Below are 56,611 nucleotides of genomic sequence, written 5' to 3' on the forward strand. Positions count from 1 at the left end.
CACCCGATACGAAAAGACCGCCACCTCCTACGAAGCAGCGGTCACTCTCGCGTCGTTCCTGCTCTGGGCAAGATCCGTTTGAAGACGGACCCTAGATCGATGCGCCCATCCACCCTCGGCCAGTGACCACCCAACGCCGTCACGATGACCTGGCCGCGCCCCCGCCGGGGAATCCAGGCGCCGGCAACGGACGCGCTCGCGTCGTCAAGAACCATGAGCCAACGCCCCGGTAGCGACTGCAGCTCGGCGTGAACCCGCTCACATACCAGCCGCGGATCCCGCACCTCCGTTTGCTCCGCGCTACCCGTGAGGTGCGCCAGCACCCGGACGAACGACGCCACCAAAGACTCTTCGCTCTCAGCATCAACCCAAAACACAGCGTCATAGCGGAACGCCTCAGCCGCGATGTACGCAGCAGCAAGACTGGATTTACCCAAGCCCGACAAACCCGTGATGACACACGTCCGCACACCCTGCGCCGAATCTTGCCCACCCAGCAGTACCTCGCCTACCTTCTCGACGAAGTGCGCCCGGTCCACCTCCGGAACCGGAGGCGCCTGCCCGAACACAATGCCCAGATGCTGCCGCCCCAGAGCCGAACGCAGTTCCTCATCACCGACCAGCACCGACCGGCGGAAATCACTCACATCCCACTGCGCTAGACCGGGATCAGCCGCCCGACGCATCACTTCGGCCACCAAACAGCCCAGCACAAGCCCACCGGCCCGACCGGACAACCCCCGCCCAGCCCTCTCCCGCTCCAAACGCAGCGCACTGTGGAGGTCCTCACGCAACTGCTCATCAGTGCGGGCATCGAACTCAATGCGCGCCCGCCCCAAGCGCTCCCAGTGCTCCGCGGACAACGCCTGGCATAGGCCCCAGGCGGCCGGAGCCCGTACCAAGAGCTCCTGAAGCCCCGCCTTGAGACGCGCAGCGTCACCACCGTGACGCTTCAGCAGTTCACCCAAATGCAGACATCCTTCGTCCGGCACAGCGGACGTGATCAAACGGTACTGGTCGGCTTCGAAGCCGGTGACCAGATGAACCAGCACCGACACAGCCTCGCGCGCCCTCACGGTCCGTCCCGCACCAGCACTCTTCACCTGCACCGCAAGCAGCGAGCAACCAGAGGCATCGACCAGATCGAAATCGACCGAATCCACATGGTGGCCGGACACCGCATTCCCGGGCCCCTCGACACGACAAGCAGTCGCCTCACCCTGCTGCATGCCAGCCAACAAAGCTTCGACCGTACGCAGGTACTGATACTGAAACCCGCGAGCAGCAACACGCCCACCGTCGATCGCCACGCAACCCCCTCGCGTCGAGCCCTACTGCGGGATTCACAGTAGGCGCGAGGTATGACAACGAAGGGCAACCTGGCCATATGTGCGATGGCTTTCCCGGAGTCAGTTATGACACTCTCAACGCCCGGGTTGCAGCGGACGCCACCGTGCCAGCAACGTGAGCCAGTCCTCGGCGGCGTAGGGCCCGCACCATACTCCGCTCCCAGGAGTCGCTCCACGAAGGTCCTGGGAGGGCAAGGGGTCATCGGCTCGAACGGCAGCGCCCGGCCTGCATGTGAACCCCTCCAGGTGGCCTGGTCACCTTCTACGACAGCATCGGCGACGTCATCTGGGCGGAGTCCGGCAACGGCTACTTCACATCTCCGTGAGACCAGGCACGTAGCTGGACCCACGGTGATCGGCACCACAGTTCATCAGGGCCGGCAGGACGGCCGGACGCTAAGCAGCTCGGTCCGCAGGACGGGCGTGCCGTCGACGGGCGCCGGGTCCTGCGAAGTTGGCTCGATACCGCCAGCAGCGATCTTGTCGAGCGTCTTCAGGCCGGCGGCACCGACCGTGCCGAACACCGTGTAGTTGGGTCGCAGCGCGGAGTCGCCGTAGACGACGAAGAACTGCGAACCGTTCGTGTTTGGCCCGGCGTTGGCCATCGCCAGCAAACCGCGCCCGTAAAGGCGACGGACGCCGGTCGGATCGCTCGGTGCCGGCGGCAGGTCCACCGGCAGCTCGTCCTTGTACTCGTACCCCGGCCCGCCCTCGCCGGTGCCGGTCGGGTCGCCACACTGCAGGACCTTCAGCGTCGGATACGCCGTCAACCGATGGCACACCGTACGGTCGTAGAACCGGTGCCGCGCCAGGTGCACGAAGCTCTGGACCGTGCACGGCGCCTTCGCCCGGTCAAGACGTAGCGGGAGCGGGCCCTGACTGGTCCGGACAGCCATATCGACCGTGCCGTGACTGGGGGTGTGCCGGGGGTCGGGCGGCAGGGGAACCGGTCGCGCCGCCGGCTCGTCCGGGGTCTGGGTGTACTGGCAAGGACCGTGCGTGGTTCGCGGCGGGGCATCGGAAGCGGAGGCGGTGGTGCTGCCCCCGGACACGACCAACGCTGCTGCCGCCCATGCGGTCATGAGAGCTCGGTTCATCCTGCACACCCTCCAAAAGATCGCCAGATGTCGGAGCGGTCGCAGCCTAAAGCGCGGCCCGGCGCGCGAGAACCCACCCGCAAGCCACATCCGCCTCCCAGCCTTCGACCCGCGGCCGCAGGCCACTACGTTCGGATGCGGCACAGCGTCGGCTGGCTGATCAGGATTACGGACCGACCTGACGGCTGATGCCGATGGCAGGGGCCAGCAAGGGCGGTTGGTGCCTGCACGAGCCTTTCAACAGTTCAGCCGCGCGCAACATAGCCCACCATCGCCGGTTGGCCAAACCGGCAATTGACCAGACCATGGAATCCTCAACGCGCGGTCCACTGACAAGGTCACGGCGGCGGTTGCAGAGCGGACCACAGGACTCTTGAGGGGCTATGACACCGCAGTTCATGAGCGTGCGAGAAACGGCAGAATACCTGAACGTATCCATCTCCTGGATCTACAAGAATGCCGCCCACGCGGGACTCGCCTCTTACCGGTTTGGAGCAGGACCTAACGCCAAGATTCGATTCAAGATGTCAGATGTCGAAGCGTGGCTTAAGCAACAACGCACACCGTAGAACAACCGAAGTGCCGACTCGGACTGACGAGCTGGCCCGGTATGATTGCGGACCCCCATACAGCATATGATCGGAAATCATCTTCTGTGTCTCGTTCGTTGATTCGTGGGATGGGCTCGTTCTTCAAGACGTGCGAGCATCTGCGGTCTCGGTGGTCGAAGTGCCCCCACCCCTACAAGATCCGATACCGTTCGGCGCGCGGAAAGCAGGTGCAGGAGTCAGGTTTTGCAACCCAGGACCAGGCCATCGGACGTCTGACGGAGATATACAACGAGAAGAAGGCCGCCGGCCCGCGAACCCAGGCCAAGGCGGAGCGGCTCGCGACCTACGGGGCGATGCGGTTCGAGGAGTACGCGAGCGAGTGGAAGGCCGGACAGCGGGACCTGGGCCCCGCCTCGGTACGGCATCTGGACTCTCTGCTGCAGCACCACCTCCTTCCCGTGCTGGGCAGCCGGCGGATGAACACGTTCGATCACAAGGTCGTCGACGGCTTCATCCAGACCATGGAACGCAACGGTGTCGGCCTGGCCACCCAGTCCAACGCCTTCGACAAGCTCAAAGCGGTCCTGCTCGACGCCCACCGGCTGGGTCTTTTCGACGAGAGCCCACTCAGGGGTGTCAAGGCGCCACACTACGACCCCGAGCGCGCAGTCATTCCCTCACCAGAGCAGTTGCGGCGGATACGGGTGGCCGGCGACGACCGTTTCTTGCTGATCGCGGACCTGATGAGCGGCTGCGGCCTGCGCAATGGCGAAGCTGCTGCGGTCAACCTGCGCAACATCGTGACCGACGACGTCTACCGGGTCACGGAACAGGTCAACCAGACCACCGGCCAGTACGGTCCACTCAAGCACCGGAAGCCGAACGAGTACCGCGACGTGCCCCTGCCAGCCAGGGTCAGGGAGACGATCGAGTGGTATGCCGACAAGCACGGCACCCTCAACGGCTACCTGCTGCGACACCCGAACGATCCGTCCCGGCCGTTCCCGCACTACTGCCTCAGCAACCAGTGGCGGCGCATCAAGAAAAGGGCCCAGGTTCACGTCCCCCCGGGGATGGTGATCTACGGCTTCCGACACTTCTTCGCTTCCAACTGCCTCACCCATGGCGTACCCATCACCGACGTGGCTGAGTGGATGGGACACAAGAACATCGCCATCACCTTCAAGATCTATCGGCACCTCATGCCCGGCTCGATAAGCGCAGCCTCGAAAGTCCTCAATCTGGAGCTCGCTGCGTAGCAGCCAACCCCGGCACGAGCGGACCAGCGATCCGACTGATCCGCGACCGCAACGGCCTGGCGCTCTCGTTTCGCCTCTCGGCCTTGAACACCCACAACAGCCAAGCGCTCGTTGCGCTGCGGAGGCTCCATGAAGCGCTTGCATGGCGGAGGTGTCGGCGAGGTTACCGCGATCGCGCGGCGTCCGGGGTCGACGACCGCAGCCCCTGGCTCAAGCAGCAAGATTGAGGTTGAGGACTCTCGCCGCCTTGTTGATCGATCCGGGCATGAGGTGTCGGTAGATCTTGAACGTGACGTCGAGACTCTTGTGCCCCATCCACTCAGCCACGTCGGTGATCGGAATGCCGTTGCTCAGGCAGTTTGACGCGAAGAAGTGGCGGTTCCCATAGAGGACCATCCCCTCGGGGATGTCCACCTTGCCGGACGCCCTGATCCGTCGCCATTGGTTGTCCATACCCCAGTGCGGATACGGCTTGCTGGGGTCGGTCGGCTGACGCAGCAAGTAGCCATCGACCGTGCCGTACGTCTCGGCGTACCACTCGATGGTCTCCCTGACTCGAGCGGGAAGCGGAACATCCCGGTACTCCCCCGCCTTCCGATGCTTGAGCGGGCCGTACTGACGAGTGGACATGACGACCTGCTCGGTGACGCGATACACGTCGTCAGCCACGATGTTGTTGACGTTCACGGCCGCCGCCTCGCCGTTGCGGAGGCCACAGCCGCTCATCAGGTCGACGATCAGCATGAGCGCGTGATCACCTGCGGTGCGTATCGCACGAAGTTGTTCAGGGGACGGAATAACGGCGCGCTTGGGATCGTACTGTGGCGGCTTGACGCCGGCCACCGGGTTGTCGGTGAAGACACCGAGCCGATGTGCATCGAGAAGGATCGCGCGCAGTTTGTCGAAGGCGTTGGCCTGGGTGGCCAGACCCGCACCGTTGCGTTCCATGAGGCGGACGAAGCCGTCAACCACCTTGTGGTCAAAGGAGTTCATCCGTCGGCTGGCGAGCGCCGGATAGAGATGGTGCTCCAGGAGGGAGTCGAGGTGTCGCACCGACGAGACAGCCAGGTGCCGTTGCCCGGCCTTCCACTCCTCGACGTACTCCTCGAACCTCATCGACCCGTACTTCTGGAGGCGCTCCGCCTTCGACCGAGCCTGCGGTGCCGCCTTCTTCTCGTTGTAGATCTCTGTCAAACGTCCAATGGCCTTGTCGCGGTCCGCGAACCCCGACTCCTCCATCTGCTTGCCGGCCGCCGACCGGTATCGGATCTTGTAGGGGTGGGGGCACTTCGACCACCGAGACCGCGGGTGCTCGCACTCCTTGAAGAACGATCCCATCCCCCGAACCAACGTATCCCGCGCCATGGCCGACCGACTCCTCACGACTGATGCTGACCTTTTGCTGACCAGGAGCAGTCGCGCAGGCCGTTGACCTGCTAAAACAGCGGCGGAATTCGATATGTGGTGGAACTTCGTCGGACGCACTCAGGGCGATATCAAACAAGCCCGGGAGGAGTGGGTGAGCGGGTCGAGATTTGGGGAAGTGAAGGGTTACGACGGAGCGCCCCTACCCGCCCCTGAACTGCCGCCGACACCACTGAAACCGCGGGGCCGAGTACGCTGAGCTGACATGTTCCAGTCCGGCACGCACATGGCCGGGCGAGGCTGAACACGCCTCGTCCGGTTCACTCAGACTGCTTGAGCTTCACGAGCGGGTAGATCCTTTTCCCGGCAGATGCGCCTGCGACAGATAGGCCGCGGCCCGGCGCAGGACCTCGTTCTCCTGCTCCAGCAGCTTGATCCGCCGACGCGCTTCCCACAGTTCCGCGCTCTCCTGGCTGGTCACCGGGCTTGGACCCGTCATCGATGTCCGCCCGGCGCATCCACTCCCACAACGTCATCGGGTGAACCCCGAAATCGGTGGCCACCTGCTCGACCGTGACACCCGGGCCGCGGTTCCTCGCGACTCGCACGACGTCCTGGCGGAACTCTTCCGGATAGGGCTTGGGCACAGCGACACCCTTCCCACCCGCCCCCCAGGGCTTGCCAGTTCAGATGTCACCCGATCGTGCAGCAGACCCGATAGCGTCAGTTCGCTATCGGTCGTCGCCGGTATCCAGCGCAGTTGGTGGCGCGGGCGTCGGCGTGGAGGCTGGACCCTCGACTCGACCAAGGTGACGACGCCGTTCGAGTCCATGCCGCACCCATGTACCGGTATTCGCGCTGGCGATCGGTATCGTCCGCCCCACTGGGCCTGCAACACGACGGCCCTCGAGGAGGAGGATCGCCATGGCCGATCGCGCGCAAGGAACCGCGCCCGGCGACGGATCTGCGGCGCTTGCGCCGGAGCCTGACCGTGCGGGCGGGCATGACGCGGTGCGCCTCGCGCTGGTGATCGGTGCTCTCGGTGTGGTCTTCGGTGACATCGGGACCAGCCCGATCTACACGCTCCAGACCGTGTTCAACCCGAGAGACCCGCACCCCGTCCCGGTCACCACGCAGAACGTCTACGGCGTGGTGTCGCTGGTGTTCTGGTCGGTGGTGATCATCGTCCTGGTCACCTATGTGCTGTTGGCCATGCGCGCCGACAACGACGGCGAGGGGGGCATCATGGCGCTCATCACCCTGGTGCGACGCTGGAGCTCACAGCGCAGCCGGCGAGCGGCGGCCGTACTGGCCGCACTGGGCATCTTCGGCGCGTCGCTGTTCTTCGGCGACAGCATGATCACCCCGGCCATCTCGGTACTGTCCGCGGTCGAAGGGCTCAAGGTCGTCCAGCCGTCGCTGGAAGGCGCGGTAGTTCCTATCACCGCGGTGATCATCGTGCTGCTGTTCCTGGTGCAGCGCCGGGGAACCGCGGCGGTGGGCCGGGTGTTCGGACCGGTCATGATCGCCTGGTTTGCGGCCATCGGTGCCTGCGGCATCGCCGGCATCGCCGACCACCCGGCCATCCTCAGGGCGCTGTCGCCGACCTACGCCGTGGGCTTTCTGTTCGGCCATTTCGGCACCGCTTTCTTCGCCCTGGCCGCGGTCGTGCTCGCGGTCACCGGTGCCGAGGCGCTCTACGCCGACATGGGGCACTTCGGCCGCCGGGCGATCACCCGCGCCTGGATGTTCCTCGTCTTCCCCGCCTGCATCCTGAGCTACCTCGGGCAGGGCGCCCTGATCCTCGCCGACCCGCGCCACATCAGCAGCCCCTTCTTCCTGCTCACGCCCGACTGGGGACGCCTACCGATGGTCGTGCTGGCCACGGCGGCCACCGTCATCGCCTCCCAGGCCGTGATCACCGGCGCGTACTCGGTCACCTCCCAGGCCGCCCAGCTCGGCTACCTGCCGAGGCTGCGGATCGCGCACACCTCCGAATCCACCATCGGCCAGATCTACGTCCCCTGGATCAACTGGCTGCTGATGGTCTCGGTCCTCACCCTGGTCCTCGCCTTCCGCAGCTCCACGGCGCTCGCCTTCGCATTCGGCATGGCGGTCACCGGCACCATCACCATCACCACCCTGCTGTTCTTCTACGTCGCCCGCGCGAAGTGGCGTACGCCCCTGTGGCTGATCGTCGTCGGCGCGACCGTGCTGCTCTTCGTGGACCTGCTGTTCGTGGCGGCCAACCTGACCAAACTCGTCCACGGCGCCTGGCTGCCGCTGCTGATCGGCATCACCGCGTTCACCGTCATGACGACCTGGCAACGCGGCCGCGAACTCGTCACCGCCGAACGGGCACGACTCGAAGGCCCGCTGCCCGAGTTCATCGACGACCTCCGCTCGGGAAAGGTCTCAACGCGCCGGATCCCCGGAACCGCCGTCTTCCTCAACCGAGGCAAGCAGACCGCACCCCTGGCCATGCGGGCCAACGTCGAGCACAACCACGTCCGACACGACCAGGTCGTCATCCTCTCCCTCGAAACCGAAACCGTGCCCCGCGTCCCGGCCGACCAGCGCATCGTCGTCGACGACCTCGGCTACACCGACGACGGGATCATCCACGTCACCGCCCGGTTCGGCTACATGGAGACACCGGACGTCCCCGGCACCCTGGCCATGCTCACCCCGGCCCAGACCGAGGGACCGTTGCAGCTCGACCAGGCATCCTACTTCCTGTCGAAGATCGACCTTCGGCGCGGCAAGTCCCCCACGATGGCGCCCTGGCGCAAGCGGTTGTTCATCACCACCTCATACATCACTGCCGATGCTGCCGAGTACTTCGGCCTCCCGCGCGATCGCACGGTCATCATGGGCTCGCACATCGAGGTATAGCGCGTGCATCAATTGCGACCGGATACCGGCCGGTGTCCGGTCTGCCATGCGTGACTGGCGTCGGCCCCGGGCGGTGAACTGCGGGTCCACGCGACGGTCATGAGGCCGAGTGGAGCGGCCAATTCCCGGCCGAGAGCCATACACGGTGCACAGTGAGCGCAGGGGTCTGGAACAGCCCGGACGCCAGGAGGAGGACCGGGCTCGTCGTCGACGTCATGGCCCGGTCTCCCTGGAGTCCGAAGGTGTCCTGACGCCACGCTGACGGAGATGGGCGGACCTTGACGGAACGCTAACGTGCCTGGTCAGACGGCATGGACAGGAATGTCAGAAGGTCGCCAAGAACTGGCGTACGCACTGTTCGAAAGCCCCGTTGCGCGGTGGGATGTAAGCGGTTCCGATGAGGATCGCGGGCCGGAAGCCTTCGGTCGGCGTGTGTAGAACGGTGAATGAGATGTCCGAGTACCGCCCGCCCTCAGGCGCTCGTGTCGTGGTGGGAGTGAGCGGCTCGCTGGGCAGTCTCACCGCCCTGGGCCGCGCGGCCGACGAGGCCAGGCGCCGGGGGGCCGAACTGTGGCCGGTGCTGGCCTGGGAGCCGCCCGGTGGGGACCATCTCGCCCGCAGGTCACCGGCAGCAGCCGTCATGGTCCAAGCGTGGGAGCGCCAAGCGCGGGAGAGGCTCGTCGGAGCGCTGCGCGAGGTGTTCGGCGGCATGGACACCGGCCTTCCGGGTCAGGCGCTCGTCGCACGGGGCGCGCCCGGATGGGTACTCGTGCGGATCGCCGACCGGGAGGACGACGTCCTCGTGGTCGGTGCCGGACAGCGAAGCCGGCTGCACCGCGCGCTCTCGCCGTCGGTCGGCCGCTACTGCCTCGCCCACGCCGGCTGCCCCGTCCTCGCGGTGCCGCCCTCCCCGCTGCAGGCCGCGCTGGCGGCCGTGCACCGCCGCAACACCTGGCGGCTGCGGCTGGACACCAGGGACCTGCAGAAGGAGTTCGAGACGGTGCCGCCCGACGCCTGAGGTGTCAGTGCGCGGCCGCTGTCGGCAGGTCCGGCTGCTCCGGGCGTCGCTGCGGTGCTGTCGGCACGGTGAGGACCATGGTGAGGCCGCCGCCGGGGGTGTCCTCGGCGTTGAGCGTGCCGCCGATGGCCTCCGCGAAGCCTCGGGCCACCGCGAGGCCGAGGCCGACGCCGGCGCCGCGAGGCGAGTCGCCGTAGCGCTGGAACGGTTCGAAGATGCGGGACTTGGCCTCGTCCGGAACACCGGGACCCCGGTCGACGACGCGGATCTCCACTCGGTCGGCCAGGGCACTCGCCGAGACGAGGACGGGGGTGCCGGCGGGACTGTATTTCACCGCGTTCTCCACCACGTTGGCGACGGACCGCTCCAGCAGGCCCATGTCGACGTCGACCATGGGCAGGGTCTCCGGAATGTCCAGCTCGACACTGTCCTCGGGTACACCTCCCAGCGCCATCGGGATCACCTCGTCCAGGTCGGTCTCGCGGATGATCGGCGTGACGGTGCCGGTCTGCAGGCGGGACATGTCGAGCAGGTTGCCGACGAGGTGGTCCAGGCGGTCGGCGCCCTCCTCGATGGACGCCAGGAACTCCCCCTGGTCGTCCTCGGACCACTGCACGTCGTCCGAACGCAGCGACGTGACCGCCGCCTTGATGCCGGCGAGCGGGGTACGCAGATCGTGGCTGACGGCCGCGAGCAAGGCGGTGCGGATGCGGTTGCCCTCCGCCAGCTCCTTCGCCTCGTCCGCCTTCTGCTGCAGGCGCTGGCGGTCCAGCACCACAGCCGCCTGGGCCGCGAAGGCGGCCAGTACGCGGCGGTCCTCGGCCGGCAGCACGCGGCCGGACAGGGCGAGTGACATGTGGTCACCGACCGGGACGTCGACGTCCGCGTCGTCGGGGGTGGCGCAGGGGCGAGGGCCGACGCTGCCGGCGCAGGTCCACGGCGCGATGTCGTTCTCGCGTTCCAGCAGTGCCGCCGACTCCATGCCGAAGGTTTCGCGCACCCGGTCGAGCAGTTCTTGCAGGGATGTCTCGCCCCGCAGGACATTGCCGGCGAGGAAGGAGAGGATCTCCGACTCGGCGCGCAGCCGGGCCGCTTGGTGGGTGCGCCGGGCTGCCAGGTCGACGACTGAGGCCACCGACACGGCCACCGCGACGAAGATCACCAGGGCGAGGATGTTCTTCGGGTCCGCGATGGTGAGGCGGTGCACCGGCGGAGTGAAGTACCAGTTCAGCAGGACGGAGCCGAATGCCGCGGAGGCCAGCGCCGGGAGCAGGCCGCCCAGCAGGGCCGCCGCCACCGTCAGCGTCAGGAACAACAGCATGTCGTTCGTGAGGCCGAGATCGGTGCTGATGTGTGTCAGCAGCAGCGTCAGGAGCACCGGGCCGCCGATGCCCGCGAACCAGCCCCACAGAATGCGCGAGCGCCCCAGCCGTGCCCCGCGCGCGATCGGCAGTCCGCGGCCCTTGCCCGCCTCGTCGTGCGTGATGAGGTGGACGTCGAGGTCGGGACCGGAGTCCCGGGCGACCGTGGCGCCGACACCGGGTCCGAAGACGTACTGCCAGCTCCTGCGGCGGGAGACGCCCAGCACGATCTGGGTGGCGTTCACGCCCCGCGCGAAGTCCAGCAGCGCGACCGGTATGTCGTCACCGACCACATGGTGGAAGGTACCGCCCAGGTCCTCCACCAGTGTGCGCTGGACGGCGAGTTCCTTCGGGGAGGCCGAGGTCAGGCCGTCGCTCCGGGAGATGTAGACGGCCAGCACCTCGCCGCCGGCGCCCTTCTCCGCCAGGCGCGCGGCACGCCGTATCAGCGTCCGGCCCTCCGGTCCGCCGGTCAGCCCCACCACGATCCGCTCCCGCGAACCCCAGATCGTCGACACCCGGTGTTCGCTGCGGTACGCGTTCAGGTACTCGTCGACCCGGTCGGCCACCCACAGCAGCGCCAGCTCGCGCAGGGCGGTCAGGTTGCCGGGACGGAAGTAGTTCGAGAGCGCTGCGTCGACCTTGTCGGGCTTGTAGATGTTGCCGTGGGCCATGCGGCGGCGCAGGGCCTGCGGGGACATGTCGACCAGCTCGATCTGGTCGGCCCGCCGTACCACCTCGTCGGGCACGGTTTCCTGCTGCCGGACCCCGGTGATCGACTCGACCACGTCGCCCAGGGACTCGAGGTGCTGGATGTTGACCGTCGAGATCACGTCGATCCCGGCAGCGAGCAGTTCCTCCACGTCCTGCCAGCGCTTGGCGTTGCGCGAGCCGGGGATGTTGGTGTGCGGCAGCTCGTCCACGAGCGCAACCTGGGGACGGCGCGCGAGGACGGCGTCCACGTCCATCTCGGTGAAGACGCTGCCCCGGTAGGCGAGTTCCTTGCGCGGCACCTGTTCCAGGCCGTGCAGCATCACCTCGGTGCGCGGCCGGTTGTGGTGTTCGACGAACGCGACGACACAGTCGGTGCCTCGCTCGATACGGCGGTGCGCCTCCGACAGCATCGCGTACGTCTTGCCGACGCCGGGTGCCGCGCCGAGATAGATCCGGAGCTTGCCGCGTGCCATGTTCACCCTTCGAAGCGGTAGCCCATGCCGGGCTCTGTGATCAGATAGCGGGGGTGGGAAGGGTCAGCTTCCAGTTTGCGCCGCAACTGGGCCATGTAGACGCGCAGGTAGTTCGTCTTGTTGCTCTGCGTGACACCCCACACCTCCTGCAGAAGCTGCTTCTGGGTGATCAGCCGTCCCGGATTGGTGACGAGGATCTCCAGCAGGTGCCACTCGGTCGGGGTCAGCCGCACATCCTGCCCGTCCCGTACGGCCTTCTTCGCGAGCAGGTCCAGGGTGAAGGAATCCGTCTCCACGAGCGTCGTCTCGGGCACCAGCGGTGTGTCCTCCGTCCGGCGGACGGCAGCCCGCAGCCTGGCCAACAGCTCGTCCATGCTGAACGGCTTCGTGACGTAGTCATCGGCACCGGCGTCAAGGGCGGCGACCTTCTCGTCGGACGCCTGGCGGGCGGACAGCACCATGATCGGCACGCGCGTCCAGCCACGCAGCCCCTTGATGATGTCGACGCCGTCCATGTCTGGCAGGCCGAGGTCGAGCAGGACGACGTCGGGCTGGCGTGCGACGGCGAGCCGGAGGGCCGTGGCCCCGTCGGGGGCCGCGTCCACCCCGTAGTGACGTGCCTGCAGGTTGATGACGAGGGCCCGCACGAGCTGCGGGTCGTCCTCCACCACGAGCACCCTGGTCATGGGTGTGTGCCTCTCCTGTCGTACGTCGCTCCGCACGCGCCAGAGGCAGGGCGACCGACGTCATGGCTGCGGGAGCCGGCGGTCCCGGGTTGCGTCCCGGACCGCCGACTCCCGTGTGGGTCGCGTAAGGCCGTCACTGCTTTGCTGCGAGGGCCTTGAGCGCGATGTTGAGTTCCAGGACGTTCACCTGCGGCTCACCGATGAAACCGAGGGTTCGGCCGGTGGTGTGGTCCTTGACCAGCTTCTCCACCGCGGAGACGGACAGATCGTTCTTCGCGGCGACCCGGTGCACCTGGAGTTCGGCGTAGGCCGGGGAGATCGCCGGGTCCAGGCCGGAGCCGGAGGAGGTCACCGCGTCCGCGGGGACGTCCGACGGCTTCACGGTGTAGCCGGGAACGGAGTTGTCCTTCACGACGGCGGCCTTGGCGGCGAGCACCTGTGCGCAGAGCGTGCCGTCGTCGGGCTTGTCGGGGCACTTGCCGTTCACCGCGCCGCTGTCGGCGGACAGGTTGGTGGCGCCGGACAGGATCAGCTTGTACCGCGTGTTGACGCTGTTGGCGCCGAGGCCGTTGGCCGGGCGTCCCTGGAACCACTTCAGGTCCGGGTCCGGGGTCTGCTGCCCCTTCTTCAGCGGCAGGTCGTAGGACTGCCCGATCAGGGACGAGCCGACGACCTTGCCGTCCGCCTTGATCTCCGAGCCGTTCGCCTTGTCGCCGAACAGCCCCTGGGCGATGCCGGTGACGACCAGCGGGTAGATGACGCCCGTCACCAGGGTCAGCACGAGGAGGGCACGCAGGCCCGCCCCGAGCAACCGGGCGGTGTTGGTAACCGAGTTGTTCATGGCGATCAGCCGATTCCGGGGATGAGGGAGATGAGCATGTCGATGATCTTGATGCCGATGAACGGGGCGATCAGGCCGCCGATTCCGTAGATCCCGAGGTTGCGCCGCAGCATCTTGTCCGCGCTGACCGGCCGGTACTGCACGCCCTTCAGGGACAGCGGCACCAGCGCGATGATGATCAGCGCGTTGAAGATGACCGCGGACAGGATCGCGGAGTTCGGCGAGGACAGGTGCATGATGTTCAGCTTGTCCAGGCCCGGGTAGACCGCCGCGAACAGCGCCGGGATGATCGCGAAGTACTTCGCGACGTCGTTGGCGATGGAGAACGTCGTCAGCGCACCCCGGGTGATCAGCAGCTGCTTGCCGATCTCCACGATCTCGATCAGCTTGGTCGGGTTGGAGTCGAGGTCGACCATGTTGCCGGCCTCCTTGGCGGCCGACGTACCGGTGTTCATCGCCACGCCGACGTCCGCCTGGGCGAGCGCGGGCGCGTCGTTCGTGCCGTCACCGGTCATGGCGACGAGCTTGCCGCCGGCCTGCTCCCGCTTGATGAGGGCCATCTTGTCCTCGGGGGTGGCCTCGGCGAGGAAGTCGTCGACGCCCGCCTCCTCGGCGATGGCCTTCGCGGTCAGCGGGTTGTCGCCCGTGATCATGACCGTCTTGATGCCCATGCGGCGCAGCTCCTCGAACCGCTCCCGCATGCCCTCCTTGACCACGTCCTTGAGGTAGATGACACCCAGCACACGGGCGCCCTTGTCGTCCTTGACGGCGGCCAGCAGCGGGGTGCCGCCCGCCTCGGAGATCCGGTTCGCTATCGCGTCGGCGTCCTCCGCGACGGTGCCGCCTTCCTCCTTCACCCAGGCGATGACCGAGGCGGTGGCGCCCTTGCGGATCTTCCGGCCGTCGACGTCCACGCCCGACATACGGGTCTGGGCGGTGAACTCGATCCACTCGGCGCCGACCAGCTCGCCCTGGTGCCGCTCGCGCAGCCCGTACTTCTCCTTCGCCAGCACGACGATCGAGCGGCCCTCCGGAGTCTCGTCCGCGAGGGACGACAGCTGGGCCGCGTCCGCGACCTCGGCCTCCGTCGTACCGCGCACCGGCACGAACTCGGCGGCCTGCCGGTTGCCGAGGGTGATGGTGCCGGTCTTGTCCAGCAGCAGGGTCGACACGTCACCGGCAGCCTCGACCGCACGCCCGGACATCGCCAGCACGTTGCGCTGGACAAGGCGGTCCATGCCCGCGATGCCGATCGCCGAGAGCAGCGCGCCGATGGTGGTCGGGATCAGGCAGACCAGCAGGGCCACCAGGACGACCATCGTCAGGTGCGTGTGGGCGAAGGTGGCGAACGGCGGCAGGGTCGCCACCGCGAGCAGGAAGACGATGGTGAGCGAGGCGAGCAGGATGTTCAGCGCGATCTCGTTCGGTGTCTTCTGCCGGGCTGCGCCCTCGACCAGGTTGATCATCCGGTCGATGAAGGTCTCACCGGGCTTCGTCGTGATCTTGATGACGATCCGGTCGGACAGCACCTTCGTACCGCCGGTCACCGCGCAGCGGTCGCCGCCGGACTCGCGGATGACCGGCGCGGACTCGCCGGTGATCGCCGACTCGTCCACCGAGGCGACGCCCTCGACGACGTCGCCGTCACCGGGGATGATGTCGCCGGCCTCGCAGACCACGAGGTCGCCGATGGTCAGCGCGGTGCCGGGGACCTGCTCCTCGGAGCCGTCCGTCAGCAGCCGGCGGGCGACCGTGTCGGTCTTGGCCTTGCGCAGGGTGTCCGCCTGCGCCTTGCCCCGGCCCTCGGCCACCGCCTCCGCCAGGTTGGCGAAGACCACCGTGAGCCACAGCCAGGCGCTGATCGCCCAGCCGAACCAGTCACCCGGGTACTGGAAGGAGAACACCGTGGTCAGCACGGAACCGATCCACACCACGAACATCACGGGGGACTTGACCATCACCCGAGGGTCGAGCTTGCGGAACGCGTCCGGCAGCGACTTGAGCAGCGCCTTGGGTTCGAAGAGGCCCGCTCCGACACGGCCCTCGGCGGGCTTGTGCCCGGTCGGCGCGTCCTGGTGCGGCGCAAGGGTGGGTGTGGACATCGCGTCCTCGTGGTTTTCCGTTCGGGTCGTCATGACGCCAGCCCCTCGGCCAGCGGGCCCAGCGCCAGCGCCGGGAAGTACGTCAGACCGGTGATGATCAGGATCGCGCCCACGAGCAGGCCGGTGAACAGCGGCTTCTCGGTGCGCAGGGTGCCTGCCGTCACCGGTACTGGCTTCTGCTCGGCGAGCGAGCCGGCCAGTGCCAGGACGAACACCATCGGCAGGAAGCGGCCGAGCAGCATCGCGAGCCCGGTCATGGTGTTGTACCAGTCGGTGTTCGCGTTCAGACCGGCGAAGGCCGAACCGTTGTTGTTCGACGCCGACGTGAACGCGTACAGGACCTCGGAGAACCCGTGCGCGCCGGAGTTGAGCATCGAGTGCGGCGGGGTCGGCAGGGCCATGGAGGCGGCCGTGAAGACCAGGACCAGGGCGGGGGTGATGAGGATGTAGCAGGCGGCGAGCTTCATCTCGCGGCCACCGATCTTCTTGCCCAGGTACTCGGGCGTACGACCGACCATCAGACCGGCGATGAACACCGCGATGACCGCCATGATCAGCATGCCGTAGAGGCCGGAGCCAGTGCCGCCGGGCGCGATCTCGCCCAGCATCATGCTCAGCATCGTGATGCCGCCGCCCAGGCCGGTGAAGGACGAGTGGAAGGAGTCCACCGCACCGGTCGACGTCAGCGTCGTGGAAACGGCGAAGATCGACGAGGAGCCGACGCCGAACCGCGTCTCCTTGCCCTCCATCGCACCGCCCGCGGCCTGCAGCGCCGGGCCGTGGTGCGCGAACTCGGTCCACATCATCAGCGCGACGAAGCCGAACCAGATGAAGCCCATGGCCGCGAGGATCGCGTAACCCTGCTTCACGTTGCCGACCATCACGCCGAAGGTGCGCGTCAGCGAGAACGGGATGACGAGGATCAGGAAGATCTCGAAGAGGTTCGTGAACGGGGTGGGGTTCTCAAAGGGGTGGGCGGAGTTGGCGTTGAAGTAGCCGCCGCCGTTGGTGCCCAGCTCCTTGATGGCCTCCTGCGAGGCCACCGCCCCGCCGTTCCACTGCTGCGAGCCGCCCATGAACTGGCCGACCTCGTGGATGCCGGAGAAGTTCTGGATCGCGCCGCACGCCACCAGCACGACGGCGGCGATCACGGCACCGGGAACCAGGATGCGCAGCGTGCCGCGCACCAGGTCGCTCCAGAAGTTGCCCAGCTCACCGGTGCGCGAGCGCGCGAAGCCACGCACCAGCGCCACCGCGACGGCGATACCGACGGCGGCGGAGACGAAGTTCTGCACGGCCAGACCGGCGGTCTGCACGACGTGCCCCATGGTCTGTTCGCCGTAGTACGACTGCCAGTTGGTGTTGGTCACGAACGAGACGGCCGTGTTGAACGACTGCGCCGGGTTGACCGACGAGAAATGCATCGAGCCGGGCAGCACGCCCTGCAGCCGCTGCAGCAGGTACAGGAAGAGGACGCTGACGGCGGAGAAGGCCAGCACACCGCGCAGGTACGCGGGCCAGGTCATCTCGGTGTCAGGGTTGGCACCGATGGCCTTGTAGATCCACTTCTCCACCCGCAGGTGCTTGCGCGAGGAGTAGACCTTGGCCATGTAGTTGCCAACGGGAACGTAGGCGAGCGCCAGTGCGCCGATGAGGGCGATCAACTGCAACACGCCGGCGAGTTCAGGACCCATATCTGTTTCTCAGAACCTCTCCGGGAAGATCAGGGCGAGGACGAGATAGCCCAGCAGGGCGACGGCCACGACGAGGCCGACGACGTTTTCGACGGTCACAGCTTCGTCACCCCCTTGGCGACAAGGGCCACCAGCGCGAAACCCGCGAGCACGGTGACGACGAAGGCCAGATCGGCCATCGCGAACTCCTGGAGTGAGGTTCGATTGAAACGGACGTGTAAGAGGAAAGCGCGTCTCTGGCTGGTTCTGGTCGTCCGTTGACGACCCTCATACGGCCATCAGGGCACCTTTGACGGGACTCTTACGGCCGCTGACCCGTACCGGTCGGTAGGCAGGTGTGACAGCCGGTGACCTGGCTCACAGCCGGAAGCGAAGACGGCAGATCACCGCGTCCGTCTCCCCCCGCACCGCGTGCGCGACGACCGCACCCCGCTGGTTCTGCAACAGCCGCTGCCACAACCGCTCCGGCTCTGCCTCCGGGATCAGCACGGTGACCCGGGTGCCGGTCTCCGCCGCGGCGTACGACCCACCGCCGTCCGGAAAGGCGGCGATTACCCGCCGGTACGACGCCACCAGCACCGCCAGCAGGGCCGCGATGGCCAACGTCACCTGCATCGTGAAACCGAGACCGTGTGCACCCGCGCCGGCCAGGACCAGGACGATCGCCTCCGGGCCGTACGCCACCGACGCCATCGCGTCCAGCGACAGCGCCGCGAGCCCCGTAACGGCGGTCAGCCGATGCCGCTCCCCGGTATCAGGCGGCTCCTCGCCGGCGGGGACGGCATCCGGCTGCTCGGTGGTCAGAACGGACATGGGTGCGTGCTCCTTACTTCTTTCCGCTGCGCACGATGGTTGAGAGGTGCGCGAGTGCACCCAGGTTCTGACCGTTTCCAGCCGCTTCCGGCCCTTCCTTGCGGCATCTTCGCGCCCGTCCACCCGACTTTGACGCGATCTTGGCGGCCGTCTCCGTCAGAGCCGTATCAAGGTCCGTCGCTCGGGCCCTCCAGGTGACTACGGTGTCCGCCATGGCACGCCCTGACGGGTCCGGTGAGGTGGCGAACGACCTCGACTGGACGAGGCAGTTGCGGAGCGCCGTCCGTTGCGCCGGCGTTCTGCTCGCCCTGCTACTCCTGGTCGACTGGGGCACCGGCAGAATTGCCCTATGGCGCACCGCGCTGTGGTGCGCACTCGCAGGGCTGCTGTTCGTCGTGCTCTTCCCCGCCCGTGTGTCCGCAGGCCGGAATTGGCTGGCCTCACGCCGACTCGTGCGCGAGCAGCGTGTGCGGACGGACTTGCTGGTGTCGGTTCGCTGCCTGGACGGCGTCTCCCCGCAGCTCGTGCTGCGGGACGCGATGGGCGGCCGGGTCCAGATCGACCCCGAAGTCCTCGTCCGCAACCCGCACCTGTGGTTCCGCCTGCACGAGGGCGTGCGCAAAGCGGCGGCCGACGGCCTGCTGCTGTGCGGGCAGACCGCTCTGCGCCGCCTGTCGGCCCGCATGGACCGCCAGACGGCACAGGCCGTGTTCAAGGCGTCCGGACTGGACTAGCACTGCCCCCGAGTCTGTCGCGGCTGCTGGTCACGCTGCTCGATGGCGTGTTCGGGGCAGGGTTCCGCTGAAGCGGACGAACGTCTGGACACCGGCAGCCTCAGCGGAACCCGCCTTGCCAACTACGGGCTGGTCAGGGCTCAATCCCTCCGGTTCGCAGGATGCGGCTGCACTCCTGTCATGAGGATGTCCAGCCCGCGCCGCGTCGTCGCCAGGACCACTCGGTCACCAGCCCTCAACACGCGGCCCTGCGACGGACGCCAGTCGAAGCCCGACCGGTCCAGACGCAGACCGGTGAGGGTGTCCATCGACGACGGGTCCGCGGCAGCACCCGCGGCCCCGACGGCGAGCACCCGCCACTCGTTCTCCCGGAACGCCTCATGCACCGACCGCCCTTCCAGTTCCGGATGCCCGGACACGTCCACGCAGGTGAACAGCAGCGAGCCCCGCTCCACCGGCATCACACCCAGCACATGGCGGCCCATCATGGCGGCGGCGAAGGACGGCGCGGCCAGTGCGGAAACGCTTCGGCTGCGGGTGAGCGCGTCCGGGTACGAGGCACGCAGGGTCCGCTGGACGGTCGCTGCCAGGTCGTCGTCATACAGCCGCATGACGACGCGCACGGCGGGGTTGCTCTCCCGGACGGCCATGACGATGTCCAGGTTCTGGCCGTCGTCACGGGTCAGGACCAGCAGCGAGCTACTGCGCCGGACGCGGGCCAGGTCGAGCACGCCGGGAGCGGTGGCATCCTGCAGGATCAGCGGTACGCCCAGTTCCCGCGCGAACGCGACGCCCCGCGCGTGCGGGTCGCGTTCGATCACCACGACCTGGTGGTCCGTGGTGCGCAGCCGGGCCAGCACCCGCGTACCGATCTTCCCGAGGCCGACGAGGACGATGTGGCCGGTCGTGTTCTCGTCGGGCGGATGGCTGGCGGAGGCTGCGCGGAAGGCTTCGGTGGCGTTCAGTGTGGCGGCCACGACGAGCGGCAGCACCGCCAGGCCGACGAAACCTGCCACCAGCTGGAGGATGCGGCGGGCGACGGGCTCGTCGGTGGCCGGGTCGCCCATGGTGAAGATGTCCAGCATGGGCAGGTACAGGTTCTTCCACCACGGGTGCTCGTCGGCGAACAGCGCCGTGGCGGCGGCCAGGGCCAGCACCATCGCGCCGAGCGCGCCGAAGACGGCTGTGACCTCCCGGGAGAGGAACACCCGCCACGGCAGGTGCGCGAGCCGGGCCCGCAGCCAGGCGCCGGGGCGGACGCGCAGTCGTCTGGGCGCCGCTTCGAGCGCGTGCTGGTGGGTGACCTCCTGGAGCATCAGCCGGCCGTGCGTGAACTGGCGGTGGTAGGCGGTCCGGGTGTCCGGCAGCAGCTGGGTGCCGTCCTCGCCGGGGGTCTCCGGGCTGTCCTGGCTCGCCGGGTCGTCCTGGTGGGCGCCGGATAGTACGGCGAGCGTGGCCAGGTCGGTGGCCTGCGGCGGGCTTCCGGCCGGACGCACGACACCGCGGAAGACCTTTCCCTCCACCTGCAGGGTGTGCCCATGACCGACGGCGGCTGCCGCCACGAGTTCGGGTACGGCGGTGTCGGCGTCGGACAGCACCGTGGTGGAGGTGTCCTGCACCGCTTCCCCGGACAGACCGGCGGCACGGTCCAGCAGCCGCTCCAGGTGCCGGCCGCGCTCGCGGTGGAACATCCGCACCACCAGCCGTATCGACGGGTTGAGGGTGCGGGCCAGCAGGGCGGCGGTCATGTTGACCTGGTCGTCTCGGTAGGTGAGGGCGAGCGCGGCGGCCCGCTCCACCCCGGCGGCCCGCAGGGTCCGCTCGTCCGGGCGTACGGAGACGAGCAGCTCCACCGGCGACCGGGGGTCCTCGTGCAGCGCGGCGATCCCCGCGCCGTACTCGTCGTCCCGGGACGGCACCACCACGGTGACGACCTCACCGCACACGGCGTCCAGTTCGAGGGCGAGCCGGTGCGCGAGTCCGTCGTCACCGCAGATCACCATGTGCTGCGAACGCTGTCCAAGTTCCGGCCTGAGTTGGAGAGTTGACGTCACATCAGAGAGGAACGGCGGGAGGCGTGACGTCGTTCCACCGGGCGGCCCGTCCGGCGTCAGGATCCCGTCAGGGAATCCGCCGAGCTTGCCTCATCACCCGCGTACCGGCCCTGCCGTGTCCAGCGCGGCGCCGGTCTGGTCGGCCAGGGTGACGGCGACCAGCCGCGCCTGGAGCGGGGGCACGGCGCCCGGGCCGGGGGTGAGCATGAAGCGGCCGAGGTAACGGCCGTTGCCGTACGCCCGGAGTTCGATCTCGCCCTCGGGCCAGCCGTCGGTGTCGGGGTTCCAGCTGCGCCGGCCGACCGTCACGCTGCCGTCCTTCTCCAGACGCGCCGGCCTGCCTACCAGGCTGCCGTACTCGAAGCGGCAGGCGCGCAGGCCGAGCAGGTCCGTCAGTTCGGTGCGCACGTGATCGACCACGGTGTCCGCCGAGTTGGCGGACTGGGCCAACGCGGCGGTCCGGTGGATGCGCGCGAGATGGTCCGCGTCGGTCACGGCCATGACTTCCAGTCGGCGTGCGTGGGCCGCGAGCTGGGAGACGATCACGCCGACGACCAGCAGCAGTACCGCCGTTTCGATGTCCGCCGAGGCGTTGATGTCGAAGGTCTGGTACGGCCGGGTGAGGAAGAAGTCGAACCAGGCCGCGGCCGACAGGGCCGCGACCACACCCGCGGTGCGGCTGCCCAGTGCGGCCACCGCCACGACCACCACGACGAGGATCAGGGCGGCGTTCGTGTGCGACAGGCTCGTACGGAACGGGACGAGGGCGAGCGCCACCAGGAACGGGGCGCCCAGGCCGGCCGCCAGGGCGAGCCGGTCCCTGAGTGGCCAGGGGTGAGCGGGAGTGCGTGTGCGGTGGAGCCTCCAGGCGCCTGTATCCGTGCTCATCGCGCACCTCCTGCGCTCTGCTCGGTGGGTTCGGCCCCTACGCTCTGGTCGGAGATCGGCAGCGACACGACCATCGTAAGGCCGCCGCCGGGCGTGTCCTCGGGGCTGAGGGTGCCGTTCATCGCCTCGGTCAGGCCCCGGGCGAGGGCCAGGCCGAGGCCGAGTCCTGTGGTGTTGTCGGTGTCGCCGAGCCGCTGGAAGGGCTCGAAGATCCGCTCCCGGCCGGTCTGCGGCAGCCCCGGCCCTCGGTCCACGACTCGCAGCTCGACCTGGCCGGCCAGGGCGCTGGCAGTGACCATCACCTTCTGCCCCGGTGGGGTGTGGCGGGCGGCGTTGCCGACCAGGTTGGCGATCACGCGTTCGAGCAGCGGCGGGTCGGCCAGCACGGCCGGGATGTCCTCGACGTCGGCGACCTCGACCTCCGGCACGTCGACCAGCGCCATGGGCAGGACCTCCTCCAGGGAGGTCGCCCGCAGGTCGAGAGCGAGGGCGCCGGCCTCCAGACGGCTGAGGTCCAGGAGGTTCTCCACCAGGCGGTTGAGCTTGGCCATGGACTCGTCGGCGGTGGCGAGGAGCTCGTCGCGGTCCTCCTCGGAGAAGGCGACGTCCCGGCTGCGCAGTGAGGTGACGGCGGCCCAGCCCGCGGCGAGCGGAGTGCGCAAGTCGTGGCCGACGGCCCGCAGCAGGGCCGTGCGCAGCCGGTCGGCGGCCTTCACGGGCTCGACCTCGGCCGCCGCCTCGGCGAGGCGGGCCCGCTCCACGGCGGAGTTGACGTGCGCGGCGAACGCGGCCAGCACCCGCCGCTCGGAGGAGGAGAGGGTACGGCCGCGCAGCACCAGGTACGTTCCCGCACCGGCCGGCACCACGGTGGCGCCGTCGGAATCAGGTGGCTCGTCCGCCAGCTCGGCCGACTCCATGCCGAAGGTCTCCCGCGTCCGCTCCAGCAGGGCCGGGATCGTCGCCTCCCCGCGCACGATCGTCCCGGCCAGCGACGACATCGTCTCCGCCTCGGCAGTGGCCCGCGCCGAGCGCCGGGACAGCCGTAGGGAGCGGTCGACGACGGCGGCCACGGTGGCCGCGACGACCGCGAACACGGCCAGCGCCAGCAAGGCGTTCGCGTCGTGCAGGGTAAAGGATCCGATGGGTGGGACGAACCAGTAGTTGAGCAGCAGCGATGCCGTCACCGACGCGATCACCGCCGAGGCGACCCCGCCTATGCAGGCCACGCCCACCACGGCCAGCAGGAACAGCAGTGCCTCGCTGGTCAGGTCCAGCGTGCCGCGCAGCTGGGCGAGTCCGGCGGTGAGCAGCACGGGCAGCACGAGGCCGGTCACCGGTCCGGCGATCAGCCGGGCCGTGGACAGCGTGCGCCGCCGGGACGGCAGCAGGGTGCCGCGTCCGGCCCGTTCATGGGTGACGCGGTGGACGTCGATGTCGCCGGACAGCTCCGTCACGGTCTCCCCCGTGCCGGGCCCGGTCAGGAACCTCTGCAGCCGGCCACGTCGGCTGGTGCCGAGCACCAGCTGGGTGGCGTTCTCGGCGCGCGCGAACTCCACCAGCGCCGTGGCCACGTCGTCGCCGACCACCGAGTGATAGCTGCCGCCGAGGTCCTCCACCAGCCTGCGCTGACGGGCCAGGGACGCGGCCGAAACGCCGCCTGCCAGGCCGTCGCTGCGGGCCACGTGCACCGCGAGCAGATCGCCGCCGGCCGACCGCGCGGCGATCCGGGCGGCCCGCCGTACCAGCGTGTCCCCTTCCGGCCCTCCGGTCAGGGCGACGACCACCCGCTCCCGGGTCTCCCACACACCGCCGATGCCGTGCTGCGAGCGGTACTCCTGCAGCGCCTCGTCCACCCGGTCCGCCACCCACAGCAGCGCCAGCTGCCGCAGCGCGGTCAGATTGCCGGGCCGGAAGTAGTTCGCGAGGGCCGCGTCGATCTTCTCCGGGGCGTAGATGTTCCCGTGCGCCATCCGCCGCCGCAGCCCCTCGGGGGGCATGTCCACCAGCTCGATCTGCCAGGCCCGGCGTACGACCTCGTCGGGCACCGTCTCATGCTGCGGGACACGGGTGATCTTCTCGACGACGTCGTTGAGGGACTCCAGGTGCTGGATGTTCACTGCGGTGATCACGTCGATGCCGACGGCGAGAAGGGCGTCGATGTCCTGCCACCGCTTGGCGTTGCGGCCCTCGCCCGGGATGTTGCTGTGCGCGATCTCGTCGACGATCGCCACCTGCGGGCGCCGGGCGAGCACCGCTGCCAGGTCCATCTCCTGGAAGCCCCCGCCGCGATAGGTGCAGGACGCACGGGGGACGACCTCCAGGCCGTCGAGCATCGCCTCCGTGTGCGGGCGGCCGTGGCACTCCACGAAGCCCACCACCACGTCCGCCCCGCGGGCGGCACGGCGCCGCCCCTCGTCGAGCATCCGGTAGGTCTTGCCGACCCCCGGGGCCGCCCCGAGGTAGACCTTCAGTCGTCCGGGCCGTACGTCACTCATCGCCGCCGACGCGCTCCGCTCAGTGGATCAACTTCCCCCACTCTTTAAGGGGCTGTTCCTACGGAAGCTCTTCCGAGGGCCGTGTGGGATGCGTGTTAGCGCTTCCTTGGCGCTTATCCCGGTGACCTTGACACTGTCTTGGCGTGACCTGGGCCGATAGGGTGAAGGCGGTGTGCCGGGAAGTCTGGTCGGCAGGGGAGCCAGGGTGGCTCCCCTTTCAGTCCCAGGAGGACGGCATGCGGAGCGTCGGCACGGTACTCGCGTTGGTCATTCTGGCCACCGTGGTGGCGACCTTCGCCCGCCGCTGGCGCATCCCCGCCCCCTCCCTGCTGGTCGTCGCCGGCCTCGCGGTGGCACTGCTGCCGGGAACCCCCCAGATCGAGATCAGCCCCGAGATCATCGGCCTGGTCGTCCTGCCGCCGCTGCTGTACGCGAGCGCCGAGGAGATGCCCTGGCGTGAGCTGCGGGCGGTGTGGAAGCCGGTCGGGATCCTCGCGATAGGGCTGGTCCTCGCCTCGGCCGCGGCCGTCGCCGCGGTGGCCGCCTGGGTCACGCCGCTCTCCTGGCAGATGGCGTTCGTGCTGGGCGCGGTGCTGGCCAGCACCGACCCGGTGGCCGTGACGGCGCTCGGCCGCCGGCTGGCCCTGCCGCCCAAGGTGCAGGTCCTCGTCCAGGCGGAGAGCTTGTTCAACGACGCGACCTCGCTGGTGCTGGTCCGGGTGGCGGCAGGCATCGCGATCGCCTCGGCCGCCGCGAACTGGGGGGCGGCGGGCGGCCAGTTCCTGCTGCTGGCCGGCGGCGGCACGGTGATCGGAGCGGCGGTCGCCGGAGTCATCACGCTGATCCGGCGCCGCACCGAGGACCCGGTCCTGGAGACGGTGATAGCACTCGTCACCCCGTACGCCTCCTACCTGCTGGCGGAGGCCGCGCACACCTCCGGAGTGACGTCCTGCGTGGTGGCCGGAGTGATCCTCGGTGGCCGGGGGGACCGACTCACCAACGCCCGCATCAGACTCCAGCTGCACGCCGTCTACGGCACGGTGGTGTTCCTTCTGGAGAGCGTCGTCTTCTCGCTGATCGGTCTGGCGCTGCCCGGCGAGGTCCGGGCGCTGGCCCACAGCGACCGGGCCTGGCCGCTGTACGCCCTCGCCGTCGCCGCCACCCTCGTCACCGTTCGCCTGCTCTGGATCGCGCCACTGTCCGCGGTCGTCCAGCGCAAGGGCGGCATCGGCCGCCTCAACTGGCGGCTGCCGATGGTGCTGACCTGGGCAGGGACGCGCGGCGTGATGCCGCTGGCCGCCGCCCTGTCCATCCCCGAGATCGCCAAGAACGGCACACCCCTCACCGACCGGCCGCTGGTCCTGGTCCTGACCACCTCGGTCGTCGTGGTCACCCTCGTCGGACAGGGCTTCACCCTCGCCCCGGTCGTCCGCGCCTCCGGCATCGCCCTGGAGCCCGCCCACACCGAACGCGAGGAGACCGAGGCCCGCTCCCACCTCGCCCACGCTGGCCTCGCCCGCCTTGAGGAGCTGGCCGAACTGGAGGCCGTCCCCGACATCGTCCTCGACCGGCTGCGCCGCGGCCTGAACGCCCGACTGGAAGACGCTCGCGACCGCCTCGCCGAGAGCAACGGCACCGCTGCGGCCACCGAATCGGCCGACCTCGTCTACCGCCAGCTGCGCCGCGACCTGATCGCCGTCGAGACGTCGGAGCTGCAAAGCCTGTACGACGCCCACCGCATCAGCGACACCACCCGTCGCCGCCTCCAGCGGTCCCTGGACCTGGAAGAGACACGACTGGCGGACGGCTGAGAGCAGTTGGCCGGTGCGCTTCGAGTGGATCTGACCGGTGCCGATGCGTCGTCCTGCTCGTGATCGCGTGTGACATCGGGGAGGTCGCGCGGCTGCTGTGGACATGCACCCCGCCGCCCGACGGGTTTCCTGGCCCGGCCCATGCGCTTCAGGATGCTCGCCGGGATCCTGGCGGCCGTGGTGCTCCTGACCCGCCGGACCCAGCCGACCGTCGGACGACCGCTCAGCGGAACTCGGCCAGCCGCGGTCGCAGCCCCAGCGCGGTGAGCGCCATGGCTGCGAGGAGCAGGCCGGCCGCCCAGGGCAGCAGGTCGCTCACGGCCGAGCGGCCGTCCCGCACCGACGAGGTGAAGTGGGCGCGGTTGATGTCCGTCACCTTGTCCAGGGCGGCCATCCACGCGCCGAAGTGGGCGTTGGAGGTGTCCGGCTTCCAGTCCATGCAGAACTCCACCGCCTCGCGTTCTTTCCCAGCCGCCAGCAGGGCGCGGATCTTGCGGTCGTCGCGCTGGTAGACGGCGTACGTGTCCACGGTCCGCTCGGCCGCGGCACGTTCCCCGGGGAACGTGATGTTGTCCAGCTCGCGCCGGAACTCTCCGGTGAAGCGCAGGTCGTGGTGATCGGTCTCGTACGCCCGCCAGCTGGTGGACAGCCCGTCGTCGTACGTGTCGAGGGTCGCGCCTCGTATGCCGTAGAGCTGCTGGGACTTGGCGAGGAACGAGCGCGCGTACTGGTCGCGGCGCTGCGGGTCGAGCAGGTAGCGGCTCTCGTCGGCGTTGGCGTCATAGGCGATGGCCCGCGCGCGGGAGAGGGCGACGACGGAGTCGAAGGCGTCTCGGCGGGCGCCGCTCAGATCGTCGGACGAAGAGGTCAGCATCTGCGCGCCGAGGATCACCGCGAGCACGGTGCACAGTGCGCCGGCGAGGAGCGGCGGGTTCAGGATCCGGTGGAAGCGCCGGGCCAGGTACCACTGGAGGAGACCGAGGACAGCCAGCAGGAGCAGGCTCAGCGCGGCGGTGGCCGCCAGCTGTGCGGCGAGGGTCGAGCGGGCGGCGGTGTACTCCGCGTCGAAGGCACGGTCGTTGGAGGCCACCAGGGTTCGGGACTCGGGCAGTAGCTTGCCCTGCAGCAGGTCGGTCGCCTTGCGGTAGTCGGCCAGGGCGGCCGGCTTGCCGCCGGTGTGCCCGTCGTTCTCCAGGGCGCGGCCGATCAGCTCCTGGTACTCGGCGAAGTCGTCGGTGAGGTTCTCGACGGTCTTCTCGTCGGCCCGGTCGCCCTGGGCCGCGACGGCGAGGGTCCGCAGGTCGTGGCCGATCTCGCGCCGGGAGCTGCCGTAGAAGCCGACCGCCTTGTCGTACGGGGTCTGCAGGCGCCCCTTCCCCGCATCGCCATTGGACAGCAGGATATTGGCGGCCTGCGCGTCCATGTCGTTCAGGGCGAGGTTGAGGTCGGCGGCGCTGGTGGTGCGCGGCGCGTCCCGTCCGGCGACGCTGTCCCAGGTGCCGTTCGCGGCGAGCCCGGCGACGAGCAGCAGCGCCGCCGCGGCGGTGGCGAGCAGGAGCGTGGCCGCGCGCAGGAGGCGCAGCCGCGCGGGCACGGTGGCCCGGAAGCGGCGGCGCAGAGCGGCCCGCGCGGCCGCTGCCCGCTGCCCCAGGCGCAGCCCCGGACCCGGTCCGGCCGTCCGCGAATACCCTCGTCTTCGCGGTCCGGGGCTGCCCCCGGGTTGGGCGACCACTGTCCGTGGCGGTGCTCCTTGCCCGGTCCGAGGACCCTGCGCTGATCCGGCCGTGAGAGTCACGGTCCCTCCAACGTCACCGCCACGGACGGTCGCCCGTCCCCCGTTGCCGATCAGTCTGCGACCGAAAATCAGCCACCCCGGCTCGCCTTGACGGCTCCCTGATGGCGAATCAGCCCTGTTTGACGGCACTTTGACGTCGGCCTTCGTGGCGCCGTATGAGTGCCGCAAATTCGGTGTCCTTCGCACCGTCCGAAGCAGCGAGCGGGACTAGATTCGCTGTCGGCCGCCGCCGGGGCCGCGGACGTCAGTGGCCCCGCACGATGAGCGGAGTCCCCACTCCGCCCTGAGGCGAAGGCGGTCCGGTGCGTGTCCGAGGGGCGCGCATCCGCGCACGGCGTTCTGTCGTCGCCTCATCGCCGGCGCTCGTGCGCCACCGTGCGGTGCCGGGGCCCCGGCACCGCACGGACCCTGGCCACAGTCCCTGTCCACCGTCAAGGCACGAAGGTGTCCATGCTTCCCGCTGCCCCCGAGCAGGCCCCGCCATCACGCCCCGAACGCGCACCCCGAACCGGAGCGGGGGGAAGAACGAGGCGGCGCGCGCCGAGCGGGTTGTTCGAGCCCGCCCAGCTCGTCCGCTCCTTCCCCGAAGCGGTGCGCAAGCTGCATCCGCGGGTCCTGGTGAAGAACCCGGTGCTGTTCGTCGTCTCTGTCGGCGCCGTCCTCACGACGCTGTCGGCGTTACTGCACCCAGCCGTCTTCACCTGGGTCATCAGCCTGTGGCTGTGGCTGACGGTCGTCTTCGCCAACCTCGCCGAGGCGGTCGCCGAAGGCCGCGGCAAGGCACAGGCCGAGTCGCTGCGCCGGGCCCGCACGGACACGGTGGCGCTACGGCTGCTGCACTGGAGCTACGGCACGAACCTCGCCACCGCCCGCACGGAAGCCGTGGCCGCCACCGACCTGAAACCACTGGACGTCGTGCTCGTCGAGGCGGGCGAGATGATCCCGGCGGACGGCGACGTGGTCGAAGGCGTGGCCGCGGTGGACGAGTCGGCGGTCACCGGTGAGTCGGCCCCCGTGATCCGGGAGGCAGGCGGCGACCGCAGCGGGGTCACGGGCGGTACCACGGTCCTGTCCGACCGGATCCTGGTCCGGGTCAGCGCCCGCCCCGGTCACAGCTTCCTGGACCGCATGATCGCGCTGGTCGAGGGCGCCTCCCGGCAGAAGACCCCGAACGAGACAGCTCTCAACATTCTCCTGGCCTCGCTCACGATCATCTTTCTCCTGGTCGTGGTCGCCCTGCAGCCGATGGGCGAGTACGCGAGTGCCGCGCAGTCGACGACCGTGCTGGTCGCGCTGCTCGTCACGCTCATCCCGACGACGATCGGGGCCCTGCTGTCCGCGATCGGCATCGCGGGCATGGACCGGCTGGTGCAGCGCAACGTGCTCGCCATGTCCGGCCGGGCGGTCGAGGCTGCGGGTGATGTGAACACCCTGCTGCTGGACAAGACCGGCACCATCACCCTGGGCAATCGCGAGGCAGCCGCGTTCGTGCCGCTGCCCGGTATCGACGCACGGCAGCTGGTGGATGCCGCCCAGCTCTCCTCCCTGGCCGACGAGACTCCGGAGGGCCGCTCCGTCGTCGTCCTGGCGAAGGAGCGGTACGGGCTGCGGGCGCCTGCCGAGGGTGAGTTGGCGAACGCCCGCTGGGTCGCCTTCAGCGCCGAGACCCGGATGAGCGGCGTCGACCTGCGCTGGAACAACGGCGCCGTCTGCGCCATCCGCAAGGGCGCCGCGCAGCAGGTGATCGAGTGGGTGCAGATGTACGGCGGCCAGGTACCGCCCGAGGCACGGCGGTACGCCGACGCCGTGGCCGCATTCGGCGGCACACCGTTGCTGGTGGCGGTGCACGACTGGGACGGGCCGCGTGTCCTCGGACTCATCCACCTCAAGGACGTCGTCAAGGACGGCATCCACGAACGCTTCGCCGAACTGCGCCGCATGGGTATCCGCACGGTGATGATCACCGGCGACAACCCGCTGACCGCGAAGGCCATCGCCGAGGAGGCGGGCGTCGACGACTTCCTCGCCGAGGCCACCCCCGAGGACAAACTCGCGCTGATCAAACGCGAGCAGGAGGGCGGCAAGCTGGTCGCAATGACCGGTGACGGCACCAACGACGCCCCCGCGCTGGCCCAAGCCGACGTCGGCGTGGCGATGAACACCGGAACCTCGGCCGCCAAGGAGGCCGGCAACATGGTCGACCTCGACTCCAACCCCACCAAGCTCATCGAAATCGTCGAGATCGGCAAACAACTCCTCATCACACGCGGGGCGTTGACAACCTTCTCCATCACCAACGACGTGGCGAAGTACTTCGCCATCATCCCGGCGATGTTCGCGGGCTCGTACCCCGGTCTGGAATCGCTCAACGTGATGGGCCTGCACAGCCCGACCTCCGCGATCACCTCCGCGATCATCTTCAACGCGCTGATCATCGTCGCCCTGATCCCGCTGGCCCTGCGCGGCGTGCGCTACACCCCGGCCTCCGCCCTCGACCTGCTGCGCCGCAACCTGCTCGTCTACGGCCTCGGCGGACTCGTCCTGCCCTTCGTCGGCATCAAGCTGATCGACCTGCTGATCTCACAGGTGCCCGGCCTTGGCTGAACCCCGCGCATCCGCATGGCTCGCCCGTCAAGGTCCCGTATGCGCACGTCAGAGCCCCGTCAGAGACCGGCGTTCCGGCTTGCCCGGCGGCTGCGGGACAGCTTCCATGGATCTCGTGAACAGCGCCTGGCTTCTCTTCGACCGGCCGCCGAGTCCCGCTCGGCCACCGCGTCGTGCGCCACGCTGACCGGAAGCGCCCACGTTCTGCCGGCATCGCGTCCCGCCGACGCCGTGCCCGCTGACGCCGCGTCCCGCCGACGCCGCTTTCCGTGACCGGAGGGGCGCCGCGATCGGCTCCCGGCGCCCCTCGTTCACCTGTCTACCCCGCACGCACACCGCCCCTCACCGGGCCGTGCCGACGTGCCTGCAACCCCGGATGGGATCATGTCCAACTCAGCCCTCTCCTCCCGTACCGTCCTGGTCACCGGCGCCACCTCCGGCATCGGCCACGAGACCGCCCGACAGCTCGCCGAGCGCGGCGCCACCGTGCTGCTGCACGGCCGCACCGCCGAGGAAGCGCGCGCCGCCGCCGACGCCCTCGTTGCCACCGCGGGTGTCCGAGCCAGCCAACTGTGCGCGTACGCAGCGGACTTCGCCCGTCTGGACGAGGTGGAGATGCTCGCCCAGCGGGTCGTCGCCGAGCACCCGCACCTGGACGTCCTCGTCAACAACGCGGGCATGGCCGCCCCGGAGCGCCACACGGTCACCGCCGACGGCAACGAGATCGCCTTCCAGGTCAACTTCCTCGCCCACTACCTGCTGACGTGCCTGCTGGAGCCGGCGCTCACCAGCGACCCGGGCGGCCGCGTCGTCAACGTCTCCTCCTCCCTGCACCGCACGGCCTCCATCAGCTGGACGGACCCCAACCGCGCCCGCCGCTACTCCCGCCTCGCCGCCTACGCCCAGTCCCAGCTCGCCCTCACGGTCTTCGCCGCCGACCCGCGCGTCACCGCCGTCTCCGTCCACCCGGGCGTCTGCGACACCGCACTGCTGCCGCTCTACTCCCAAGAGGGCGTCTCGGCTTCCGAGGGTGCGGGGCACGTGGTCCGGCTGTGCGACCCGGCCGTCGAGATCGTCAACGGCGCCTACTACGACCGCGACGAGCGCGCCGACCCGGCCCCGGCCGCGACCGAGGACCGCACGGTCAAGCGCCTGAACAAGCTGGCGGACCTGCTGGTCGGCCGCACCGCTTGAAGAACCCCCGCTCTCAGAGGAGTTGACGTACATGTCCAAGCGCGCCCGCAAGAAGAAGGCCAACCACGGCGGCAAGGCCGGCCAGAGCTGACCGAGCGCGGCAGCAGGGCGGGCGACAGGGGACAGCCTTCCTCCGGTCGCCCGCTCATCCGTATCCCGTCTCCCCCACCCATGAGGCGTCGATGATCGAGATTTCACCGCCGGACAAACGGGCGCTTGCGCGCTGGTTCCCCACGCACTCCCCGGGTCCCGCCACGATCGGCGAGCACGTGCTGGCCACCGGCATCGGCCGCTGGTGGGCCGACCGGCCCGTCCAGCCGAGCACGGTCGCCGTCTCCTGCGCCGGCCACGTCGTACTGCGCGGCAGCCCGGAAGAACTGACACCGGAACTCCTCGCCCCGCTGGCCGGCAACCGGGTCGAAGCCCCGGCACGGTTCCTGCCCGCCCTCGGCGCCGCCTTCGACCGGCTCACCCCGTGGGAGCGCATGATCTGGACCCTCCAGGCCACGCCACAGTCCGCGACGGTCCCACACGCGGTGACCATACGGCGTCTGGAGCCGGCGGACACCGACGCGGTGCAGGAACTCGGCCCGGACGCCTCCTGGCTCTCGGCCAGCTGGGGCGGACCACGCGGCCTCGCCGCCTCCGGCCACGCCTGGGCCGCGGTGGGCCGCACCGGCCGCATCCAGGCAGTGGCCTGCACCTACTTCCGCGGCACCGGCCACGAGGACGTTGCCGTCCACACCGTCCTCGACCACAGGCGCCACCACCTCGCCCTGGCCTGCGTCACCGCCCTGTGCGCGGACATCACCGCCCGCGGCCACACACCCAGCTGGAACTGCTCCCTCCACAACCGCCCCAGCCGCCTCCTGGCCTGGCACGCCGGCTTCCGCCTCGTCCGCGAGTACGTTCACTATGCGGTGGGGAGCCCCGCGTCACACCATCGGCTCAGTGCCTAGGGCTGTGACCCGACACCCCCGCCAGTCTCGGCAGCCATGACCGAACGTCAAAGCCGGCTGCTCCACGAAACAGGTCACCAGGCTCCTGCCGGGTGGGCAGCACCGTAGCGTCAACGCTTACTCAGGTAGACGATCACTCCCATGGCGACGGGTGCGCCGATGGTCCAGATCCAGGCGATCGGATGGCCGAAGTTCATGGTCCGGCCCCAACCGACGCGCTTGGGTACGGCGAGCCGTGGATCATCTCTGTTGACGTAGAAAATTCCATGCCAGTGGCGATCGTCGTCCCAGTTCACGTCCCGCCTCCCGATACCCGACTCGCGGGAGTGAACCTACTCCCCAAGAGACATCACCCGCCGGTGCGGTTTTCGGTTACAGCACCAGCCAACGACCGCCACGGAAACAGGGAGCCGTCAGTGTCCAGGAAACTCCCGCTCCTCACCTTGCCGATCCTCGAGGACCGCCATGGGGTCGAGGGATGGTGATCCGCCATGACGAAGCCGGCTGCCGGACGGGTCGTCGTGGGAGTGGACGACTCCTCGGCCGGATTGGGGGCCTTGCGTGCCGCGGTGGCTCAGGCTCAACTCGCGGGCCGGGAACTGATCGCCGTACGTGTCTACGAGCCGCAGTGCCCCTACGCGACCTGGCGAGGCAGGCCGGTCGGGTGGCCGGTTGGCCCCTCGGAGTCGTCCTCGCCGTCCTGGCAGCAGTTGCAGGCCGCCCGCGAGCAGCGAGAGAGATGCCATACGGCGGGCCTTCGGCCAGGCGGTCGGCGGCATTCCGCACGGTATGCGAGTGCAGGTGGTCGCATCCATGGGCTCACCCGGCGAGGTGCTCGTGGCCACCGCGCACTACAACGACGACCTGCTCGTGGTGGGCCAGGCACCTATTCGCAGGCTGCGGTGCCTTTGGCCGTGGCGCTGGTTCCTGCGCTCCACCCGCCGCTACTGCTCCGCACACGCCGTCTGCCCCGTGCTGGCCGTCCCCCCGCAGCGATTCGTTCCAGTCGCCGCCACCAGCGAGCCGTTGCATCCGCAGGCCCGGGACCAGCCATGGGGCGTCACGCACGATCCACCTGTCGAACTGGCCCGCTCGGTAAAACCGGGCGATAGAAAGATGTGGCCCGAGCGCGCCTGCTGCTGCTCGGCCCCACCGATGGTCAAGGCAGTCTTGCCGACCGGCGACCGGCACGCGGTGGACCTCTTCCTGTGCGGGCACCACTACCGGGCCTCCGTCGGGCCTCTGGCGCTCGCCAACGCCATGGTGATTTTCGGCGAGCGCTCAGCCATACATTCACACGTCGGGCAGCGGTAGTGAGGTCCGGATGTTGCCCACTACGGCGGTCTGGAACGGCAGGGTCGCAATACGAACACGACAGCATCCAGGCCGAAGGAGATCCGGCGGCCACCTGACGACAGCGTCCCTGTGGCGGGCATGGACGGAAGGGAGCACGCGCCACTGCACCGCCTCCCGCAGGACAGCCGTTCCGGCAGGAGCCCGCCATACGCGCGCCAACCGATCAGCGCGGATGGCCCTTGACCGGAGCGAGTCGCTGCGCGTCAAGGACTCATCAAAGAAGTGGCCGTAGTCATCACAAATCCGCTAATGACACTCGCCAAACGGCCGGCCTGCGACTGTGCTGAATGAGCCGGTGCTTTTACGGCACCACCTTTTCCTTGCGGCCACATCGCCGCACTGCAGCCGAGCATCCCCTTCCCGTCGTCGCCACGGGGGTGTCACACATGCCGGATCTCGGATTCATCGTTCTCGTCATCGCAGCGTTCGCCCTGATCGCTCTGATCGCCAAGGGGGTGAGCCGGCTGTGAGCCTGGACAACGTCGTCGGCCTGGTCGTCGCCGTCTGCCTGGTGATCTACCTGGTCCTGTGCCTGATCTTCCCCGAGAAGTTCTAGCTGCGTCCTACACGGACCGTGGCTGGAGAGGTTCTCCATGAACGCCACTCTCGCGGGCTGGCTGCAGATCATCGCCCTGGTCGGTGCGCTGGCCCTGACCTTCCGCCCGCTCGGCGACTACATGGCCCATGTCCTCACCTCCCCCGATCACTGGCGCGCGGAGCGCCTGCTCTATCGGGCCGGCGGCGTGGACGCGGACGCCGAGCAGACGTGGCCCGGCTATCTGCGCAGCGTGCTCGCGTTCTCCGTGGTCTCGGTGCTGTTTCTCTACGGCTTCCTGCGGCTGCAGAGCCATCTCCTGCTCTCCCTCGGCATGAGGCCAGTCGCTCCCGCCCTGTCCTTCAACACCGCCGCCTCCTTCGTCACCAACACCAACTGGCAGAACTACTCGGGCGAGTCGGCCCTGGGCCATCTGGTGCAGATGGCGGGTCTGGCGGTGCAGAACTTCGTCTCGGCGGCGGTCGGAATCGCCGTGGTCGCCGCCCTGATCCGCGGCTTCACTCGGAAGAAGACCGACCGGGTCGGCAACTTCTGGCAGGACCTCACCAGGGTCGTGCTGCGGGTACTGCTGCCGATCTCGCTGGTCATGGCCGTCGTGCTGGTTGCCGCGGGCACGATCGAGAATTTCCACGGCTTCGAGTCGATCACCACCATCGCCGGACAGCACCAATCCATCCCCGGCGGCCCGGTCGCTTCCCAGGAGGCCATCAAGGAACTCGGCACGAACGGCGGCGGGTTCTACAACGCAAACTCCTCTCACCCCTTCGAGAACCCCAACCCGTTCACCAACTGGCTGGAGATCTACCTACTGCTGGTGATCGGCTTCTCGCTGCCGCGCACCTTCGGCACGATGGTCGGTGACAAGCGGCAGGGCTACGCCATCGTGGCCGTGATGGCGCTGATCTGGGCCTCCTCGGTGGCCATCGTCACCGTCAACGAGCTGCACAGCGTGAGCAGTTCGGCCGGACAGGCGGCGAGCGGGATGATGGAGGGCAAGGAGCAGCGCTTCGGGATCTGGGCCTCGGCCCTGTTCGCCGTGTCCACGACCCTGACGTCCTGCGGGGCGGTCAACTCCTTCCACGACTCGTACACGCCGGGCGGCGGCGGCCTGACGATCTTCAACATGATGCTCGGCGAGATCGCGCCCGGCGGCACCGGATCCGGCCTCTACGGCATCCTGATCCTGGCTGTCGTGGCGGTCTTCATCGCCGGCCTCATGGTCGGCCGCACCCCCGAGTACCTGGGCAAGAAACTGCGCGGCCGGGAGATGAAGTACGCCTCCCTGTACATCCTCACCACCCCGGCGATCGTGCTGGTCGGCACGGGTGTGGCGATGGCTCTGCCGGGTGAGCGGGCGGCGATGCTCAACCACGGTCCACACGGCTTCTCCGAAGTGCTCTACGCCTTCACCTCGGCCGCCAACAACAACGGCTCGGCGTTCGCCGGGCTGAGTGCCAACACCGTCTGGTACAACACCGCACTAGGACTCGCGATGCTCCTCGGCCGCTTCCTGCCGATGGTGTTCGTGCTGGCGCTGGCCGGATCGCTCGCCCAGCAGCAGCCGGTGCCGGTCACAGCGGGCACTCTTCCCACCCACCGGCCGCAGTTCGTCGGTCTGCTGTCCGCCGTGATCCTCATCGTCGTCGGCCTCACCTACCTGCCCGCGCTCGCGCTGGGACCGCTCGCGGAAGGGTTGCACTGATGCCCACCACCACCTTGGAAGCCAAGACGCCGAAGGGGCCGCCGGAGGCCCAATCCCATCGGGTCTCCGCGGGAATGCTTGACCCCAAGCTGCTGCGCGCCTCCGTCCCCGACGCGCTGCGCAAGCTCAACCCGCGCCGGATGGTCAAGAACCCCGTGATGTTCGTGGTCGAGGTGGGCGCGGTGCTGACCACCCTGTCGGCGATCAGGAACCCGAGCGTCTTCGCCTGGGTGATCACCGTATGGCTCTGGCTGACCGTGGCCTTCGCCAACCTCTCGGAGGCGGTCGCGGAGGGACGCGGCAAGGCGCAGGCGGAAACACTTCGCCGGACGAAGAAGGACACCATGGCCCGCCGTGTCATCCATGACGGGCAGCCCGGCGCACCGGAGGTCACCGAGGAGGTGCTGGGCACCGAGCTCCGGCTCGGTGATCACGTCGTGGTCGAGGCCGGTGAGATCATCCCCGGTGACGGCGATGTGGTCGAGGGCATCGCAAGCGTGGACGAGTCGGCCATCACGGGTGAGTCGGCTCCGGTGATCCGCGAGTCGGGCGGCGACCGCTCCGCCGTGACGGGCGGGACGAAGGTGCTCTCCGACCGCATCGTGGTGCGGATCACCTCGAAACCCGGCGAGACGTTCATCGACCGCATGATCGCGCTGGTGGAGGGCGCGGACCGGCAGAAGACACCGAATGAGATCGCGCTCAACATCGTCCTGGCCTCGCTGACCATCGTCTTCCTGGTCGCCGTGGTGACCCTGCAGCCGTTCGCCATCTTCGCCGGCGCCGAGCAGTCCATCGTCATCCTCGTGGCGCTGGTCGTCGCCCTGATCCCGACCACGATCGGCGCGCTGCTCTCCGCGATCGGCATCGCCGGGATGGACCGGCTGGTGCAGCGCAACGTACTGGCCATGTCTGGGCGTGCCGTGGAGGCCGCCGGCGACGTCAACACCCTGCTGCTGGACAAGACCGGCACCATCACCCTGGGCAACCGGCAGGCTGCCGAGTTCCTGCCGGTCAGCGGCGTGGACCTGGAAACGCTGGCGGACGCGGCCCAGCTCTCCTCGATCGCCGACGAGACGCCCGAAGGGCGCTCGATCGTGGTCCTCGCCAAGGAGCGTCACGCGCTGCGCGCACGGACCGAAGGCGAGCTGGCGCACGCCGAGTTCGTCCCGTTCACCGCACAGACACGCATGTCGGGAGTGGATCTCGACGACGAGCTGGACAACCGCTCCCTGCGCAAGGGCGCGGCCACGGCGGTGATGCGCTGGGTCCGCGAGCACGGCGGCCATCCCACCGACGAGGTCGGCCCGCTGGTCGACGGCATCTCCGCCACGGGCGGCACGCCGCTGGTGGTCGGCGAAGTGGACCGGCGAGCAGGGGTCGAGAGCGCCCGGATCCTCGGGGTGATCCACCTCAAGGACGTCGTCAAGCACGGTATGCGCGAGCGCTTCGACGAACTGCGCCGCATGGGCATCAAGACGGTCATGATCACCGGTGACAACCCGCTCACCGCCAAGGCGATCGCCAAGGAGGCGGGCGTCGACGACTTCCTCGCCGAGGCCACTCCCGAGGACAAGATGGCCCTCATCAAGCGGGAGCAGGCCGGCGGCAAGCTCGTCGCGATGACCGGTGACGGCACCAACGACGCCCCGGCCCTCGCCCAGGCGGACGTCGGCGTGGCCATGAACACCGGAACGTCGGCCGCCAAGGAGGCCGGCAACATGGTCGACCTCGACTCCAACCCGACCAAGCTCATCGAGATCGTCGAGATCGGCAAGCAACTCCTCATCACCCGGGGTTCCTTGACCACGTTCTCCATCGCCAACGACATAGCCAAGTACTTCGCGATCATCCCCGCGATGTTCGCCAGCGTCTACCCAGGGCTGCACCATCTCAACATCATGGGCCTGCACAGCCCGACCTCGGCCATCTCCTCCGCGATCATCTTCAACGCGCTGATCATCGTCGCGCTGATCCCGCTGGCACTGCGCGGCGTCCGCTACCGGCCGTCCTCGGCGGCCGCGCTGCTCAGCCGCAACATCTGGGTCTACGGCCTCGGCGGCCTGGTGCTGCCGTTCGTCGGCATCAAGGCCATCGACCTCATCATCCAGTTCGTCCCCGGACTGCACTGACCGACTAGGAGGGCGATCTTCGTGTTCGGCTCTCTCGCCCATGTGGTCCGCCACCACCTGGCGGCGCTACGCATGCTGCTGGTGTTCACCGTGATCACCGGCATCGCCTATCCGCTGGCCGTCACGGGCATCGCCCAGGGCCTCTTTCCACGCCAAGCCAACGGATCCATGATCAAGGACAACGGACGTCCGGCCGCCTCCGCCCTCATCGGCCAGACCTTCGACCGTCCCCTGCACAAGGGTCAGACCGCACCAGCACCCGACACCAAATGGTTCCAGCCCCGCCCGTCCGCGGCGGGAAGCACCGGCTACGACCCGACCAGCTCCGGCGCCTCCAACCTCGGCCCCAACAACGCCGCGCTGGTCAAGACGATCGCCCAGCGCCGCGCCGCCGTGGCAGCATTCGACGGCGTCCGGCCGAGCAGCGTTCCCGCCGACGCGGTCACCGCCTCCGGTTCCGGTCTCGATCCGGACATCTCACCCGCGTACGCCTACCAGCAGGTGAACCGGGTGGCGAAGGCCCGTGGACTGGCCCCCGCCGCAGTCCGACATCTCGTCGTCACACACGTCAGCGGCCAGGAGCTGGGTTTTCTGGGTCAGGAAAACGTCAATGTCGTTCGGCTGAACCACGATCTGGCCGCGTTGAAGCAACGATGAACACGACCGCACAGCATGCTTCACGCCGTCCCCCGGCGAGCTCACCCTCGCCCGACCGGACCACGTGACTCCTGGCTCGAGAGGTCGGTCCAGGGCAGGAAGAGGAACACAGATGACGCGACACGTGCTGATAGTCGACCACGAGCCACAGCTGCTGCGTGCTCTGGACGTCAGTCTCACCGCGCAGCGCTACGCCGTCGCCGCCGCGCCCGACGCGACCAGCGCCCTCAGACTGGCCGCCGGCAAGCCGCCTGACGCGGTGATCGTCGACCTCGACCTGCCTGACGCGGACAGCACCAATCTCATCACCGGCCTGCGGTCCTGGTCGTCCATGCCGGTCATCGCCCTGTCGGAGCATGCCGCTCCCGCCGACGTCGTCAACGTGCTGGACGCGGGCGCCGACGACTACGTGACCAAGCCGTTCGCCATGGAGGAACTGCTGGCCAGGCTTCGTGCCGTACTACGTCGCACGGACCGCGGTTCCGGACCGGGGACAGTCAGCGTCGGAGAATACGCCGTGGACCTGACCGCCCGCACCGTGGTGGGGCATGCGGGTCGCGGTGAGCCCGTCCACCTCTCGCCCACGGAATGGCGGCTTCTCACCCCCCTGCTGCGCAATCCGGGACGACTGGTCACCGGCCACCAGCTGCTGCGCGACATCTGGGGACCGGGCCACGACGAGCACTCCAACTACCTGCGCATCTACATCTCGGGCCTGCGCCACAAACTCGAACCCGACCCGGCCCATCCGCGTTACCTGATCACCGAGCCCCACATGGGCTACCGCTTCGAACCCGGCGGAGGCACGGCACGGTGAGCGTGGGAGACACCGTCGTCATGGCGGTCTTCGCCGCCTGCGGCGGATGCGTGATGACGCTCGCCGGAATCACCGGCCTGCGTCAGACCCGCAGGATCGAGCGGACCGGCGTCAAGGCCTGGGCACTGGTCAAGCGCAACCCCGCAGGGCGTGAGGCCGATCCCTCCATGCCACGCCCGCTGCTCCAGTTCAGCACGGAGGCCGGCCAAGTGGTGGAGATCGGCAGCCCCGTGCCTGCGACACGGCGGCGGCCGTTGCGCGACGGCGACACGCTGCTGATCACGTACGATCCGGCCGACCTGGGCACCGTGGTCGTCCACAGCCGCGAACGGCGTCTGCTGGACTACGCGTTCATTGCCGCGGGAACCCTCGTGCTTCTGCTCTCGGTGGTGCTGGTCGTCCTCACAGCGCCGTAGTCCGTGCTCTGCATCCTTGCGGCCCCTCTGCCACTTACAGAGGGGCTTCAATCCGCCGTCCGGCGCATGGCGTTCCCGCTCTCGGCCGCCGCAGGCAGGCTCAGCACGGCGGTCAGACCACCGCCGGCCGTGACCTCCCACCGCAGTTCGCCACCGATCAGCTGCGCGAGGTCCGCGCACAGGCGCGGCACCAGCCCGCTGACCGGAGCCGGAACGCCCACGACCTCCCTCGCCTCGACGCCGGGAGGACCGTGGTCGACCAGCCGGATCTCGACATGGCCATCGGCCGTCACCACGGTCACGGCGGACGGCTCAGCGTCGGGGCTGCGACGCAGCGCATGGGCTGCCAGGTCGGTCACCACCCGGGGGAGCACCGCGGCATCCGCGATCACGTCTGGCAGGTCCTCGGTCATCTCCAGTGTCAGGGTGTGCCCGCCCGGGCTCAGGTCCCCGAGCACGACCGCCATCACCTCGTCCATGTCGACCGGCCGCAGATGCACGTCCAGGGCGCCGGCGTGCACCCGGCTCAGGTCCAGCACGTCGCCGACGAGGGCCCCGATCCGACGGACAGCCTGTTCGGAGCGGTCGCACAGGGCAGCACACTGAGCAGCCGTCGCGGGCGTTCGCCGCTCCCGCAGCCGCTCCAGTGCCGCTTGCGCCGCTGCAACCTCCATCTCCAGATCGTTCGTGGCAGCCCGCAGGGCCTCAGCGCGGCGCCGGTCGGAGACGGCCCGCTCGCTCAGGGCCTCGGCCTGCCGGCGACTGCGCCGATTTTCCCAGGCCGCCGTCACCTGGGCGGCGCAGCCGTGCAGCAGGCGCCGGTCGTCCTCGTCGAGAGGCCTGCCACGCGCGGCCGGCACCAGTTCGTCCACACTGGCACTTCCGTGTCCGCCTGCTCCGGTCGCTCGGGCGGGCGGGGCCCCGAACTGGCGGTGACGAACCACTCTCGGGTGTCCGGGCCCTCCCGCTGGAGCAGGCTGAGCGCCTCAAGGCCGAAGGTGGTCCGGACGCGTTCCAGCAGGGCCGGCAGATCGTCGCGGTCGCGCAACGCCGACGTCGCCAGATCCGCGAGGGTCCCCGCCTCCGCCGAAGCCCGCGCGTGTGAGCACCCGGGTCCTCGCGCTGCACGGCGACGGGCACCTGGAGCGCATCACGCTCGTCGACGACGCCACGGGGAACGAGGTTGAGGAGCGGGCGCGGTTCGTCTTCACCTTCATCGGTGCGCGGCCACGCACCGGCTGGCTGGCCGGGGTCGTGGAGTGCGACGAGCACGGCTTCGTGCTGACCGGCCCCGCCCCGACCTGTTGCTCGCCGGGAAGCCTCCCGCCGACTGGCCGTTGGCACGCGAACCGCTGATGCTCGAGACCAGCGTCCTAGGGGTCTTCGCGGCCGGTGACGTGCGCGCCCACTCGATCAAGCGGGTGGCTTCCGGCGTGGGCGAAGGCGCCATGGCCATCGCGCTGATCCACCGGTATCGGGCGTCGTCGGGCCAGTAGCGAGGGCCGGAGGGGGGAGCCCGTCATGCGAGTCGGCAGGCACCTGCAGACTCACCACCGCGGCAGGGGGTGCTCCTGGTGCCTGCGACGTCCCAGACTCACGACGAAAGTGCAATGTCGTGCCTGGTCCGGTATGACGGCGACCGGTGGGTACGGCTCTGCCGACGCTCGGAGGGCTGGGCATGCTCCATCATTTTCAGTGACGGAGGCAGCAACAGCCCCTCCTACCATCGCGTTTGGTGCGAATGGGGGGCCTGGCTTGCGTCGGGCCGACTCGGGGGCCGTCAGGCGCCGGCCGCGTCGACCTTGAAAGGGGCTCAGCGGCGGCCTCGCGGGTCCCCGTAGTTGGCGAAGAAACTCACGACGACAATGAGGCCGAAGATCCCCAGGCCGAAGGTGCCGACGATGGTCCAGATCCCCTTGCCGTCCTGCGCGGAGCGAACCCCGCCAGCCAGCCCGCCGACGGCCATGCACACGCCGAGGACGAAAGCCCGCGAACCCTGGGGCTTGAGCCAGTGCCGCTTGTCCGGGCCTCGGCGCCCCGGCGGGGGCGGCCCAGCGGAGTGTGTCATTGGTATCTCACCTTTCTTGGTTCCCCCCGGGCCTCGACGTGAGTGTCGCCCGGCTTCTTGTGTGTCATCTTCTCGCCGACGTCCTGCTGGGCCCGGACCAGGCCGGCAGCGTGCTCCAGTGCGGCGAGCAGGTGGCCTTCGCTGTGGCCGCGCCGCGCAGGCTTTTGGGTCCACCGCGAGGCTGCGCAGGCTGGTCGCCTTCGGTCGGCGGTCGGCGGTCGGCGGTCGGCGGTCGGCGGTCGGCGGTCGGCGAGCCATCGTCCGACCGCGCGGTCCAGCGCATCGCCGTCGATGCGGGCCAGCAGCCGCCGGACCGTCGTTTCCGCCAGGCAGGAACCGCTTCGAAAACCGTGTTCGAGGCAGCGGTGTAGAAGCTGGCACGGGCGTACCAGGCGGTGTAGGTCGCGAGCGAATGCCACGGGGCCAGGGCAACAGGGCCCTCCCGTGGCTCCGGCGCGTTCTGATCCCGTTAAGAACTGACGTCTCATCAACCTCCCCTGTATAGAGTCACAAATGCCCGGCGACACCTGACAGGTCAGAGCCGGGCAGACCTGACCAGTCACTTCACGGGGGTAGATCAGTGACCCGAGCCATCTCTGTGCGCGCAACCCTTCGCCGTACCGGCGTTGCCGCCTGTCTGGCCGCGATGCTGTGCGGGGGCGCCGCCGTTCCGGGGGCTGCGGCAGCCGATCGCAGCGCTTCTTCCTCTAGGGACTCCGCGACGGACACCGCCCAGCAGTCGGCCGACCTGCTGTCCCGGCTCGCCGCCGAGGGCGTCTCCTCGGGCGGGGGAACGTTCGACACCGGGGGCGTCACGGCCGCGCTCAAGAAGAACGCCGACTCGGTCCGGCAGAGCGCTGTCGCAGCCGCGGCGCTACCGAAGTGCCGAGGCACCTTCAAGCACACCACGGCCGACGTGACCCTGCAGGAGTCCATGCGGTACGGCATCCCCTGGGGGGTGAAGCTGCGCCCGGCCAACAGAAGGTTCGGCGTGGTCAACCTCAGCGCCCAGATATTCGCGAACAACCGGCAGGCCAACGTCTACCAGCCGCACGTCGAACCATGGAACTACCACTTCCACGGCCCGCTTCCGCGCACGTTCCACATCGTGCGAAGCAACAAGACGTACACCATGCCGCGCGGGGCGACGGTGTCGTTCCTGTGGGTGTGGTACTCGGTCGCCAAGCCGAGCCAGGGCGGCTACCGGTATGTGAACTGCACGTTCAAGCCGTAACGTTTCGGACGGCGAGCACACAACAAGGAGACCGAGCCGTGCCGACACCCGAGGAACTGTTCGCTGCCGTCGCCCATGACCTGTCGGTCTGCGGGCTGACGAGCCGCCTGGTCGAACGCTCGCCTGGCGCTGGTGACCCGCGCTACTGGCGGCAACTCGTGGTGGACGGCGTTCCGGTGGGGTACCTGGAGTTCAACGCGGACCTCGACGCCGAGGTGCAGGTGGAGATCATCGCCGGGCACACCCAGGACGCCGTACTGGAGCACCTGCCGTCTCTCGGCAGCAGCCGGGCATGGCCGGCTTGCCGGTCCGGCCACCCCCACCCCATGCGGCTGGTCCCCGCCGCGGACTCGGATCCCGACAGCGGGCCCCGCTGGGTGTGCCCCGCTGATCCCTCCCTCCGGTGGCCGGTCGGCGGGCACCCCGGCATCCCCGGTCGACCAGCCGCCTGAGCCGGTCGGAGGTGAGCGGAGGGAACGAACTCCTGCCAGCCGGGTTCCCGTTTCGCCGGGAGCCCGGCGGCTGGGGCCTCCGCCCGGTACCGACGTAGCGAGACCGGTCGTAGGCGGCGCTCGCCGCGCACGAGAGCGAGACGTCGGGACGGCGCCGCCGCTGGGGCGGCATCTACGCGGGCGAGAGCGAGTCTTCGCCCTGCCGGAGGCGATGGAGGGGATAGGCATCGGCCCCACTCCACGAGACTTCCTGGAGCAACTGCACCGGGCGTTGATCCGTCACACCGGTGGCAGCTTGGCGGACGACGTGGCGATGATCCTGGCGGACCGGTTCGACGGCCTGCCGGAGGCACCTTCCGGGGGGGGCAGACGTAGGGTGATCGTCGCTGTCGGGAGCGAAACCTCGACTCGGGGGTCCTCCGAACCGGAGCACGGCTCGCCGTCACAGCGACGGCGTCGGTCAGAAAATCGCAGGTCAGGGGCGATGGGCGGTTTCCGGGTGGGCGGGCCACCAGAAGCGGCGTCCGGTGATCAGGACCAGGGCGGGCACCAGCACTGTGCGCACGAGCAGGGTGTCGAGGAGCACGCCTATGCCGACGATGATCCCGATCTGTGTGAGGGTGATCAGCGGGAGCACACCGAGGACGGTGAACACTGCTGCGAGCAGGATGCCGGCACTCGTGATGACACCTCCCGTGGAGGCGAGCGCCGCGAGGACGGCCCTACGGGTGTCATGCCCGGCCAGGGTCTCCTCTCGTGTTCGGGCGATGAGGAAGATGTTGTAGTCGACGCCCAGCGCGACAAGGAACAGGAAGGACAGGAGGATCACGCTGCTGTCGAGGGCGGGGAAGTCGTAGACGGTCCGGAAGAGCATCCAGCTTGCTCCCAGCGAGGCGAAGAAGGAGCCGACCACCGTCGCGACCAGCAGGATGGGCGCGACGAGAGCGCGCAACAGGATGGCCAGGACGGCGAACACGATCGTGAGGACCAGGGGGACCACGACCTTGGTGTCGTGGGCGTCGGCCTGAGCGATGTCGTACGTTTCGGCTGTGGTGCCGCCGACGAGGGCGTGTGCTCCGGGGATCTTCGCCAGGCGTGCGCGGAGGGCGGTGATGGCCTGGTTTGAGCCGCTGGTGCCGGCGGCTTCTCGGAGAACGACGTCCGTGCTGGTCCACTGCGCCGCGCGTTGCCCTGCTGTCACCTCGGAGACGCCCGGGACACGGCGGGCCGCGCGGGCGACCTGTTGGGCGGTGGTCGGTGTGGAGATCACGGTGAGGGGTTCGGTCGCGCCGGCGGGAAGGACGGTCTGCAGGCTGCGCTGCCCCAGGACGGCTTCGGGCGTCTTGCGAAAGGAGTCGGCCTGGGACAGACCGGTTCGCAGGCCGAGCACGCCGGAAGAGAGGACGAGGAGCACGGCGATGCCGACCGTGGCCACCCACACGGGGCGGCGGCCGACCAGAGAACCGACCCTGGCCCAGCCGCTCGCGCCTTCCGCGGTGACCGGCTGGCCGAGTTTCGGCGTCACGGGCCAGAACAGCCATCGGCCGGGCAGGACAAGGACGGCGGGCAGAACCACCAGGCCGAAGAGCATGGCGACCAGGATGCCGACGGCTCCGGCGAAGCCCAGGCCGCGGTTGCCCGTGAGCTCGGCGGCCAGCAGGGTCAGCAGGCTGAGGACGACGGTGACGCCGCTGGCGAGAACGGCCGGAACGGTGGCGCGCCAGGCGCGGGCCATGGCGGTGAAGCGGTCTTCGTGCAGGCGCAGTTCGTCGCGGTAGCGGGAGACGAGGAGGAGTGCGTAGTCGGTGCCGGCACCGAAAACGAGGACGGAGAGGATGCCTGCGGCGGACGCGTCGACCGTGACGCCGAAGTGCGGGGCGAGTGTGCCGACCAGAACGCTTGCCGTACGGTCGCCCGCGCCGACGACCAGCAGCGGTACCAGCCACAGGATCGGGCTCCTGTAGGTGATCAACAGCAGGACGGCGACGACGCAGACGGTCGCGATCAGCAGGTTGGTGTCGGCGCCGTCGAAGACCTTGCCGAGGTCGGCTTTGAACGCCGGGGCGCCGGTCACCTGGGCCTGGAGGGAGGTGGGCAGGTCGCGGCGGGCCGTTGCGCGGATGGCGTCGATCTTCTGGGTGTTCTCCTGATCGCTCCGACTGCTGCTGAGGGGAACGGCGATGACGGCGACCTTCCCATCGAAGACGTTCGGGTGTGATGCGCCGGGGCGCAGGCCGAGCTTTCCGAGCGCAGTCGCCTGGCGCTCGATGGCGGCTGTCTGAACAGCGGTGAGAGGACTGCCGTCACGGTTGCTGTAGACGACGAGAGCGGGTGCCACGGAGCCGGACGGGGAAGAGCTGACGATCCGCGCGACCTGAGCGGATTGTGAATCGGTGGGCAGGCCCGCCCCTGTGTTCCGTGTGGTCGTTGCGTCGGATGGACCGAGGCTGAACGCGGCGCCCAGGGCGGTGATCGCCAGCACGACGACCAGCAGGGCGAGACGGACGGGTCGCCTGGGCCTTCGGCCGGTTGCTCGGGGTCCTCCGACGAGGGAGGGAGCGTCAGGTGCGGCAGGCTGAGGCGAGCTGGTGGGCACGACGCACTCCAGATAGTTAAGTTACTTAGCTACTTTCAGCGTGCCAGACTGTCCGACATGGCGCAACAGCGATCCACGGGAGGCCCGGGCAGGCCTTCGCAGGCCCACGCAGAGGCAGCTACCGGGCGGGGCTTCGAGATGAACGAGCCGCCGCACGATGAGCTGTCCGATGCACTGCGCGACGTGCTGACCTTGACCCAGCTCGCCCGGCTGGAGCTCGCCGAGCAGCTCGCCATGCCCCTGACGGACGTGGAAGCGATGGAACACGTGGTGATGGCGGCCCGAGCCGACGAGCAGATCGGGCCGGCGGAGCTGGCCCGGCGCCTGCGCGTGACGTCGGCCGCCGGCACACAGACGGTCCACCGCCTGGTCGCCGAAGGCCACATGACGCGCAGCCGGCACCCCGGAGATGGACGCCGGCAGGTCCTCGACGTCACCGACCAGGGTTTGCGGCACGTCATGGGCGCGCTCGTCCCGCTGCTGCAGATGCTCTTCGACGCCGGGCAAGAGTTGTCCGAGCAGGACAGGGCCGGCGCGCTGCGCTATCTGACGAACCTGTCCCAGGCCTACCGGCGGTTCCTGGAAAAGGACAGTGAGGGAACACCATGACCATGTGGGTGACGCGACCGGACGGCGGCCGTCCGGAGGGCCGCAGCTGCACACACATCGCCGTTGCGGCCTCAGCAACTGTGCCTTACGGCGACGTGTGCCTGGAGTGCGTTGCCCTTGGGCACGAGGGGCAGGGAGCGCGAGTCTGCCTGGCCTGCGGCCACATCGGTTGCTCCGACAGTTCGCCAGGTGCCCATGCCACCGCTCATTACGAAGCAAGCGGGCACCCTCTCGTCCGCTCCGCGGAGCCGGGCGAGGTGTGGGCCTGGTGTTACGTCGACGAGGTGTATCTGGAGCCACGCGACGCCTGATCAGCGCGCCAAGAGCACGACATCCACGCCACACCGCGTGCCCCGGGATCCGGCATCCCGGGGATGGGTGCCGTGCGGGAGGCTCAGGCACCTCCCGCACGGCGGGCGTCTCAAATGCCGTATATCCGCAGCTCCCACAGGGAGATGCCGTACGAGGTGGCGCGCTGCCTGCCGAGGACGCGCACGTAGCGGCCTGTGCCGGACACGTTGTAGCTCTGCGCCCCGCCCGCGCCGTCGGTGACGGTGGCCAGGTCCTTCCATGTGCGGAAGTCCGGGTCGTCGGAGACCTGGATCTCGAACCCGGAGGCGTAGGCCGTCTCCCAGTTCAGGGCGACCTGGGAGATGTCATGGCTCGCCCCGAGGTCGACGTTGATCCATTGCCCGTCGCAGAAGCAGCTGCTCCAGCGGGTGCCGGTGTTGCCGTCGACGGCCTGGGAGGCCGGGTAAGAAGCGCTTTCCGTGGAGGAGGCCCAGACATCGCGCCCTTGCGACAGCAGAGTCCCGCCGCCGCTGCCGCTCGCCTTGGTCGTGGCCGTCACGGCAGCCGATTTCACCGAGATGTTGCCGGCCGCGTCGTAGGCGGACACGGTGTAGGTGTAGCCGGTTGAGGCGGCGAGGCCGGCGTCGGTGAAGCTGGTGCCGGTCGCTGCGCCCACCTTGGAGCCGTTGCGGTAGATGTCGTAGCCGACCACGCCCACGTTGTCGGTGGAGGCCGACCATGACAGTGAGGCGCTGGAGGAGGTGGTGGAGGTGACGCCCAGACCTGTGGGAACGCTGGGCGCGGTCGCGTCGTTGCCGGCTCCACCACCGTGGGGATCGTAGGAGAAGGAGTTCACACCCAGGCCGGGTCCGCCGACCCAGGGCTCGAAGCCGAACTGCACACTGGTCATGTACCAGGACGGGGACAGGTAGCCTCGAACAGCGGAGTCGTCGGTGAAGTCCTTGATGTTCACGGTGACTGCGTCGGTGGTCTGCCGCCGGACGTAGGAGACGGTGTTCCAGGCCGGGTTGCTGCCTTGACGGCCGTACCAGACGTCCCAGTCGGCGCCCTCGATGGTGACGGTGCCGACTTTGGAGCCGAACGGCTGGGGCGGCCCGGCGTGGTCGGCCCAGATCATCAGCTCCTCCCCGTTGTTCTGCCCGCCCGGGTCCGGGTTGGTGTCGAACCAGATGTCATAGGAGGCGTCCCACTGTCCACCGGCGGTCGTGAAGTTCACGCTGGAGGTGGGAGCGGTGAACGACGAGACCTGCTGCGGCAGGCCGTTGCCGGTGGAGCAGTTCCCGTAGTGGCAGCCGGCGTAGATGGACGGATAGGCGGCTGGCGCGCCGCTGCCGGCGAGGTTGTGGTACCCGGAGGTGTACTGGAACCCGTCGTCGGTGACGTCGATGCACTGTTGTATCGAATCGCCCCACTCGTTGTTCTGGACGATGTACTTGCCACCCGAGACGGACGTGCTGCCGAACTTGTCGCAGATGGGGGTGGCCGCGTGCGCGAGCGGCGGAGTGATCAGGGACATGACAGTAAGCAGCAGGGCGGCCAGTAGTCCGGTCAGTGCCGCGCTGCGCCTGCCGAGGTTTGCGGGGAATCCGAGCACGGAGATCCTTTCGGTCACCGGCCGCAGCGGGGTGCGGCCGGGTGGGGGGAGGGGGCTCGGCCGGGTGTGGAATCACCTCTGCGACCGGTCCGTGTCGGCGCGGTTCCTTCCGTGGATGGGGGTTCGCTCACCCGGGAAGTGCCGGCGCTGGGACCCGCGTTGTTCGACCTCTCACGTCGCGGTGCAGGTCAGCGCGGGTTTGTCGTTGGTGCCGCTGTAGGCGGCCTGGAGGCCGAAGGCGGTGCTCCTGCCCGCTTCGACGACGCCGTTGTAGGGCGCGGCCGCGACGCTGACCCCTGCGGCTGCCTGCGTGTACGTGCCGTTCCACAGGCTGGTGATCTTTTGGTTCCCCGGCCAGGTCCACGTCACCGTCCACGACGTGGTGGAGGCCGAACCGGTGTTGGTGACCGTCACATCGGCGGTGAAGCCGCCGCCCCAGTCGTTGGTGGCCGTGTACGTGGCAGAACATCCTGTTCCGCTTCCGGTACCGCCACCCGCGGCCGTGGATACGGTCACCGCGTCGGAGGGGGCGGAGACGTTGCCGGCCGCATCGCGAGCCGTGACCTTGTAGTCGTACGTCGTGGAGGCCGACAGTCCTGTGTCGGTGTACGAGGTGCCGTCGACGGAGGCGACTTTCGTACCGCCGCGGTAGACGTCGTACCCGATGACACCGGTGTCATCCGTGGAGGCCGCCCAGGAGAGGGAGACGCTGGTACTGGTGGTGGCCGTCGCCCGCAGGCCCGTGGGCGCGGACGGCGGGACGGTGTCGCCTCCCGTGCCCGTGCCACCGATGACCGGGTAGGCGTTCTGGACCAGTTGCTGGAACTCGGCGCCGAACCACTGGCCGGCGGGTACGTCGTGGCCGGGGATCGCGTCGGTGGGGTAGGTTCCGCCGTTTCCGTCGGTCTGAGTGCCGGACGGGTCGCAGTGCGGGTCGCCGTGCTGGTGGGAGCCGCCGGGGTAGTCGCCGTCCGACTCGCCGGGTGGTTTGATCCAGACGAACGCGATGATCGGGCTGCCCGAACCGTAGGGCTCCGTCTTCGGTCGGCTGCCGATTCCCGCGCCGTCGATGTTGCACCAGTCGCCGCGGAAGGGCCGCCGGTCCACTCTGTTGGCCGTGACGTAGTCGTCGGCACTGCCCGGCGTGGAATCCAGCCGCGTCGGCCGGTGGGGTCCGCCCCAGCCGTTGCGCGAGGTGTCGATCAGGAAGCCGATGCGGCTCGGGAAGCCGGCCGACACGAGTGCCGCGTACATGGCGTTGTCGTAGTCGTACTCGTCGAAGTACGGGTTCCACTGGTAGAAGTTCGCCGACTTCACAGGATTGCCGCCGACCGTGAGTGACGGATCGGTCAGGAACGGCTCCTGGGTGGGCGTGTAGTTGGCGGTGTCGCTGACGAACCCGTCCACGCTGTCGAAGCCGGCGCTGGTCGCCTTGACGACCTTTGCGTACTCCCGGGCTGCCGGGCCCATGTTGCTCTGCCAGCCGAGCCAGGCCGAGTGCGCGATGTCCATGTACGTGTAGACGTTGGGGATCGCGTGCAGTTTGTCGAGTGCGTACGTGACGCCCTGCTCGTAGTAGGGCGTTGCCGTGGCGCAGGCCGGCTTGCTCTGATTGGTGACCGCGTTGGGCAGCGAGTCGGGTTCGATGACGGTGGCGATCCGCAGATCGCCGTACTTGGCGTTGCCCAGGATCGCCGCGACGGGATCGATGTACTGCCTCTCGTACTCGTCCAGTCCGGCCGCGGTCGCCGGCAGCTCACCGTTGGAGGCGAGCGCCGCGCAGTCACGCCCGGGCAGATCGTAGATGACGACCTCGACCACGACCGGCGAGGCACCGGCCTTCGCTGCGGCCTCGTCCAACTGGGCCCGCAGACCCCGGTGGGTGCTATCACCGGAGATGGCCCCGATGTGATCCATCCAGATGGCGGTCTGATACCCGGCCACCTGAGCCTCCGCGGCACCGAGGGCGCCTCCGTCGGCCGTGGCCTGGGCGTGCACCTCCGCGACGTAGTCGGGGTTCAGATAGGGCGTGGCACCCACATACGGGTTCGCCACATGGAGGGCGGCGGCCTGTGCGGCTTGGTTCCCCCAGCAGGGCACGAGTGCGGCCCCGGTCATCGCGGCCGTGACGACGGCCGCTCTGATACACCCTGGCAGTGGTAATCGCACTGTCGTTCCTTCCGGTCGGGTCCAACGCATGGGAGCGCTCCCACACATAAAGCCAGAAGGGTTCCAGGTCGTCAACGGGTGACGGAGTGTTTACTTCCTGAAGCCGGAAACGGTTTACCGACAGACGCTGCCCGTCGGGGGCAGGGTCTCCTCCCGGTCCCCCGCTGTGCTCGTTGCGGGACGACGACTGCCAAGTCCCCTACCGGTGTCGGGCGAACCTCAACGCTCTGGGCCGCAAGTGACGATGACGCCATGAGGTTTCTGCAGAATAAGGTGGAGCGCAACGCTCTGATCAGGGCGGCAATGCACGAGGACGCCTGGGAGGGCGACCTTCCCATCGAAGAGGTCCTCGCCATCGATGGCCTGCCCGACTCCCTCAAGGCCGCCTGCCGGCCGCACATCGACCAAAACTCGCCCGCTGGATGACCTGTTACCCACTCGATCACCTGAACGTTCCTCACGCACGAGGGGCTCGGCCGTCATGTCGGCCGAGCCCCTCGACGCGGGCTCATGTACGGGTCGGGTCACCATCGGTACCAGCGGCCCCGGCCTCCGCCGGCGCTGGTGGAGCGCATGACGAAGCCGAGGAGCCACAGGACCAGGACGGCGACGGCGACCCACCAGAGAATCTTGATCGCGAAGCCGGCGCCGAAGAGGAGCAGTGCGAGAAGCAGAACGAGCAACAGGGGAACCATTTTATCGACCTCCTGCACCGCCTTCTTCCCTGGAATTCTGTCGCCATTCACCGACGCCACGTTGTTTGTGAAGGGAGTGCCGGGGCACAAGCGGATCACCGCGACAGCGGACCGCAACTACGAGGAGGCGCTTTTCCATGACTGCCCACGAGAAGGCCAAGGCAAAGACCGAGCAGGCCGAGGGCACGGCCAAGGAAGCCCTGGGAAGTGCCGTCGGTAACGACCGAATGGCCGCTGAGGGACAGATGAAAAAGAGCACGGGTGACGCTCGCGAGGCCAAGGAAAAGGCCAAGGACGCCTTCAAGCACTGACTCGTCCTGGTCAGCGCGGACGAGAAAGGGGCCCTTCCGGGAGCACGGCCGGGAGGGCCCTTCGTCGCGTAGTGGGAGTATCCGTCCCATGAAGGTTGCGGACCGCCGCGGAGCGCTGGTACCCGTCCGGACCCACTGTGTGTGGACCCCACGGTGTGGGGTTTGGCGCGGTCGGGTGGTCATACCATGTAAAGCTGCTTGCGCGCCGGTTCCCCGGGTAGGGCGATGGGACATGGGTGGCACCCGCACCACCCTGATCTCGTCGAAAGTGATGCGCTCGTGACTCTTCCCGACAGCGCCGACGACCGCGCTGAGGGCTCGGGTGCAGATCCGAGCGCAGACGCGTACGAGATCGCCGATGCCGTGGAACGTCTTACGGCCCTGTGGTCCATGGCTGCCCAGAAGGCGGCAGTGCGTTTGTCCCTTCACCAACTGCGGGCGCTTCGGGCCCTGGAAGCGGCACCGGAGGTGAATCTTACGGGCTTGGCGGAAAGGCTGGACATAGGGCTTCCCACCGCCAGCCGTCTCTGTGACCGGCTGGAGGCGGCGGGAATGCTGGAGCGGTCACTGCACCCGCGCAACCGCCGCGAGGTGCTGCTGACGCTCACGGGTCAAGGACGCCACGTTCTGGGAGAAGTGGCCCGTCGGCGTTCCCAGGCCCTCACCGCGGTACTCGCGGCCATGGAACCGGCGGAGCGATCGGCGCTGATCCGTGGCATGAAGGCCGTCAGTCGCGCATCGGATGAAGCCCCTCCCCCGCCGCCGAAGGCGACCTGAGTTCGACCACTCCGCCGGCCTCTGAGATCGTCCCGGCATCGCGGCCGCTCCAGTCGAGGCACACGACGGCGGCGTCGGAGAGGAGAGCTTCGCCCTCGACGTGTTCGATCAGGCCGGCGACGACCGAGCGTGCCGCCTCGTGCGGCGAGGTCTGTCGAGTCGCGCCCAGGACCTGGCGCAGGACGCTTTCCCCGAACGTCTCGCCGGTCGCTGACCTGGTGCCGTGGACGCCGGTGCTGATGACGACCAGGCGGTCGCCCGCCTCGACGTGGAAGGTCTGCTCCTCGTACAGGGTCTCCTCGAACATGCCGAGAGGCATCTGTGCCTCGAGCTCGATGCGCTCGATCGTGGCGCCGCGCTGACGATAGAGCTGCGGGGACCCGGCGTCCACGGCGCTGACCGTGCCGGTGTCGAGGTCGAAGCGCAACAGAAGCGTGGAGGCGTACACCTTGCCGCCGTACTGGGAGAAGACTGCCTGGTCGGCGAGGCACGCCTGGTCCGCGAGGCCGATGCCGGCGCGACGGGCGTTGCGCAGGGCGCCGACGGTGAGACTGGTGAGCAGGGAAGCCTCGATGCCCTGGCCCATGCCGTCGGTGACGGTCAGGGTGAGGTGGTCGGCGCTGGTGGACCAGTCGAAGTTGTCGCCTCCGATGGCATAGGCCGGCTCCAGGTGAGCGCCGATGACGTATTCGTCTCGGGCGCACCCTCGGCCGGGAAGGAGTTGCCACTGCATCTCGGCGGCGAGGGTGAGACGGCGGGTACGGCGGGCCATGAGGTACAGGTCGGTGTCCCGGCCGGCGGTGGCGATCTCGTGGCCCAGAGCAGTGGTGAACTCCCCGAGTCGCAGTACCGTGCCCGGATCGGCGCAGGCGCCGGGCACGCGGACGGAGAGCACACCGAGGCGGTCACCGCGTACGGACATGGGCAGGTGAACCAGTTGCGTGGCCGGGTCGGTGGTGACTTCCACCACCGGTTTCTGCGTGGTGAAGGCGGTACCGGCGGGGCCGTCGTGGGCGGAGACCGGATCGCCGGTGTGCGGCAGGTGCGTGACGGGTTGCAGTACCGTCAGGCCGTAGTCGGCGAGGAGGAGAGTCACCTGCCCGGCGCCGAAGCGCTCCGTCAGCAGACGGCCGGCGGTGGCCACCAGGGCGTGTGGGGGAACCGCCCGCAGCCGGGCTTCCGCGGACGGGGCCTGCTCCGAGGCGTTCACGGCGTCTCCATCCTCTTCCCTTGTGGCTTCCACGCTATCGCGATCGCTTCTCGTGCGGAGTGGGTGCCGCAGCCGACCGTACGTAAGGCTCGGCTCCGGCACTGCCGGTCGGCGCCGGTCCATCGCCTTCCGGCGGAGCCGTACGACACAGGAGGAGACAGACGTCGTCGTCGCGTTCGTGGTCGTGCAGGAGGGGCTTGAGCAAGGACTCGGCGCACGCGTCGAGGTTCTCCACGTGGGGATCGCCGAGCGCGGCAAGGGTCCGGCCGAGCAGCTCGATACCGGGGTCCATGCCGTGAGTTCGCCGCTCCACCAGACCGTCGGTGTAAAGGACGAGTGTGGAGCCGGGAGGCAGTTGGGCCGTGTGGTCCTCGTACTCGAAGTCGATGGGCACCCCGAGCATGACTCCGGGTCTGGCGTCCAGAACGCGCACGGCGCCGGCGGGCGTCCGGACCAGCGCCGGAGGGTGGCCGGCGGCGGCCCACACGATGTGGGGGTCGCCGGGCCGGAAGCGCGCGAGCACCGCGGTCGCGTACAGGTTCGGCTGCTGGTGACGCAGCATGCGATGGAGACGGGTGAGTATCCGGGCGGGGCTGTCGTCCTCGATCGCGTAGGCGCGCAGGGCGGTGCGCAGCTGTCCCATGATGACGGCGGCGCGCAGGCCGTGTCCGGTGACGTCGCCCACCACGGTCAGCAGACTGCCGTCGGGCTGGGGGAAGGCGTCGTACCAGTCGCCTCCTATGTTGAGTCCACGGGTGGCAGGGAGGTACCGGGCTGCCAGGCGCAGGCCTTCGATGGTGGGGAGGTCGGTGAGCTGGGCACGTTGCAGGGCTTCGGCGGTGTCCCGGTGCTGTTCGTAGCGGCGGGCGTTGTCCAGGGCGATGGCGGTCCGCCGGGCCAGCTCGACCAGCATCACACTGGTGGCCTCGTCGAAGCGGTCGCCGGACGCGGTCAGGGTCAGCACACCCGAGGTGCGTCGCACGGTGAGCGGGATGCACAGCAGCGGCCGGTCAGGCGAGAGCGCGGAGGGCGGGAGGTCGTCGACGCCCGGGAGCGCGCCGGGGCGCGGCCCGGCGTGCTGCGGGCGGTCGAGGCGGGCTGCTGCGACCGCTGCGGCGGAGTGGGCGCCTTTCATGCCCGCCGGTTCGTCGAAGAGCCAGACGTCGACCTGACTCGCGTACTCGGGGACCAGCAGTCGGGGAAGGCACCGCAGGATGTCCTCCGGGTCGAGGGACGCGGTCACGACCGCGCTGGCGTCGCCGAGAAAGGTCAGCAGGCGTCGTGCCTTCTCGGCCTCGCCGCTTGCGGCCCGTTCGGCGTCGAGCAGGTCGCGCTGGGTTCGTGCGGCGTCGTCGAGTTCGGCGTGCAGGGCGAGCACGCCCTGGTTGGTCTGGTACAGCTCCTCGCGGTGCAGACGGAGCTGTCGCTCTGCTTCGTCCAGTCTGCGCAGGATCGGCGCGATCTCCGCGTCCGCCGCCAGGAGCGCTTCGGCGTGGGTGATGTCGTTCGCGTACGGCTGGGACGACTCCCGCCCCGGAGGGCTGGGACAGGCGACAGTCAGCCGCCAGGGCGGCTTGCCGCACAGCTCGGGTGCGAGGGACCTCCCGGCGACCTGCACGAGCACGGTCTCATCGGGCCTGGCCGGCTGAACGGTGATGGTGACCTCCGTTCCTCCTTCGTCCAGGCCTTCGCGGAGGCGAGCCAGGAGGGCGGTCAGGAAGCGGGCTCGTTCGACCGCGGGTACTCCCGCGGTCGCCGTGAGTCTCGCGGCGAGGAGGCGGGCGCGGACGGCCTCGGTGACAGAGGTGACGTCGTGAACGTCCGGCGGGATCACGCGTACCCGACCGGACGTTCCGGGGCCAGGACGGCCACGCAGGTGTCGTCGCGTACGGGACTGGCGGCGCTGCTGGCGTCCCGGAGGACGGTCGCCGCGACCACGGCTGGGTCCCGCGCGAGCAGCTGGGGATCGTCCGGCGGCACCCACCGGCCGGGCAGCCCGTCGCTGTGCAGGACGAGCAGGCTGCCGGGCCTCCAGGGTGAGCGATGGACGGGTACGGTCGCCGGGAACTGGGCGCCCACGATGCCGGGATGGGAGGTCAGGTGTTCCCATGAGCCGGCAGCGTGCAGCCGGGCGCCCACGTTGCCGACCCCCGCGAACTCCAGTCCCCCGATGTCGGTATCCAGCTGGGCCAAGGC

The 56,611-nt window shown here is 69.0% G+C and carries 49 protein-coding genes and 3 pseudogenes (1 of these 52 cut by a window edge); 26 read left to right on the forward strand and 26 right to left on the reverse strand.

Translation table 11 applies throughout. The features are described from left to right. Positions 1-41: 41 nt before the first annotated feature. The gene (locus ACZ7FF_RS05005) at positions 42-1,310 is read right to left on the reverse strand and encodes an NB-ARC domain-containing protein (RefSeq protein WP_470809607.1); all 1,269 of its coding nucleotides are present in this window, start codon (positions 1,308-1,310) and stop codon (positions 42-44) included. 410 nt (positions 1,311-1,720) lie between these two features. Beyond that, entirely contained in the window at positions 1,721-2,446 is a 726-nt protein-coding gene (locus tag ACZ7FF_RS05010; protein WP_470809609.1) for a peptidylprolyl isomerase, read from the reverse strand. A gap of 398 nt (positions 2,447-2,844) precedes the next feature. Between ACZ7FF_RS05010 and ACZ7FF_RS05015 the strand changes: the two genes are divergently transcribed. After that, positions 2,845-3,015: a helix-turn-helix domain-containing protein gene (locus ACZ7FF_RS05015; protein ID WP_470810566.1), complete on the forward strand. Its 171-nt coding sequence runs from the start codon at positions 2,845-2,847 to the stop codon at positions 3,013-3,015. 110 nt (positions 3,016-3,125) lie between these two features. Beyond that, positions 3,126-4,256: a tyrosine-type recombinase/integrase gene (locus tag ACZ7FF_RS05020; protein ID WP_470809610.1), complete on the forward strand. Its 1,131-nt coding sequence runs from the start codon at positions 3,126-3,128 to the stop codon at positions 4,254-4,256. A 210-nt stretch (positions 4,257-4,466) separates the two neighbouring features. Here ACZ7FF_RS05020 and ACZ7FF_RS05025 read toward each other — a convergent pair whose 3' ends face one another. After that, positions 4,467-5,594 carry a tyrosine-type recombinase/integrase gene (locus ACZ7FF_RS05025; protein ID WP_470810567.1) on the reverse strand — a complete coding sequence of 376 codons (1,128 nt, stop codon included), beginning with the start codon at positions 5,592-5,594 and terminating at the stop codon, positions 4,467-4,469. A 112-nt stretch (positions 5,595-5,706) separates the two neighbouring features. Between ACZ7FF_RS05025 and ACZ7FF_RS05030 the strand changes: the two are divergent. After that, positions 5,707-5,880: pseudogene (locus tag ACZ7FF_RS05030) on the forward strand (pirin family protein); the annotation flags it as partial. An 81-nt stretch (positions 5,881-5,961) separates the two neighbouring features. Here ACZ7FF_RS05030 and ACZ7FF_RS05035 read toward each other — a convergent pair. Both ACZ7FF_RS05035 and ACZ7FF_RS05040 read right to left on the reverse strand, forming a co-directional pair. Then, the gene (locus ACZ7FF_RS05035) at positions 5,962-6,120 is read right to left on the reverse strand and encodes a hypothetical protein (RefSeq protein WP_470810613.1); all 159 of its coding nucleotides are present in this window, start codon (positions 6,118-6,120) and stop codon (positions 5,962-5,964) included. Positions 6,121-6,169: 49 nt separating this feature from the next. Further along, positions 6,170-6,268 (reverse strand): annotated as a pseudogene (locus ACZ7FF_RS05040) (hypothetical protein); the annotation flags it as partial. Positions 6,269-6,545: 277 nt separating this feature from the next. Here ACZ7FF_RS05040 and ACZ7FF_RS05045 point away from each other — a divergent pair. Together ACZ7FF_RS05045 and ACZ7FF_RS05050 are read left to right on the forward strand one after the other, a co-directional pair. Further along, entirely contained in the window at positions 6,546-8,516 is a 1,971-nt protein-coding gene (locus tag ACZ7FF_RS05045; RefSeq protein ID WP_470809612.1) for a potassium transporter Kup, read from the forward strand. A 451-nt stretch (positions 8,517-8,967) separates the two neighbouring features. Beyond that, positions 8,968-9,534: a universal stress protein gene (locus tag ACZ7FF_RS05050; protein WP_470809614.1), complete on the forward strand. Its 567-nt coding sequence runs from the start codon at positions 8,968-8,970 to the stop codon at positions 9,532-9,534. A gap of 4 nt (positions 9,535-9,538) precedes the next feature. Here the strand turns inward: ACZ7FF_RS05050 and ACZ7FF_RS05055 are convergent, their stop codons facing one another. The 7 genes and pseudogenes from ACZ7FF_RS05055 to ACZ7FF_RS05085 form a co-directional block, all read right to left on the reverse strand. Beyond that, positions 9,539-12,082 carry a DUF4118 domain-containing protein gene (locus ACZ7FF_RS05055; protein ID WP_470809615.1) on the reverse strand — a complete coding sequence of 848 codons (2,544 nt, stop codon included), beginning with the start codon at positions 12,080-12,082 and terminating at the stop codon, positions 9,539-9,541. A 2-nt stretch (positions 12,083-12,084) separates the two neighbouring features. Next, positions 12,085-12,768, reverse strand: coding sequence for a response regulator (locus ACZ7FF_RS05060; protein ID WP_470809616.1), 684 nt, complete (start codon positions 12,766-12,768; stop codon positions 12,085-12,087). Between the two features lie 133 nt (positions 12,769-12,901). Beyond that, positions 12,902-13,609, reverse strand: a complete 708-nt coding sequence (locus ACZ7FF_RS05065) for a potassium-transporting ATPase subunit C (protein ID WP_470809617.1) — start codon at positions 13,607-13,609, stop codon at positions 12,902-12,904. Positions 13,610-13,614: 5 nt separating this feature from the next. Continuing rightward, positions 13,615-15,744 (reverse strand): potassium-transporting ATPase subunit KdpB, encoded by a 2,130-nt coding sequence (gene kdpB / locus ACZ7FF_RS05070; RefSeq protein WP_470809618.1) that lies wholly within the window; start codon positions 15,742-15,744, stop codon positions 13,615-13,617. After that, positions 15,741-17,405: a potassium-transporting ATPase subunit KdpA gene (gene kdpA, locus ACZ7FF_RS05075; protein WP_470809619.1), complete on the reverse strand. Its 1,665-nt coding sequence runs from the start codon at positions 17,403-17,405 to the stop codon at positions 15,741-15,743. Before kdpA (ACZ7FF_RS05075) ends, kdpB (ACZ7FF_RS05070) begins: the two co-directional genes overlap by 4 nt. A gap of 9 nt (positions 17,406-17,414) precedes the next feature. Further along, complete coding sequence (gene kdpF / locus ACZ7FF_RS05080) at positions 17,415-17,504, reverse strand: K(+)-transporting ATPase subunit F (protein ID WP_037770757.1); 90 nt, start codon at positions 17,502-17,504, stop codon at positions 17,415-17,417. Between the two features lie 405 nt (positions 17,505-17,909). Next, positions 17,910-18,218: pseudogene (locus tag ACZ7FF_RS05085) on the reverse strand (amino acid permease); the annotation flags it as partial. 212 nt (positions 18,219-18,430) lie between these two features. Between ACZ7FF_RS05085 and ACZ7FF_RS05090 the strand changes: the two are divergent. Continuing rightward, positions 18,431-18,952 carry a hypothetical protein gene (locus tag ACZ7FF_RS05090; RefSeq protein ID WP_470809621.1) on the forward strand — a complete coding sequence of 174 codons (522 nt, stop codon included), beginning with the start codon at positions 18,431-18,433 and terminating at the stop codon, positions 18,950-18,952. A 140-nt stretch (positions 18,953-19,092) separates the two neighbouring features. On the opposite strand, the gene ACZ7FF_RS05095 is transcribed toward ACZ7FF_RS05090, so the two are convergent. The 3 genes from ACZ7FF_RS05095 to ACZ7FF_RS05105 all read right to left on the reverse strand — a co-directional run bounded on the left by ACZ7FF_RS05095 (position 19,093) and on the right by ACZ7FF_RS05105 (position 24,389). Next, complete coding sequence (locus ACZ7FF_RS05095) at positions 19,093-20,955, reverse strand: NAD-binding protein (protein WP_470809622.1); 1,863 nt, start codon at positions 20,953-20,955, stop codon at positions 19,093-19,095. A gap of 144 nt (positions 20,956-21,099) precedes the next feature. Then, positions 21,100-21,894, reverse strand: a complete 795-nt coding sequence (locus ACZ7FF_RS05100; protein ID WP_470809624.1) for a DUF4118 domain-containing protein — start codon at positions 21,892-21,894, stop codon at positions 21,100-21,102. Beyond that, positions 21,891-24,389: a sensor histidine kinase gene (locus ACZ7FF_RS05105; protein WP_470809625.1), complete on the reverse strand. Its 2,499-nt coding sequence runs from the start codon at positions 24,387-24,389 to the stop codon at positions 21,891-21,893. The genes ACZ7FF_RS05100 and ACZ7FF_RS05105 overlap by 4 nt, the downstream gene beginning before the upstream one ends. A 236-nt stretch (positions 24,390-24,625) precedes the next feature. On the opposite strand from ACZ7FF_RS05105, the gene ACZ7FF_RS05110 reads away from it, so the two are divergent. Next, positions 24,626-26,200 carry a Na+/H+ antiporter gene (locus ACZ7FF_RS05110; RefSeq protein ID WP_470809626.1) on the forward strand — a complete coding sequence of 525 codons (1,575 nt, stop codon included), beginning with the start codon at positions 24,626-24,628 and terminating at the stop codon, positions 26,198-26,200. 223 nt (positions 26,201-26,423) lie between these two features. Here ACZ7FF_RS05110 and ACZ7FF_RS05115 read toward each other — a convergent pair whose 3' ends face one another. Beyond that, positions 26,424-27,932: a hypothetical protein gene (locus tag ACZ7FF_RS05115; protein WP_470809627.1), complete on the reverse strand. Its 1,509-nt coding sequence runs from the start codon at positions 27,930-27,932 to the stop codon at positions 26,424-26,426. A gap of 513 nt (positions 27,933-28,445) precedes the next feature. Between ACZ7FF_RS05115 and kdpB (ACZ7FF_RS05120) the strand changes: the two genes are divergently transcribed. The 3 genes from kdpB (ACZ7FF_RS05120) (at position 28,446) to ACZ7FF_RS05130 (ending at position 32,752) form a co-directional block, all read left to right on the forward strand. Continuing rightward, positions 28,446-30,599 carry a potassium-transporting ATPase subunit KdpB gene (gene kdpB, locus ACZ7FF_RS05120; protein ID WP_470809628.1) on the forward strand — a complete coding sequence of 718 codons (2,154 nt, stop codon included), beginning with the start codon at positions 28,446-28,448 and terminating at the stop codon, positions 30,597-30,599. 384 nt (positions 30,600-30,983) lie between these two features. After that, complete coding sequence (locus tag ACZ7FF_RS05125) at positions 30,984-31,793, forward strand: SDR family NAD(P)-dependent oxidoreductase (RefSeq protein WP_470809629.1); 810 nt, start codon at positions 30,984-30,986, stop codon at positions 31,791-31,793. 182 nt (positions 31,794-31,975) lie between these two features. After that, a complete protein-coding gene (locus ACZ7FF_RS05130) occupies positions 31,976-32,752 on the forward strand; it encodes a GNAT family N-acetyltransferase (protein ID WP_470809631.1) in 777 nt (258 codons plus the stop codon). 110 nt (positions 32,753-32,862) lie between these two features. On the opposite strand, the gene ACZ7FF_RS05135 is transcribed toward ACZ7FF_RS05130, so the two are convergent. Beyond that, positions 32,863-33,048 (reverse strand): DUF5808 domain-containing protein, encoded by a 186-nt coding sequence (locus tag ACZ7FF_RS05135; RefSeq protein ID WP_470809633.1) that lies wholly within the window; start codon positions 33,046-33,048, stop codon positions 32,863-32,865. Between the two features lie 499 nt (positions 33,049-33,547). Here ACZ7FF_RS05135 and ACZ7FF_RS05140 point away from each other — a divergent pair, with 499 nt between their 5' ends. The 7 genes from ACZ7FF_RS05140 to ACZ7FF_RS05170 all read left to right on the forward strand — a co-directional run bounded on the left by ACZ7FF_RS05140 (position 33,548) and on the right by ACZ7FF_RS05170 (position 40,388). Further along, entirely contained in the window at positions 33,548-34,066 is a 519-nt protein-coding gene (locus ACZ7FF_RS05140; protein WP_470809634.1) for an adenine nucleotide alpha hydrolase family protein, read from the forward strand. 508 nt (positions 34,067-34,574) lie between these two features. Next, complete coding sequence (gene kdpF, locus ACZ7FF_RS05145) at positions 34,575-34,664, forward strand: K(+)-transporting ATPase subunit F (RefSeq protein ID WP_470809635.1); 90 nt, start codon at positions 34,575-34,577, stop codon at positions 34,662-34,664. Positions 34,665-34,701: 37 nt separating this feature from the next. After that, positions 34,702-36,366, forward strand: a complete 1,665-nt coding sequence (gene kdpA, locus ACZ7FF_RS05150; RefSeq protein ID WP_470809637.1) for a potassium-transporting ATPase subunit KdpA — start codon at positions 34,702-34,704, stop codon at positions 36,364-36,366. After that, positions 36,366-38,498 (forward strand): potassium-transporting ATPase subunit KdpB, encoded by a 2,133-nt coding sequence (gene kdpB, locus ACZ7FF_RS05155; RefSeq protein ID WP_470809638.1) that lies wholly within the window; start codon positions 36,366-36,368, stop codon positions 38,496-38,498. The genes kdpA (ACZ7FF_RS05150) and kdpB (ACZ7FF_RS05155) overlap by 1 nt, the downstream gene beginning before the upstream one ends. A gap of 21 nt (positions 38,499-38,519) precedes the next feature. Then, on the forward strand, positions 38,520-39,155 hold the full coding sequence (kdpC, locus tag ACZ7FF_RS05160; RefSeq protein WP_470809640.1) for a potassium-transporting ATPase subunit KdpC: 636 nt from the start codon (positions 38,520-38,522) through the stop codon (positions 39,153-39,155). Between the two features lie 112 nt (positions 39,156-39,267). Beyond that, positions 39,268-39,972 carry a response regulator gene (locus ACZ7FF_RS05165; protein WP_470809642.1) on the forward strand — a complete coding sequence of 235 codons (705 nt, stop codon included), beginning with the start codon at positions 39,268-39,270 and terminating at the stop codon, positions 39,970-39,972. A gap of 20 nt (positions 39,973-39,992) precedes the next feature. Then, entirely contained in the window at positions 39,993-40,388 is a 396-nt protein-coding gene (locus tag ACZ7FF_RS05170) for a DUF3592 domain-containing protein (protein ID WP_470809643.1), read from the forward strand. Positions 40,389-40,435: 47 nt separating this feature from the next. On the opposite strand, the gene ACZ7FF_RS05175 is transcribed toward ACZ7FF_RS05170, so the two are convergent. Further along, positions 40,436-41,260, reverse strand: coding sequence for a sensor histidine kinase (locus ACZ7FF_RS05175; protein WP_470809644.1), 825 nt, complete (start codon positions 41,258-41,260; stop codon positions 40,436-40,438). Positions 41,261-41,489: 229 nt separating this feature from the next. Between ACZ7FF_RS05175 and ACZ7FF_RS05180 the strand changes: the two genes are divergently transcribed. After that, positions 41,490-41,744: a hypothetical protein gene (locus ACZ7FF_RS05180; RefSeq protein WP_470809646.1), complete on the forward strand. Its 255-nt coding sequence runs from the start codon at positions 41,490-41,492 to the stop codon at positions 41,742-41,744. After that, positions 41,744-41,884, forward strand: coding sequence for a hypothetical protein (locus ACZ7FF_RS05185; RefSeq protein WP_470809647.1), 141 nt, complete (start codon positions 41,744-41,746; stop codon positions 41,882-41,884). Before ACZ7FF_RS05180 ends, ACZ7FF_RS05185 begins: the two co-directional genes overlap by 1 nt. A gap of 317 nt (positions 41,885-42,201) precedes the next feature. Here ACZ7FF_RS05185 and ACZ7FF_RS05190 read toward each other — a convergent pair whose 3' ends face one another. After that, positions 42,202-42,456 (reverse strand): hypothetical protein, encoded by a 255-nt coding sequence (locus tag ACZ7FF_RS05190; RefSeq protein WP_470809649.1) that lies wholly within the window; start codon positions 42,454-42,456, stop codon positions 42,202-42,204. A 598-nt stretch (positions 42,457-43,054) separates the two neighbouring features. Here ACZ7FF_RS05190 and ACZ7FF_RS05195 point away from each other — a divergent pair. Then, a complete protein-coding gene (locus tag ACZ7FF_RS05195; RefSeq protein ID WP_470809651.1) occupies positions 43,055-43,690 on the forward strand; it encodes a hypothetical protein in 636 nt (211 codons plus the stop codon). A gap of 38 nt (positions 43,691-43,728) precedes the next feature. Beyond that, positions 43,729-44,142 carry a hypothetical protein gene (locus tag ACZ7FF_RS05200; RefSeq protein WP_470809653.1) on the forward strand — a complete coding sequence of 138 codons (414 nt, stop codon included), beginning with the start codon at positions 43,729-43,731 and terminating at the stop codon, positions 44,140-44,142. A gap of 475 nt (positions 44,143-44,617) precedes the next feature. Here ACZ7FF_RS05200 and ACZ7FF_RS05205 read toward each other — a convergent pair whose 3' ends face one another. Next, entirely contained in the window at positions 44,618-46,738 is a 2,121-nt protein-coding gene (locus tag ACZ7FF_RS05205) for an MMPL family transporter (RefSeq protein WP_470809655.1), read from the reverse strand. 138 nt (positions 46,739-46,876) lie between these two features. Between ACZ7FF_RS05205 and ACZ7FF_RS05210 the strand changes: the two genes are divergently transcribed. Both ACZ7FF_RS05210 and ACZ7FF_RS05215 read left to right on the forward strand, forming a co-directional pair. Then, positions 46,877-47,347, forward strand: a complete 471-nt coding sequence (locus tag ACZ7FF_RS05210; protein WP_470809656.1) for a MarR family winged helix-turn-helix transcriptional regulator — start codon at positions 46,877-46,879, stop codon at positions 47,345-47,347. A 2-nt stretch (positions 47,348-47,349) separates the two neighbouring features. After that, entirely contained in the window at positions 47,350-47,658 is a 309-nt protein-coding gene (locus tag ACZ7FF_RS05215; protein WP_470810568.1) for a UBP-type zinc finger domain-containing protein, read from the forward strand. Positions 47,659-47,768: 110 nt separating this feature from the next. Here ACZ7FF_RS05215 and ACZ7FF_RS05220 read toward each other — a convergent pair whose 3' ends face one another. Further along, positions 47,769-49,271: a GH12 family glycosyl hydrolase domain-containing protein gene (locus ACZ7FF_RS05220; RefSeq protein WP_470809658.1), complete on the reverse strand. Its 1,503-nt coding sequence runs from the start codon at positions 49,269-49,271 to the stop codon at positions 47,769-47,771. Positions 49,272-49,424: 153 nt separating this feature from the next. Next, positions 49,425-51,371, reverse strand: coding sequence for a glycoside hydrolase family 6 protein (locus ACZ7FF_RS05225; RefSeq protein WP_470809659.1), 1,947 nt, complete (start codon positions 51,369-51,371; stop codon positions 49,425-49,427). 303 nt (positions 51,372-51,674) lie between these two features. On the opposite strand from ACZ7FF_RS05225, the gene ACZ7FF_RS05230 reads away from it, so the two are divergent. Next, entirely contained in the window at positions 51,675-51,848 is a 174-nt protein-coding gene (locus ACZ7FF_RS05230; RefSeq protein ID WP_470809661.1) for a hypothetical protein, read from the forward strand. A gap of 98 nt (positions 51,849-51,946) precedes the next feature. Here the strand turns inward: ACZ7FF_RS05230 and ACZ7FF_RS05235 are convergent, their stop codons facing one another. Beyond that, positions 51,947-52,117, reverse strand: a complete 171-nt coding sequence (locus ACZ7FF_RS05235) for a hydrophobic protein (RefSeq protein WP_390748732.1) — start codon at positions 52,115-52,117, stop codon at positions 51,947-51,949. 137 nt (positions 52,118-52,254) lie between these two features. Here ACZ7FF_RS05235 and ACZ7FF_RS05240 point away from each other — a divergent pair, with 137 nt between their 5' ends. Together ACZ7FF_RS05240 and ACZ7FF_RS05245 are read left to right on the forward strand one after the other, a co-directional pair. Then, positions 52,255-52,428, forward strand: a complete 174-nt coding sequence (locus tag ACZ7FF_RS05240; protein ID WP_470809662.1) for a CsbD family protein — start codon at positions 52,255-52,257, stop codon at positions 52,426-52,428. Positions 52,429-52,653: 225 nt separating this feature from the next. Continuing rightward, positions 52,654-53,205 (forward strand): MarR family winged helix-turn-helix transcriptional regulator, encoded by a 552-nt coding sequence (locus tag ACZ7FF_RS05245; protein WP_470809664.1) that lies wholly within the window; start codon positions 52,654-52,656, stop codon positions 53,203-53,205. Here the strand turns inward: ACZ7FF_RS05245 and ACZ7FF_RS05250 are convergent. The 3 genes in view from ACZ7FF_RS05250 to ACZ7FF_RS05260 are tightly spaced (at most 34 nt apart) and all read right to left on the reverse strand, a layout consistent with a single transcriptional unit that may run on beyond the window. Next, complete coding sequence (locus tag ACZ7FF_RS05250) at positions 53,156-54,415, reverse strand: PP2C family protein-serine/threonine phosphatase (RefSeq protein ID WP_470809666.1); 1,260 nt, start codon at positions 54,413-54,415, stop codon at positions 53,156-53,158. The two genes, ACZ7FF_RS05245 and ACZ7FF_RS05250, sit on opposite strands and share 50 nt — an antisense overlap. Positions 54,416-54,449: 34 nt before the next feature. Beyond that, positions 54,450-56,249 carry a PP2C family protein-serine/threonine phosphatase gene (locus ACZ7FF_RS05255; protein WP_470809668.1) on the reverse strand — a complete coding sequence of 600 codons (1,800 nt, stop codon included), beginning with the start codon at positions 56,247-56,249 and terminating at the stop codon, positions 54,450-54,452. After that, a protein-coding gene (locus tag ACZ7FF_RS05260) for a SpoIIE family protein phosphatase (protein WP_470809670.1) crosses the window boundary here: on the reverse strand, positions 56,246-56,611 show its 3' end. It continues 681 nt past the right edge of the window; only the last 366 of its 1,047 coding nucleotides appear in the window; its start codon lies off the right edge, out of view; the stop codon is at positions 56,246-56,248. Before ACZ7FF_RS05260 ends, ACZ7FF_RS05255 begins: the two co-directional genes overlap by 4 nt.

It is taken from the genome of Streptomyces sp. NPDC037126, assembly GCF_055605965.1.

Bases quoted from the DNA above. Each gene is read 5' to 3' on its own strand.
- ACZ7FF_RS05010 (WP_470809609.1), bottom strand. From the start codon at position 2,446: ATGAACCGAGCTCTCATGACCGCATGGGCGGCAGCAGCGTTGGTCGTG.
- ACZ7FF_RS05015 (WP_470810566.1), top strand. From the start codon at position 2,845: ATGAGCGTGCGAGAAACGGCAGAATACCTGAACGTATCCATCTCCTGG.
- ACZ7FF_RS05020 (WP_470809610.1), top strand. From the start codon at position 3,126: ATGGGCTCGTTCTTCAAGACGTGCGAGCATCTGCGGTCTCGGTGGTCG.
- ACZ7FF_RS05025 (WP_470810567.1), bottom strand. From the start codon at position 5,594: ATGGGATCGTTCTTCAAGGAGTGCGAGCACCCGCGGTCTCGGTGGTCG.
- ACZ7FF_RS05035 (WP_470810613.1), bottom strand. From the start codon at position 6,120: ATGACGGGTCCAAGCCCGGTGACCAGCCAGGAGAGCGCGGAACTGTGG.
- ACZ7FF_RS05045 (WP_470809612.1), top strand. From the start codon at position 6,546: ATGGCCGATCGCGCGCAAGGAACCGCGCCCGGCGACGGATCTGCGGCG.
- ACZ7FF_RS05050 (WP_470809614.1), top strand. From the start codon at position 8,968: ATGTCCGAGTACCGCCCGCCCTCAGGCGCTCGTGTCGTGGTGGGAGTG.
- ACZ7FF_RS05055 (WP_470809615.1), bottom strand. From the start codon at position 12,082: ATGGCACGCGGCAAGCTCCGGATCTATCTCGGCGCGGCACCCGGCGTC.
- ACZ7FF_RS05060 (WP_470809616.1), bottom strand. From the start codon at position 12,768: ATGACCAGGGTGCTCGTGGTGGAGGACGACCCGCAGCTCGTGCGGGCC.
- ACZ7FF_RS05065 (WP_470809617.1), bottom strand. From the start codon at position 13,609: ATGAACAACTCGGTTACCAACACCGCCCGGTTGCTCGGGGCGGGCCTG.
- kdpB (WP_470809618.1), bottom strand. From the start codon at position 15,744: ATGACGACCCGAACGGAAAACCACGAGGACGCGATGTCCACACCCACC.
- kdpA (WP_470809619.1), bottom strand. From the start codon at position 17,405: ATGGGTCCTGAACTCGCCGGCGTGTTGCAGTTGATCGCCCTCATCGGC.
- ACZ7FF_RS05090 (WP_470809621.1), top strand. From the start codon at position 18,431: ATGGCACGCCCTGACGGGTCCGGTGAGGTGGCGAACGACCTCGACTGG.
- ACZ7FF_RS05095 (WP_470809622.1), bottom strand. From the start codon at position 20,955: ATGGTGATCTGCGGTGACGACGGACTCGCGCACCGGCTCGCCCTCGAA.
- ACZ7FF_RS05100 (WP_470809624.1), bottom strand. From the start codon at position 21,894: ATGAGCACGGATACAGGCGCCTGGAGGCTCCACCGCACACGCACTCCC.
- ACZ7FF_RS05105 (WP_470809625.1), bottom strand. From the start codon at position 24,389: ATGAGTGACGTACGGCCCGGACGACTGAAGGTCTACCTCGGGGCGGCC.
- ACZ7FF_RS05110 (WP_470809626.1), top strand. From the start codon at position 24,626: ATGCGGAGCGTCGGCACGGTACTCGCGTTGGTCATTCTGGCCACCGTG.
- kdpB (WP_470809628.1), top strand. From the start codon at position 28,446: ATGCTTCCCGCTGCCCCCGAGCAGGCCCCGCCATCACGCCCCGAACGC.
- ACZ7FF_RS05125 (WP_470809629.1), top strand. From the start codon at position 30,984: ATGTCCAACTCAGCCCTCTCCTCCCGTACCGTCCTGGTCACCGGCGCC.
- ACZ7FF_RS05130 (WP_470809631.1), top strand. From the start codon at position 31,976: ATGATCGAGATTTCACCGCCGGACAAACGGGCGCTTGCGCGCTGGTTC.
- kdpA (WP_470809637.1), top strand. From the start codon at position 34,702: ATGAACGCCACTCTCGCGGGCTGGCTGCAGATCATCGCCCTGGTCGGT.
- kdpB (WP_470809638.1), top strand. From the start codon at position 36,366: ATGCCCACCACCACCTTGGAAGCCAAGACGCCGAAGGGGCCGCCGGAG.
- ACZ7FF_RS05165 (WP_470809642.1), top strand. From the start codon at position 39,268: ATGACGCGACACGTGCTGATAGTCGACCACGAGCCACAGCTGCTGCGT.
- ACZ7FF_RS05170 (WP_470809643.1), top strand. From the start codon at position 39,993: ATGGCGGTCTTCGCCGCCTGCGGCGGATGCGTGATGACGCTCGCCGGA.
- ACZ7FF_RS05185 (WP_470809647.1), top strand. From the start codon at position 41,744: ATGCTCGAGACCAGCGTCCTAGGGGTCTTCGCGGCCGGTGACGTGCGC.
- ACZ7FF_RS05190 (WP_470809649.1), bottom strand. From the start codon at position 42,456: ATGACACACTCCGCTGGGCCGCCCCCGCCGGGGCGCCGAGGCCCGGAC.
- ACZ7FF_RS05210 (WP_470809656.1), top strand. From the start codon at position 46,877: ATGAACGAGCCGCCGCACGATGAGCTGTCCGATGCACTGCGCGACGTG.
- ACZ7FF_RS05215 (WP_470810568.1), top strand. From the start codon at position 47,350: ATGTGGGTGACGCGACCGGACGGCGGCCGTCCGGAGGGCCGCAGCTGC.
- ACZ7FF_RS05225 (WP_470809659.1), bottom strand. From the start codon at position 51,371: ATGACCGGGGCCGCACTCGTGCCCTGCTGGGGGAACCAAGCCGCACAG.
- ACZ7FF_RS05230 (WP_470809661.1), top strand. From the start codon at position 51,675: ATGAGGTTTCTGCAGAATAAGGTGGAGCGCAACGCTCTGATCAGGGCG.
- ACZ7FF_RS05235 (WP_390748732.1), bottom strand. From the start codon at position 52,117: ATGGTTCCCCTGTTGCTCGTTCTGCTTCTCGCACTGCTCCTCTTCGGC.
- ACZ7FF_RS05240 (WP_470809662.1), top strand. From the start codon at position 52,255: ATGACTGCCCACGAGAAGGCCAAGGCAAAGACCGAGCAGGCCGAGGGC.
- ACZ7FF_RS05245 (WP_470809664.1), top strand. From the start codon at position 52,654: ATGGGACATGGGTGGCACCCGCACCACCCTGATCTCGTCGAAAGTGAT.